General features: G+C 29.7%; 32 protein-coding genes. 28 read left to right on the top strand and 4 right to left on the bottom strand.

Annotated features, from left to right (window positions below):
- Both BMW96_RS06745 and BMW96_RS06740 read left to right on the top strand, forming a co-directional pair.
- On the top strand, positions 1-307 hold a 307-nt coding region (locus BMW96_RS06745; protein WP_143050715.1), incomplete at its 5' end, for an integrase core domain-containing protein.
- A 102-nt stretch (positions 308-409) separates the two neighbouring features.
- Positions 410-799 (top strand): hypothetical protein, encoded by a 390-nt coding sequence (locus tag BMW96_RS06740; protein ID WP_244881274.1) that lies wholly within the window; start codon positions 410-412, stop codon positions 797-799.
- Between the two features lie 22 nt (positions 800-821).
- On the opposite strand, the gene BMW96_RS06735 is transcribed toward BMW96_RS06740, so the two are convergent.
- Entirely contained in the window at positions 822-2465 is a 1644-nt protein-coding gene (locus BMW96_RS06735; protein ID WP_177165822.1) for an Rqc2 family fibronectin-binding protein, read from the bottom strand.
- Positions 2466-2560: 95 nt separating this feature from the next.
- On the opposite strand from BMW96_RS06735, the gene gmk reads away from it, so the two are divergent.
- The 13 genes from gmk to BMW96_RS06670 all read left to right on the top strand — a co-directional run bounded on the left by gmk (position 2561) and on the right by BMW96_RS06670 (position 18123).
- Positions 2561-3133 (top strand): guanylate kinase, encoded by a 573-nt coding sequence (gmk, locus tag BMW96_RS06730; RefSeq protein ID WP_092353789.1) that lies wholly within the window; start codon positions 2561-2563, stop codon positions 3131-3133.
- A gap of 27 nt (positions 3134-3160) precedes the next feature.
- Positions 3161-3571: a hypothetical protein gene (locus BMW96_RS06725; RefSeq protein ID WP_092353787.1), complete on the top strand. Its 411-nt coding sequence runs from the start codon at positions 3161-3163 to the stop codon at positions 3569-3571.
- Positions 3572-3696: 125 nt separating this feature from the next.
- On the top strand, positions 3697-4098 hold the full coding sequence (locus BMW96_RS06720) for a YjdF family protein (RefSeq protein WP_092353785.1): 402 nt from the start codon (positions 3697-3699) through the stop codon (positions 4096-4098).
- Positions 4099-4145: 47 nt separating this feature from the next.
- On the top strand, positions 4146-4718 hold the full coding sequence (locus BMW96_RS06715; RefSeq protein ID WP_092353783.1) for a YdcF family protein: 573 nt from the start codon (positions 4146-4148) through the stop codon (positions 4716-4718).
- Positions 4719-4807: 89 nt separating this feature from the next.
- Entirely contained in the window at positions 4808-7006 is a 2199-nt protein-coding gene (gene priA, locus BMW96_RS06710; protein WP_092353781.1) for a replication restart helicase PriA, read from the top strand.
- 12 nt (positions 7007-7018) lie between these two features.
- Positions 7019-8272, top strand: coding sequence for a 16S rRNA (cytosine(967)-C(5))-methyltransferase RsmB (gene rsmB, locus BMW96_RS06705; protein ID WP_092353779.1), 1254 nt, complete (start codon positions 7019-7021; stop codon positions 8270-8272).
- Between the two features lies 1 nt (position 8273).
- The gene (rlmN, locus tag BMW96_RS06700; protein WP_092353777.1) at positions 8274-9302 is read left to right on the top strand and encodes a dual-specificity RNA methyltransferase RlmN; all 1029 of its coding nucleotides are present in this window, start codon (positions 8274-8276) and stop codon (positions 9300-9302) included.
- Entirely contained in the window at positions 9302-10039 is a 738-nt protein-coding gene (locus BMW96_RS06695) for a Stp1/IreP family PP2C-type Ser/Thr phosphatase (protein WP_092353775.1), read from the top strand. The genes rlmN and BMW96_RS06695 overlap by 1 nt, the downstream gene beginning before the upstream one ends.
- 1 nt (position 10040) lies before the next feature.
- A complete protein-coding gene (gene pknB / locus BMW96_RS06690) occupies positions 10041-11990 on the top strand; it encodes a Stk1 family PASTA domain-containing Ser/Thr kinase (RefSeq protein WP_092353773.1) in 1950 nt (649 codons plus the stop codon).
- Between the two features lie 11 nt (positions 11991-12001).
- Positions 12002-12859 carry a ribosome small subunit-dependent GTPase A gene (rsgA, locus tag BMW96_RS06685; protein WP_092353771.1) on the top strand — a complete coding sequence of 286 codons (858 nt, stop codon included), beginning with the start codon at positions 12002-12004 and terminating at the stop codon, positions 12857-12859.
- Positions 12852-13493 (top strand): ribulose-phosphate 3-epimerase, encoded by a 642-nt coding sequence (gene rpe, locus BMW96_RS06680; RefSeq protein WP_092353769.1) that lies wholly within the window; start codon positions 12852-12854, stop codon positions 13491-13493. Before rsgA ends, rpe begins: the two co-directional genes overlap by 8 nt.
- Complete coding sequence (locus BMW96_RS06675) at positions 13490-14080, top strand: thiamine diphosphokinase (RefSeq protein WP_092353767.1); 591 nt, start codon at positions 13490-13492, stop codon at positions 14078-14080. The genes rpe and BMW96_RS06675 overlap by 4 nt, the downstream gene beginning before the upstream one ends.
- 167 nt (positions 14081-14247) lie before the next feature.
- Entirely contained in the window at positions 14248-18123 is a 3876-nt protein-coding gene (locus tag BMW96_RS06670; protein ID WP_092353765.1) for a LamG-like jellyroll fold domain-containing protein, read from the top strand.
- Positions 18124-18210: 87 nt separating this feature from the next.
- Here the strand turns inward: BMW96_RS06670 and BMW96_RS06665 are convergent, their stop codons facing one another.
- On the bottom strand, positions 18211-18696 hold the full coding sequence (locus BMW96_RS06665) for a PTS sugar transporter subunit IIA (protein ID WP_092353763.1): 486 nt from the start codon (positions 18694-18696) through the stop codon (positions 18211-18213).
- 257 nt (positions 18697-18953) lie between these two features.
- Here BMW96_RS06665 and nagE point away from each other — a divergent pair, with 257 nt between their 5' ends.
- The 5 genes from nagE to BMW96_RS06640 all read left to right on the top strand — a co-directional run bounded on the left by nagE (position 18954) and on the right by BMW96_RS06640 (position 28825).
- Positions 18954-20411 carry an N-acetylglucosamine-specific PTS transporter subunit IIBC gene (nagE, locus tag BMW96_RS06660; protein WP_092353761.1) on the top strand — a complete coding sequence of 486 codons (1458 nt, stop codon included), beginning with the start codon at positions 18954-18956 and terminating at the stop codon, positions 20409-20411.
- Positions 20412-20426: 15 nt separating this feature from the next.
- Positions 20427-21254 carry a PRD domain-containing protein gene (locus BMW96_RS06655; RefSeq protein ID WP_092353759.1) on the top strand — a complete coding sequence of 276 codons (828 nt, stop codon included), beginning with the start codon at positions 20427-20429 and terminating at the stop codon, positions 21252-21254.
- Positions 21255-21561: 307 nt separating this feature from the next.
- A complete protein-coding gene (locus tag BMW96_RS06650) occupies positions 21562-26709 on the top strand; it encodes a beta-N-acetylglucosaminidase domain-containing protein (protein ID WP_092353757.1) in 5148 nt (1715 codons plus the stop codon).
- A gap of 323 nt (positions 26710-27032) precedes the next feature.
- Positions 27033-27578, top strand: coding sequence for a rubredoxin-like domain-containing protein (locus BMW96_RS06645; RefSeq protein WP_092353755.1), 546 nt, complete (start codon positions 27033-27035; stop codon positions 27576-27578).
- 293 nt (positions 27579-27871) lie between these two features.
- Positions 27872-28825, top strand: a complete 954-nt coding sequence (locus tag BMW96_RS06640; RefSeq protein ID WP_092353752.1) for an Rpn family recombination-promoting nuclease/putative transposase — start codon at positions 27872-27874, stop codon at positions 28823-28825.
- 3 nt (positions 28826-28828) lie between these two features.
- Here BMW96_RS06640 and BMW96_RS06635 read toward each other — a convergent pair whose 3' ends face one another.
- Positions 28829-29137, bottom strand: a complete 309-nt coding sequence (locus BMW96_RS06635) for a hypothetical protein (RefSeq protein WP_244881273.1) — start codon at positions 29135-29137, stop codon at positions 28829-28831.
- 197 nt (positions 29138-29334) lie between these two features.
- On the opposite strand from BMW96_RS06635, the gene BMW96_RS06630 reads away from it, so the two are divergent.
- The 6 genes from BMW96_RS06630 (at position 29335) to BMW96_RS06605 (ending at position 37202) form a co-directional block, all read left to right on the top strand.
- Positions 29335-31899 carry an ATP-dependent Clp protease ATP-binding subunit gene (locus BMW96_RS06630; protein ID WP_092353748.1) on the top strand — a complete coding sequence of 855 codons (2565 nt, stop codon included), beginning with the start codon at positions 29335-29337 and terminating at the stop codon, positions 31897-31899.
- 111 nt (positions 31900-32010) lie between these two features.
- A complete protein-coding gene (locus BMW96_RS06625) occupies positions 32011-32820 on the top strand; it encodes a YihY/virulence factor BrkB family protein (protein WP_092353746.1) in 810 nt (269 codons plus the stop codon).
- A 133-nt stretch (positions 32821-32953) separates the two neighbouring features.
- Positions 32954-33694 carry an RsmE family RNA methyltransferase gene (locus BMW96_RS06620; RefSeq protein WP_092353744.1) on the top strand — a complete coding sequence of 247 codons (741 nt, stop codon included), beginning with the start codon at positions 32954-32956 and terminating at the stop codon, positions 33692-33694.
- A complete protein-coding gene (locus BMW96_RS06615; RefSeq protein ID WP_092353742.1) occupies positions 33691-34458 on the top strand; it encodes a hypothetical protein in 768 nt (255 codons plus the stop codon). The genes BMW96_RS06620 and BMW96_RS06615 overlap by 4 nt, the downstream gene beginning before the upstream one ends.
- A 9-nt stretch (positions 34459-34467) precedes the next feature.
- Positions 34468-35754, top strand: a complete 1287-nt coding sequence (gene mtaB, locus BMW96_RS06610) for a tRNA (N(6)-L-threonylcarbamoyladenosine(37)-C(2))-methylthiotransferase MtaB (protein ID WP_092353740.1) — start codon at positions 34468-34470, stop codon at positions 35752-35754.
- Positions 35754-37202: a UDP-N-acetylmuramoyl-L-alanyl-D-glutamate--2,6-diaminopimelate ligase gene (locus BMW96_RS06605; protein ID WP_092353738.1), complete on the top strand. Its 1449-nt coding sequence runs from the start codon at positions 35754-35756 to the stop codon at positions 37200-37202. Before mtaB ends, BMW96_RS06605 begins: the two co-directional genes overlap by 1 nt.
- Before the next feature lie 66 nt (positions 37203-37268).
- Here BMW96_RS06605 and BMW96_RS06600 read toward each other — a convergent pair whose 3' ends face one another.
- On the bottom strand, positions 37269-38561 hold the full coding sequence (locus BMW96_RS06600) for an IS110 family RNA-guided transposase (RefSeq protein ID WP_092353736.1): 1293 nt from the start codon (positions 38559-38561) through the stop codon (positions 37269-37271).
- A gap of 323 nt (positions 38562-38884) precedes the next feature.
- Between BMW96_RS06600 and deoC the strand changes: the two genes are divergently transcribed.
- Positions 38885-39523 carry a deoxyribose-phosphate aldolase gene (deoC, locus tag BMW96_RS06595; protein ID WP_092353734.1) on the top strand — a complete coding sequence of 213 codons (639 nt, stop codon included), beginning with the start codon at positions 38885-38887 and terminating at the stop codon, positions 39521-39523.
- Between the two features lie 286 nt (positions 39524-39809).
- The coding region (locus BMW96_RS06590) for a glycoside hydrolase family 88 protein (RefSeq protein ID WP_092353732.1) at positions 39810-44281 on the top strand (4472 nt) is incomplete at its 3' end.

Below are 44281 nucleotides of genomic sequence, written 5' to 3'. Positions count from 1 at the left end.
TGGTCTTACGAATGATGATCCAGTATCAAAGAAACATCGTCCTGCCAAACAAATTATTGAACGTTTAAATCGAACATTTCAGTATTCATATGCTGTAAAAAATGGTTTCAACACGCTTGCAGGTGCCAATGACTTCATGTGTCTGTTTACAACATACTTTAACTTTTTAAGAAACCATACAACTTTAGGATATAAACCGCCTGTACAGCTTGACTGTTTAAAAAAGACACATAATATGCCAAATAAATGGAATATCCTGCTTGATGAAGCTTTTGATTACTACATAGAATCAACTATGGAATTCTAGTTATGAAAAAATGAAATTTTTTCATAACTTATTTGACACTACCATGTGATTTGCCTTAGCACAAAATTTTAAAATACATATAGTATATTAAAGGAGGTGGTAATGATGTTTTGGAACTCAGGATGTGGTTGTAATAGCTGTAATAGTTGTAATGGATGTGGATGGAATAACAACATGAATAGTTGCCGTGCTACTCCAATTGTTGCACCAAGAAAAGTTTGTACAAGCTGCTCTAATCAATATGTAGAACAACCAATTATTTGCCCAATTGAATGCCGTCATGTTAACAATGTTGTTTATTATCCACGATATTATCCACGCTATGAACGTACTTTTATGACTCAATGCAATGGAAATCCATATGCAAATGCTGCTAATGCAACACCTGCATATGATAACAGTGGTATTAATGCAACTGATGGAGAATCAGTAATCAATGGAATGTATAACACTACTAATAGTGGTGGATGTGGTTGTGGTTGTAAACGTTAGAAAAGATAGATGCTTTAAGCATCTATTTTTTTCTTAACTCTTCTAAACAGCTGGCATCAGGATCTATATAAATAGTTTTGTACTTATCTAAAATAACTTGACCAGGTTTTGCTGCATTTGGTTTTTTTAGAGTCTTAACTAAGGTATAGTTAACAGGGACACTACTACTATTTTTACCTTTAGAAAAGTAGGCAGCAATATTACTAGCAAGACGAATCGTATATTCATCTAATTGATCCCCTTTAACAATCACATGACTGCCAGGCATGTCTTTAACATGGAACCATGTATCATAGCGATGAGCATGTTTAAAGGTTAGATAATCATTTTGAAGATTGTTTTTGCCAATACATATTTCAATTCCATCTTTTGTATAGTATGTTTCAAATGCTGGTTTTTTGTTTTTGCGAATAGAATTTGTTTTCTTTTTCTTTTTTAAATAACCTAAATTTTCTAATTCTTCTTTTATTTCTAATGCATCATAGTATGATGCATTATCCATTAATGTTAATAAACTGTCAAAATATTCTATTTCATTTTTGGTTAAGTTTATTTGTTCATTTAATACATTAATTGAATTTTTTGCTTTTTGATATTTGTTATAATATTTTTGAGCATTAGCTTTTGGACTGAGTTTTTCGTCTAAATCAATCATAATTTTAGTATTATCATAATAATTATCTAATTCAATATGTTTCATTCCTTTTTTTAATAAATGTAAATTAGAATATAATAAATCACCAATGATACGATATTCATCACTGTTTTTTGAACTTTCTAATGTTGCCTGCAATTTTGATAATTTAGTAATATTTTTTTGGTATTCATTAGATATGAATTTTAATAAATTAGAAGTCTGTTGTTTTATTCGTTCTTTTTGATCAATTAAATCAAAGTGTTGATCAAGACCATCAAATAATGGATATTCTTGAGGTTTTACTTGTAGATGTGTTAGAGGAATTAAATGAAAATATTCTTTTTCACCTGTGCTACTAATATATAAATGATTACTTTCTTTTATTTCATTTATAATAGTTTTAAAGTCGTTTCCATTATCATGCCTAAAGAGAATTTCTTTTGAAAGAATTGGAGACATTCCCTGGTATACTTTAGATAAATTATTATTTTCAATAAAATCATGATTAAAAGGATTTAATTTGTTGTAATTTACTGGAGGGAAATAATATATTGCTCCAGGCTGTACAAAGCGTTCACTATTTATATTTGGAGTTATTCTTTTAAGGCAATCAATAATTTTTTTGTTTTCATTGCAGAGAATAATATTTGAATGTTTACCCATTATTTCAATAAAACAATGATATTCTACATAATCCCCAAATTCATTATGACAATCAAAAAGAATATGACAAATACGATCTAATTCAATTTGATTTATTTCTTTTATATATCCGCCCTCAAGATGTTTTCTAAATAACATTGTTAAAGGATTTGGACTTTCTGGAGTAGGATAGATTAAGTTCGTTAATTGAATTCTTGCATACATAGGATGGCAAGAAAGTAGTAACTTATAATTTGTTCGATTGTTTCGTATTTGTATTAATAATTCATATTTAGATATTTGATAGATTTTATTAATTCTACCACCTGTTATAGTATTGTTTAATTCTTTTATTACTTGATGCATCATTATTCCATCATAAGCCATTTTTATCACCCAAAATAGTATAACATAGATTGAAAACAATTGACATTATAAGGTGTATTTTGTATGATGAACTTAACTAAAAAAGGGGTGTTAATGTGGAAAAAGGAATGTTAATAATTCTAAGTGGTCCTAGTGGTGTAGGCAAAGGAACAGTAAGAGAAGAATTGTTCAAGGATGAAAGTTTGAATTTGGCTTATTCAATCTCTATGACAACACGTAAGCCACGTCCAGCAGAAAAAGATGGAATTGATTATTTTTTTGTTGAAGAGGATGAATTTAAAAAGAAAATTGATGAAGATAAATTATTAGAGTGGGCTCAATTTGTTGGGAATTATTATGGAACCCCTAAAGATTATGTTGATCAATTGCTTGATGAGGGAAAAAATGTAGTATTAGAAATTGAAGTTCAGGGTGCTCTTCAGGTCATGAAAAAATGTCCATATGCAACAACAATTTTTATTGTACCGCCAAGTATGGAAGAATTAGAAAGAAGAATTAGAGGACGAAGAACAGAAGATGAGGAAATTGTGCAACAGCGTTTGGCTAAAGCAAGGAAAGAAATAGCTACAAAAGGTGAATATAAATATGTAGTTGAAAATGATGATATTCTTGAAGCAAAGGATAAAATTGCAAAAATTATTAGAGAACATCATGTTGATCAGGGGTAAAAATCCCTGATTTTTAATGGAGGAAAGATGGAAAGATTTAAAGAATATTTCAAATTATTTACATATATTTTTTATCCTGGTGTTGTTTTTATTTTATACTTTGCTCAAATAGTTGAGGGGAATTTAAGTACAAATTTAATTTTTTGTCCTACTGATCTTATTTTTGTAGGCTCTATTATAGGTGTATATATGTTATTAGATGCTTTTAAAGTGTTTGATAAAAAATTGTTTAAGGTAATGAAAAAAGATGATGGTAAGTTAAAGTTGCCATATATGTTTATTTTTATTATTATATTAGTATTATTGATGAGTTTATATGATGATTTAAAAGTTTATTTTTATTTGAATAATAATGTCAGTATTAGTTTATTGATAGTAGCTGTTGTTTGGGTAATTTTATTTATTGGGTGTAATTTCTTAAATATACAAGAGAAATAAGTTATAATAGAATTACAAAGATAAAAACACTGTCTGGTTGGTATTCCAGGCGCAGTTATTAACTGTCAGTAACCTGCCTCCTTAGGTTGTCCTTTCTTTGGTATTATTTTAAGGAGGAAAGCTTTATGGAATTAAATGTGTTTTTTGAAGATCCGTTTTGGATTGGGATGTTTTATGTAAGAGATGGTAAAGATATTTATGTTGAAAAAATTGTTTTTGGTAGTGAACCAAAAGATGGTGATATATATAAGTTTATTTTATATAATTACTATACTTTATCTTTTAGAGCTCAGTATCATGAAAGGTTGAAGAATAAACCTAAAAATCCTAAACGAATGCAACGAATAATTAAAAAACAAAGTTTAAATTTATCTGTTGGAACAAAATCTATGCAAGCTTTAAAAAAGCAATATGAACAAAATAAACAAATAAAGAAATTTAATCAAGGAAAGTTAGAAAAGAATAGAAGAGATTATTTGTTTCGTTTAAAACAGGAAAAACGTAAAGCAAAGAAAAGGGGACATTGATTCCCTTTTGTCGTATTTCCTGGGAAATATGGAAAGAAGGTGGAAATATGTTGAAAAAGATAGTTGGATGGTTTGGGTTGATCAATTTTGTTGTTTTTATAACAGTGTTTAAAAGACCAAAAAAGAAGTATGAATATGTGAAATATGATTGTGCAATAGTTTGTGGTTATCCTACTAATAATGATGGTAAACCATCAAAAATTATGAAATCACGAGTTGATAAAGCCATTGAATTATATAATGAAGGAAAAGTAAAGTTTATTATCTTTTCTGGGGGCAGTGTTAAAAATAAATATAAAGAAGCTGATATTATGGAAAATTATGCACTTGAATTAGGAATTGAACAAAATGTAATTTTCAAGGAAGATAAATCAATGTGTACATATCATAATTTAATGTATACAAAAAAGATAATGGATACATATAATTTAAAAAACTGTTTAGTTATTACTAATAGCTGGCATCTTCGTAAAGCTGATCATTATGCACGTAAATTTAAACTTGATCATGCAATGGTTAGTGCCCAGGCTCCAAAATCGTATAGTTGTTTAAAAATTATCATATTGCATATTAGTACGAATTTTAAAATGTATTGTAATTTATTTAAGGGGTATTATTAATTGTTTTAAATGTAATATATCTAAGAGCTGCTCAGCTCTTTTAATTTATCCCTTTGATGTGATAGAATAAGATAAAATTGGAGATGATGATGGTGTATATTGTACAAGTGTTAGTAGAGCATCCAACTCATGCTTTGGATACTGCATTTGATTATTTAGCTAATGAAGAAATCATGGGTGGAGTACGGGTAGCAATTGCTTTTGGATATCAACGGATTATTGGATATGTATTAGGTTGTGAATATAGTAGCATGACAAAGGAAGAATTGGAAAAAATAGCAGGATTTAAATATCGTTATATTAGTGAGATAATTGATGAAAGACCTTTATTAAACCAGGAACTGCAGGAATTATCTTTAACTCTTGCAAAGCTGACTTTGTCTCCCAGAATAAGTTGCCTTCAAGCAATGCTGCCACCACAATTAAAACCAAGTACTAATAAAAGTGTCAGGATTAAATATCAAAAAGTAATAAAAGTAATTAATAAAAATATTGTAGTTAATACAGTTAAGCAACAGGAAGCATATCAATTTTTAAAGGAACATGCAGATATTCCCTTAAAAGACTTTCCTTATAGTCGAGGGCTGCTTAATAAATTAATTGAACAAAAAGCCGTATTAGTAGTTGATGAAGAAATATATCGTGATCCATATCTGGATAATCAAAAAAAAGAACATGAATTTCCTCTTACACCAGATCAGCAAAAAATAGTTGGCAGTATTATAAGTAAAATAAATACATACCATACAGCTCTAATTCATGGAGTGACAGGTTCTGGAAAAACAGAAGTATATTTACACTTATCAAAATATGTGATTAAAAATAATAAAACAGTATTAATGTTAGTTCCTGAAATTTCATTAACTCCAATGATGGTTAATGCCTTTAAACATAAATTTGGTAAACAGGTTGCGATTTTACATTCTAAATTATCATCTGGTGAACGTTATGATGAATATCGTCGAATCATAAATGAAGAGGTAAAAATAGTAGTTGGTGCTCGTAGTGCAATTTTTGCGCCATTGGAAAAGATTGGGTTAATTATTTTGGATGAAGAACATGATTCTAGTTATAAACAGGAAACTAAACCTCGTTATCAAACTACTCAAATTGCTCGGATTCGTGGTAAGTATCATAATTGTCCAGTTATTCTTGGAAGTGCAACCCCTTCATTAGAATCATATAGTCGAGGACAAAAAGGAGTTTATGATTTATATAAACTCCCTAAGCGAATTAATCAGTTTCCATTGCCGGAGATTGAATTGATTGATATGGCTGTGGAAATCAGAAATAAAAATTATTCTCTTTTTTCTAAAGCTATGAAAGAAAAAATTCAAACTTGTCTTGATTGTGGCGAACAAGTAATCTTGTTGTTAAATAAACGGGGATATGCTACATATGTTCGATGTCTTGACTGTGGTGAAGTAATTAAATGTCCTCACTGTGATGTGACATTGACATATCATAAAGTTGATCACAAATTGCGTTGCCATTATTGTGAACATCAAATTGAAATGCCAAAAATTTGTCCACATTGTTCAGGGGAACAATTAAAATTAGTAGGAACAGGAACACAAAAAGTTGAAGAACAGCTAGAAACTAATTTTAAGGGAGCTAAAGTAATTCGATATGATGTTGATACAACAAAACAAAAAGATGGACATCAAAAACTTTTAGATCAGTTTGCACGTAAAGAAGGTAATATTTTATTAGGGACACAGATGATAGCTAAGGGATTAGATTTTGAAAATGTAACTTTTGTAGGAGTTTTAAATGCTGATATAAGTTTAAATATTCCTGATTTTCGGGCTAATGAACGTACTTTTCAGTTACTTGAACAGGTCTCAGGGCGCAGTGGTCGTGGAAAAAAAGAAGGTACAGTAATGATACAGACATACAATCCAGAGCATTTTGTGTTACAATGTGTCAAGAATCACGATTATCTTAGTTTTTATCAAGAAGAAATGAGAACCAGAAGGTTGGCGATTTATCCACCTTATGTTCATTTAGTAAGTATTTTAATTCAAGGAAAAGATGAAACAGTAGTTGATCAATGTGCTTTACAAATTAAAGCTTACCTACAAAAACAATTAGAAGATATGGTAATTCTTGGTCCTGCTAATAGTTTGGTTTATCGTATGCAGGATATTTATCGTAAAAGGATTATGATTAAATTTACTAATAGTAAATTATTATACCCAGTATTAGAAAAGATGAGTGATTTTTATAATAAAAAAGGGAATAAAGTTAATGTTGTTTGTGATTTTAATCCCTATAATCAAATATAGAAAGGATTTTATATGGCAAGAACAATTGCATTAGAAGTATTAATAAAATATCAAAATGAACAAAGTTATTTAAATATTACATTAAATGATTATTTAGAACATAGTAGATTATCAAGAAGTGATAAAGATTTAGCAACCCGAATTGTTTATGGGACTATACAAAATAAGTTATATCTTGAATATCAATTAGCACCGTATGTTAAAGGAAAGAAAATTAAAAGTCGTGAAAAAATGATTTTATTAATGTCTTTGTATCAACTTATTTTTTTAGATAAAGTTCCTGATTATGCAGTAATTGATGAGGCGGTCTATTTAGCTAAAAAACGCGATAATTTTGCAGGAAAATTTGTTAATGCAATCTTAAGAAACTTTTTGCGTAATGGAAAACGTGAAATAGATGAGACAGATCAATTTAAAAAGTTATCAATTGAAACAAGTCATCCACTATGGATTATTAAGATGTTAAGTAAACAGTATGATTTTGAAACAGCAAGGAAAATCTGTCAACATAACAATACTCCTCCTACAAGAGCTGCAAGAGTTAATACACTAAAAATTACAAAGACGGATTTATTAAAAGATGAAAATTTTAGTGAGGCTAATCTTTCACCAGATGGTGTTTTATATAAAGCTGGTAATATTGCTAATACAGATTATTTTAAAAATGGATTAGTTACAATTCAAGATGAATCAAGTCAGTTGATTGCTCCATTATTAGATCCTCAAGAAACAGATTTAGTATTAGATATGTGTTGTGCTCCAGGAAGTAAAACGACTCATTTAGCTGCTATTATGAATAATCAAGGTAAAATAGTTGCTTATGATTTATTTGAACATAAGATCAAGCTGGTTAAAGATAACTTGAAGCGTTTAGGTGTGAATAATGTTGAATTGCATGCAGGTGATGCTACTTTATTAAAAGATCACTATCCAAAAGCTGTATTTGATAAAATTTTATTAGATGCTCCATGTAGTGGTTTGGGTGTAATGAAACGTAAGCCAGAAATAAAGTATCATGATTCTAGTGCCATGGATACAATCATTCTTTTGCAGGCAAAATTATTAGACAATGCCTACTATTTATTGAAAAAAGGTGGTAGAATGGTTTATAGTACTTGTACTATAAATAAAAAAGAAAATGAATTAATGATTAAACAGTTTCTTGAAAAATATCAAGATATGAAAATAGTTGAAGAAAAAAAGATTTTACCATATATTTATGATAGTGATGGATTTTATATGTGTAAATTAGAAAAAGGAAAGTAAGATGAAAAATATTTATGATTATTCATTAGAACAGTTAACTGAATATTTTGCCTTAATCAAGCAAAAACCGTTTCGAGCAAAACAAGTATTTAGTTGGCTTTATCAAAAAGATGCTCAAAGTTTTGAAGATATGTCAGATTTATCAAAAGATTTGAGAAATCAGTTAAATGAGGAGTTCACTTTAGATGTTTTAAAGATTAAAGAAAAACAGGTATCTAGAGATGGAACAATTAAGTATTTATTTGAATTATTAGATGGAAGTTTAATTGAATCTGTTTTGATGATTCACGATTATGGAAGATCGTTATGTGTAACTAGCCAGGTTGGTTGTAACATGAAGTGTACATTTTGTGCTAGTGGTTTATTAAACAAGCAGCGTAATCTTACAGCTGGTGAAATCGTAGCCCAAATTATAAAGGTACAGGAAGATGTAGGACAGCGAATTAGTCACGTTGTTGTAATGGGGACTGGTGAGCCATTTGATAATTATGATAATGTTATGGATTTTGTAAGAATCATTAATCATCCTCATGGATTAGCGATTGGTGCACGTCATATCACTATTTCAACATGTGGTTTGATTGATGGGATTAATAAATATAGTGAAGAAGGAATTCAAACCAATTTAGCTATCTCATTGCATGCCCCAAATGATGAAATACGAAATGAGTTAATGCCAATAAATAAAGTTTATCCAATGGATGATTTGAGAGAGGCGGTTAGTAATTATATTAGTAAGACTAACCGAAGGGTCACTTTTGAATATATTTTGTTAAAAGATATAAATGATGATATCATTTATGCCAGGCAGCTGGCACATTATTTAAGAGGATTAAATGCTTATGTTAATTTAATTCCTTATAATAGTGTTGATGAACATGGGTATCAGCCTAGTTCTAAAGAGCAGGCAGAAATATTTAAAAGTGAATTACTTAGATTACATATTAATGTAACGATGAGAAAAGAACATGGCCGTGATATTGATGGTGCATGTGGACAATTAAGAGCAAAACGAAATGGGGTGAAATGATGAACTATTATGCAAAGACTGATATTGGTAAAGTAAGAAGTAAAAATCAAGATCAGGCATCGATAATTGTTAATATAAAAGATCAGATCGTTGCAGTTGTTTGTGATGGTATGGGCGGACATCGTTCTGGAGAAATAGCATCAAGAGTAGTAATGGAACATGTGATAAGTTGTTTTAATTGCATTCCTCCGTTTGATAATGATAGTGAAGTAAAAAAATGGCTAATGGAAACAATTAATGAAGCTGATATTATCGTTAAAAAAATGGCAATGCAGAATATTGAACATAATGGTATGGGAACGACAATTGTTGTGGCTGTTTTCATGAATGATATGTTATACATATCTCATGTTGGTGATAGCCGGGCTTATATTTTAAAAAATGCTAAACTAGTACAAGTAACAAAAGATCATACACTAGTTAATGAACTGATTGAACGTGGTGCAATTAGTGAAGAAGAAGGAAAAAATCATAGTCAAAAACATGTTTTAATGCAAGCGATAGGTGCTGAAACAAATTTGAATCCTTCTTTAATTGAATTAGAATTTGCAGATAGTTTATTATTGCTTTGTAGTGATGGCTTATACAATTGCCTTGATGAAACAATGATTGTAGAAGTATTAAGTAAAGATTTAAAAGTTCCAAAAATGGTAGATGAATTGATTGATTTGGCAAATGAACATGGGGGCTATGATAATATTGCCGTAGCTATTATTGATAATCGGGAGGGAAAATAGAATGTCAAAAATAATTGCAGAACGTTATGAATTATTGGAACTGATTGGTCAAGGAGGTATGGCTGACGTTTACTTAGCTAAAGATATAATACTAAATAGGACAATAGCGATTAAAATTTTAAGAACAAGTTTAGCTAAAGATCCAATTTATGTGACTAGATTTCAGCGTGAAGCTAGTGCAGCAGCAGCACTTTCACATAAAAATATTGTTGAAATATATGATGTTGGTGAGGACGAAGATAAGTATTATATTGTGATGGAATATGTTCCTGGTAGAACATTAAAAGAATTGATTTTAAAACGTGGTGCAGTTCATGTTGTTGAAGCGATAGATATTATGAAACAGGTAGTAAGTGGAATTGCTAAAGCACATCAGCTTGGAATTATTCATCGTGATTTGAAGCCTCAAAATATTTTAGTAACTGATAGTGGTGTAGCAAAAATCGCTGATTTTGGAATTGCTTCAATGCAATCATTGGCACAAGTAACTCAAACTGATGTGATTATGGGATCACTTCATTATTTAGCACCTGAATTGGCACGAGGTGAAAAAGCAACTGTTCAAAGTGATATTTATGCTTTAGGAATTGTTTTTTATGAATTGTTAAGAGGAGAGGTTCCTTTTAATGGCGAGTCACCTGTTAATATTGCATTAAAGCATATGCAGGAAGATCTACCTTCTTTATTGGAATTTAATCCTTCAATTTTACAATCAGTTGAAAATATAGTTATTAAAGCAACAGCTAAAAACCTTAATGATCGTTATCATAATGTTACAGAGATGCTTGAAGATCTTAATACTTGTATGGAGCGTCCAAATGAGAAAAAATTAGAATTTGTATATGATACAGAAACAGAACCAACGATTGTGCTTGATTCACGTTCAATGTTTAATAGTGCTAATACTACTAATGTAGCATCTACAACCGAATCAATTCAGGATGATAAAGTAAAAGATGAAAAAGGATTGAAAAAATTATTAACTAAATTTAAAAATTTGGATATAAAGGCTAAAGTTGCAATAATTGTAGGTGTTATATTTGTAGCTGGAGTAACTACTTTTCTTGTTTATGCAAATATTAGACCTGATACAAATCTAATGCCTGATCTTGAAGGTAAAGATAAAGAGCAGGCTATAGAATTATTAAAAGAATATAATGTAACAATTAGTGATGATATAATTGAAGAATTATCTGATGAATATGAAAAAGGTGAAATTGTCAAAACTGATCCTAAAAAAGGAAGTACAATAAAAGAAGGTGATGTTGTTAAATTGACTATTTCTAAAGGTAAGTATATTGTAGTAGATGATTATCTTGGAATGGATGTTGATAAAGCGGAAAAAGCATTAAAGAAATTAGGTTTTAAAGTAATTATTGAAAAAGAGGTTTCTTCAAAAACAAAGGGTACAGTTATTGAACAAAGTATAGAAAAAGATGAAAAAGTTGATCCTACAGATAAAGACAGAGAAATTACTTTGACTGTATCAAAAGGAAATTATACAGTTATTAGTGATTATCTTGGAATGGATGTTGAAAAGGCAAAAGAAGTTTTAAATAATTTAGGCTTTAAAGTATATATTGATGAAAAACAATCAGAAAAACCACAAGGAACAGTTATAGAGCAGAGTTTACAAAAAGGGCATAAGATAGATCCTGATGAAACTGATCGAACAATTACTTTAACTGTATCAAAGGGGTTAGAGATTGAAATTCCAAATGTTGTTGGGATGGAAATTAATGCAGCAAAGAGTCGTTTAGAGAGTAAAGATTTCAAAGTTGTATTAAGTAAATTATCAACTGATTCATTGAGTGATGAAGAAATTGAAAGAATTGAAATTAATAGAGTAATGAAACAGAGCCCTGAATCATTTGGTACAGTAAATAAAAAGGGTGAGACGATTACATTATATTATTATGATTCAAAACCAGATAACTCTATGAATGATTAAGGAGAAAATTGATGTCAAAAGGTAGAATAATTAAAGCATTATCAGGTTTTTATTATGTAGAAGATGGTAATAATGTTATTCAATGTCGAGCAAGAGGCAAATTTCGTAAAGATGAAATAAAACCGCTTGTGGGAGATTTTGTAGAATATGTAGATGGTTATATTATGAAGCTATTACCAAGAAAAAATTTTTTAATTCGGCCACCAATATGTAATATTGATCAAGCTTTAATTGTTAGTTCATCTAGAGAACCAGATTTTTCATCAGTATTATTGGATAAATTTTTATTAGTTATTGAACATTTAAAAATTGAACCAATAATTGTTATTTCAAAAATCGATTTAGAGAATAAAGATATAAATAGATATATTGAAGATTATCGTAAGGCTGGATATATGGTTTATGAAATAAGTTCAAAAGATAATCAGGGAATTAATGAGATAAAAGCTGTTTTTAAGAATAAAGTAACAGTAATAACTGGACAAAGTGGAGTTGGTAAAAGCAGTTTATTAAATGCTCTAGATATTAATTTGAATTTAGAAACGAATAATATCTCAAAATCATTAGGACGAGGAAAACATACTACTAGACATGTAGAATTAATAAAAATGTATGATGGTTATATTGGTGACACTCCTGGTTTTTCATCATTGGAATTAGATATTACCCCTGAATCGTTGGCAGTTGCTTATCATGATTTTGAAGAATATAGTCAAGAATGTAAGTTTAGAGGTTGTTTACATGATAGTGAGCCATCGTGTGCGGTAAAAGAAGCTGTAGCTAGGGGAATGGTTTCTAAGGAGCGATATGAACATTATTTGATGAATTTACAAGAAGTAAAAAAGAAAGAGGAACGTAAATATGGTTAAAATAGCACCTTCATTATTATCAGCAGATTTTGCTTGTTTAAAAGATGAAATTGATAAAATAAAGGCAGCCCAATGGATCCATTATGATGTAATGGATGGACATTTTGTTCCCAATATTTCATTTGGGTACAGTATTTTAAAAGATGTCAGTAAGGTCACTGATATGTATTTAGATGTTCATTTAATGATTAGTGAACCGTCTAAATATATTGATAATTTCATTAATAGTAATGCTTCGCTAATTGTTTTTCATTATGAAGCTGTTTCTAAAGATGAGATTGATGATTTAATTAATTATGTTAAAAATCAAAATGTTGATGTAGGAATAGCTATTAAGCCAAATACAGATGTTGAAGTGTTGTTACCTTTTCTTGGAAAATTAGATTTAGTTTTAGTAATGTCTGTTGAACCAGGATTTGGTGGACAAAAATTTAATCCTATTGCAGTTGATAAAATTAAAAAACTTGCTAGTTTAAAACAAGATAATAATTATAATTATTTAATTGAGGTAGATGGTGGAATTAATGAGACAACAGCTAAATTATGTCATCAAGCTGGTGTTGATGTATTAGTTGCAGGAAGTTATATTTTTAATAGTGATGATTATACTAAAGCAATCGAGTCTTTAAAATGAAAATAGGGATTTGTGGTGCTTTAGCTGAAGAATTGGATTTTTCTTTAGATTATATTGGTGTTGATCGTGGAATCGAAATATTGATTAATCTGGGAATTAAACCAATATATGCAATTGGTGATTTTGATTCTATTATAAATAAAGATTTATTAGTACAGTTGGAAATAGAACGTTTACCAACAAAAAAAGATGTTACAGATACTCATGCGGCTATAGAATATGCTATTTCTAAGGGATATGATGAAATTGATGTTTATGGGGTAACTGGTGGTCGTTTAGACCATTTCTTTAGTGCGATGTGTTTATTAGAAAAATATCAAAATGTTAAAATTAGAATTATAAATAAACAAAATGTAATTGAGTTGTTGAAGCCAGGGAAACATAAGATTGATCAAGGTAGTTATAAATACTTTTCATTATTTGCTTTGGATAATAGTTATATTGATATTGAGCATGCTCATTATCCATTAGATAATTATTATTTAAAACGTGAAGATCCATTGTGTGTATCTAATCAAACAATTGATGAATATTCTTATATAAGAAATAATAGAGCAATTATTTTAGTTAGATCTAATGATCTTTGATAAAATTTACTAAAACATATTGAATATTTATTAAATAATTTAGTAAAAATATTGACATAGAAATAATAGATAGATATAATGTAATTGGATTGTTACTATTTAATTAGGCAAGACCATACAGCTTTTATAGTTGGATGGTCTTTTTTTGTTATTTGAAAGGAGAACTTATGAAAAGAATAGGGAAAATTGTTTTGAGTTTAGTTATGATATTATCTATTTTTACGACTATGTCAACAACAATCCAAGGACAGGATGTCGATTTAAATGATAAATTAAAAGGCTATTATAATTTTGAAGATGTTGAAGGAAACACAGTAAAAAATTTAGTAGGACAAGAATATCAGGGAACATTAATGGGAAATAATGTTTCAATAGAAGATTCTAAGTTTGGCAAATCACTACATTTTAGTGATGGTGAAGAAGGTCATATGCGTATTAATAATGTTATAAATGCAAATGCAAGAGATTTTTCAATTTCTTTATGGTATAAATATGATACTGCATTTGATCGGGGAATTAAAAAAACTGTTTTACTTCAACAAAGTGGAAGTGGTCGAACTTTATTATCACTAAAAGCAGATAATAAGTATAGTTCATATGTAAATGGAATGGACGTAGATAGTGATAAAAGTGTTGATGTTAATAAGTGGCAACATGTGACATATGTATATACTCCTGCAACAAAAAAAATAACTTATTATATTAATGGTCAGTTTGATAGTCAAAAAGATGCTGGAAATAATATTGTAGATAGCTTAACAGATTTATTGATTGGAAAACATAAAAATGGTGGGAATGATCCTTTATCAATGAGAGGTTTTGTGGATGAAATTCGTTATTATGAAAAAGCAGTTAATGCTCAAGAAGCAAAGGTTATTTATGATGATAAGGCAGGGATAATTTTATTTGATGAATTGGTTGATGTTATTGAACAAGCTGAGATTTTATATGGATCAAATAAATTGGAATCTTCATCACCTGAGACAATAATGTTACTAGAAAATATTGAATTGGCTAATAAACTAGATGTTAATAGTAGTTTAGATATGATTTCCTCTGCAATTGAATTATTAAAGGATGCAATGAATAAATATTCATTAGCAATTAGAATTAATCTTAATATTAATGTAAATGATGTTGAGAGATCAATTGATGAAAGTATTTTTGGAATCAATCATCGTTATGCTTTTAATGGTTATGGCTCTTTTGATAGTTCAAATATGAAAATGAAAGATGATTTTGTAGAATTGTATAAAGAGTGTAATTTTGGTTCAATTCGCTATCCAGGAGGAACTATATCTAATTTGTTCCAATGGAAGGGGTCAATAGGTCCATTAGAAAGTAGAACTAAACAAATTCATGGATTTTATAATAATGCTAATCAACATGGAATATTACCAACCTTTGGAATTAATGAGTTAGGGACATTTGCACAAGATGTTAACTCAGAAATTGTTTATGTTTATGGTTTTGGACGTGGGTCAGCACAAGATGCAGCAGATTTAATTGAATATTTAAATGCTCCAGTAGGTCTTAATCCAAATGGTGGCGTTGATTGGGCACAAGTTCGTGCTCAAAATGGTCATGTAGAGCCATTTAATGTTAGATATTTTGAAATAGGAAATGAAAATAATCAAGGTGGAACAGATGGTACAACGTCTCAGCAATATTGGACACAGTTTGTAGATGCTGGAGCTGAAGAAGCATATATTGAAGGTGGTCTAGTAAAAATTAACCGTCAATATGCAGTATTAAAAGATGATTGGAATAAAGCAGTTAGTGACAGTGATGGAACTCCTAATCAAAAACGATATATGAGATATGCAAATCCAAACCCAATGAGTGGCGATGGTACAGTTTTAGATAATGATTTTAAAGCGGTTGTAGAAAACAGTGTTCAAGTATTTGTAAATGGAGCTGAATGGAATAAAGTAGAGTCATTAGAAAATGCAAGTAGTAATGATAAAGTTTATACAATTGATTATCGTGATGGATCTTTTACATTTGGCGATGGAATACATGGAATGATTCCTCCAATAAATCAGGAGATTAGAGTAAGTTATCAGGTACAAAGAGATGGGTTTGTAGATATTTCTAAAGCAATGAAAGAGACAATGAATATAATTGATAGTAATAAAGAATGTAATATATATTCAAGTTTTGAAACCCAAGGTTTTGTTACAAAGATGAATAATCGCGGTTATAACGATTATTATGATGGATTAACCATTCATCCATATTCTGGGACTCCAGATGGAGGAAGTGCAAATCCTGAATTATTTTATGATTCAGCAATGAAGAAAGCCGAAGATGTAGGAATAAAACATGTTCAAAATTATGTTAATATGTTACCAGAAGGTAAGGTACCAGTAATTTCTGAATATGGTATATTTAGATCAACAGATTCATTGGTTCGTTCACAAACTCATGCATTGTATATCGTTAAAGTAATGATGGAGTATGTACGTCTAGGAAGTCCATATATTCAAAAACATTGTTTAGTTGACTGGTATAGTTCTGGAGCAGATTCATTAGGACCTACACAACAGGCAGTTATACAAGCAGTACCACAAGCAGGCGCAAATACAATTACTGGTGAAGGGGATTATGAATTTTTTACTACTCCTTCAGCAAAAGTTTTTGAAATGATTAATAAAAATTTTGGTAATCAAATTTTATCTACAGAATTTGATCAGGTGGATAAAATGGCTAATGGGGTAGCATCATATTCTACATTAGTCAGTAAAGATGATGATGAAAATATTTATGTAGCGATTGTAAATGTTGATCGTTCAAATAGTAAAAAAATGAAAATTAATTTAGATGGTTTTGATGCTACAGATAAAAAAGTAGAGATTCAAACATTAGCAGGAAGCTCATTCACAGCTGAAAATACATTAGAAAATCCTAATAATGTTCCAATTGAAAAAAGTGAATTCATTAATGATAAATCATCAGTAGATATTGAATTAAGTCCACATTCATTTACGATTATAAAAATTGAAGCTCAAAAAGAAATTACTTTAACAGATATAGCTATTAGAACACAGCCAGATAAACTTGAATATAAAATAAATGAAGAATTAGATCTTAAAGGATTAGAAGTAAAAGCAATATATAGTGATGGAAGCGAAAGAATTATTACAGATTATCAAATAACTGGTTATGATAAAAATAGAGTAGGAAAGCAAACGATTACAGTAAGTTATCAAGGTAAAGAAACAACATTTACTGTATTAGTATCTGAAACTACTATATCAGCTAATAAAATAGCACTATCAATTGCAATTGAAATGGCTGAGACTGTGACTCAGGTACAATTAGATAAAGTAGTACCAATAGTAGTAGAAGAATTCAATGCAGTATTAGAAAATGCTCAAATTGTTTATGATAAAGATAATGCAACTCAAGAAGAAGTAGATGATGCATTTACTAGATTAGCAAGTGTAATGCATATGTTAGAATTCTTTAAGGGGGATAAAGCAGCATTACAAAAGATGATGGATCAAATAGCAAGTCTAACAGCAAGTGAATATATAGAATCTACATGGAATGCATTACAGGCAGTATTACCAGGTGTAAATGAAGTATTAGAAAATGTAAATGCAATGCAGGAAGAAGTAGATGAAGTATATACAGAGTTAGTAAAAGCATTTGTCAATTTAAGATTAAAACCAAATAAGGATTTATTGGTAGACTTAATCAATAAAGCAAATGGATTAAATAGAGCTAATTACACATCAGCATCATTAAAAGCAGTAGATGTTGAAGTAGAAAAAGCAACTATAGTATTAAATAATCCAGAAGCAATAAAAGAAGAAGTAGAAGCTGCAGTAGCAGAATTAACAAAAGCGATGTCTAGATTAGAAGCTAATCCAACAAATCCACCAGTAAATAATGATGTTAATACTGTAAAATCAGTAGACAGTATAATAAATGCAACAAAAACAAGTGATGATATAAATATTGGAACATTTATATCATCAGGTATTATAAGTTTATTAGTTTTGCTGTATAGTAATAAGAAACAGAGAATTAGATAAAAAATAAAGATTCAAGCTCATTAGAGTTTGAATCTTTTTAGGTTATAGTTGTTTTAATACTTAAATTTTTTATTGAAAAGAAGCTAATTATTTGTATGTATAAATTGTTTGACCAGTTTTTATGGTTGAGGCAGTAGTTATTGTTTTAATTGGATGATTATGATGGTTGCATATTACAATTGGGGTTATTATTTTGTAATTATATTTTTTTAGTAATTCATCACTTAAAATAACAATAGGTGTTCCAACATCTACATAATCACCAACTTTTATTTGATAATTATAATTATCAGCATTAGGTTTTAATAACTGGATACCAATGTGAACTAATATTTCAACACCATCAGGTGTTAAAATACCAAATGCATGTTTAGTTGAAGCGATTATATTTATTTTTCCTTGACAGGGAGCATAGATACAATTAGTGGATACTTCAATTGCTAATCCATCACCAATTAATTTGTTTGAAAAAGCTTTATCAGGAACATCATGTAAATTAATAATTTTTCCACTAACAGGTGCATAGATCTGGTTACTTTTATTTGAAGTAAACACTTTTGATAAAAATTTCATTAATTTTCACCCCCCCCTTTTATTTTTAATGAAATAAAAAGACATTAGCGCTATAAAAAAATAACTGCTAATGCCTAATTTAATAGTAACATCACAATTAGATTTTACCGTTTAATTTAAATAATGTCAACGCTCAATTTAGAATTATTGTTTTTGTTGACAGGTTTTGACATTAAAGGGTATAATTTTACAAGGTAAAGAGATAGGGGGCTATAATGCTTTTTGGGTAATTAATATATATATAAGGTAGGATAACGATGAATTATTTACAACGATTAGGTAAGTCTTTGATGTTACCAGTGTCAGTAATGCCAATTGCTGCACTTTTAAAGGGGATTGGGTATTGGATTGATCCCTTTGGCTGGGGGAGTAATAATTTAATTGCTGCATTTTTAATAGAATCGGGAACAGCGATTATTGATAATTTACCGCTTTTATTTGCGGTTGGTATTGCAATTGGAATGATCCAAGAAAAAGATATGACAGTAGCTATATGTGCAGTAGTTTGTTATTTAATAATAACTACTTTATTATCGCCAGAAGCAGTGGCATTATTTAGAGGAATTCCTGTTAAAGAGGTTCCTTTAGCGTTTGAAAATTCTGCAAATACATTAGTTGGTATTCTTGCTGGATTGGTTGTAGCATTTAATTATCAGCATTTTTCTAAGGTTAAGTTACCGCTAGGGTTTTCTTTTTTTGGTGGAAAAAGATTTGTACCAATTATATCTACTTTTGTAATGTTAGTGATATCAGCAATTTTAATAGTTATTTGGCCATTATTATACAGTTTATTTGTTGGATTGGGAGAAGCAATATCTGGACTTGGACCAATTGGTGCTGGTTTATATGGTTTTTTTAATCGTTTATTGATATCAACGGGACTTCATCATGCGTTAAATTCGGTATTTTGGTTTGATAGTGCAGGAATTAATGATATTGGAAAATTTTGGGGTACTGTATCAGGGGGAGTTCAAGGTTTAACTGGGATGTATCAAGCTGGCTTTTTTCCAATAATGATGTTTGGATTACCAGCAGCGGGAATAGCTATTTATCAATGTGCACGACCAGAAAAGAAAAAACAGGTTGGATCAATTTTATTGTCAGCTGCTTTTGCTTCATTTTTGACAGGAGTAACTGAGCCATTAGAGTTTTCATTTATGTTTGTAGCTCCGTTTTTATATATAATTCATGCTGTATTAACAGGAATTATGATGTTTATTGCTGCTTTTTTTCAATGGATTGCAGGTTTTGGTTTTTCAGCAGGTTTAATAGACTATATTCTTAGCATTCGTTCACCTTATGCAAACGATATATTTATGTTAATTCCTTTAGGAGTAGTATGTGCGATATTATATTATTGTATTTTTAGGTTTATGATTGTGAGATATAATCTTATGACACCAGGTAGGGAGATTGATGAACCAATTATTGAGGTTGATGAAAAAGAATATCATGTGACTTTAACTACTGAAGATTATGATGAAATAGCGATTTCGTTATTAGAGGCATTAGGGGGGCGTGGTAATATTATTTTTGTAGATAGTTGTATTACACGTTTAAGAGTAGAGTTGAAAGATATAAATTTAGTTAATGAGCAGGAAATTTTAGCAACTGGTGCTACTGGTATTGTTAAAGTTGGCAAAAGTAGTATACAAATTATTATTGGGACAGAAGTTGGCTTTATTGTTGATTCAATAAATGATATACTAATGTAGAAAGAGGTGGCAAAGTTGAAAATATTGAAAGTTTTTAACAATAACAGTGTGGCTGCAATTTCAGATGAGCTTGGTGATATTATTTTAACTGGTTCGGGTATTGGGTTTCAAAAGAAAATCGGAGATTTGGTCGATGAAGCTAAGATAGAGAAAACATATTTATTTAAGGATGATCAAAAAAAGCGTTTTGAACAATCTATTGATGAAGTACCAGCGATTTATTTTGAGATTGCGAATAAGATAGTTGCCAAAGCCATTAAGGAGTTAGAAACAGATTTTAGTGGTGAAATTTTTATTGCTATAAGTGATCACCTTTCTTTTGCGGTTAAGAGAAAAAAAGAAAATGTATATTTACCAAATATTATTTTAAATGAAACAAGAACATTATATAAAAAAGAGTATAAGGTTGGTTTATGGGCTCTTGATTATATAGAGAAAAAGCTCGGAATTCATTTGGATGCTGATGAAGCTGGATATTTGGCACTGCATTTAGTTAATTTTTCTTTTAATGATAAGGCAAATAATGCAATTAAGATAGTTACTTTAACTAAAGAGGTACTGAATCTTATAAAATCAACAATGAAGATAGAATTAGAAGAGGATTCGATTGGCTATGCACGAATCTCGATTCATCTAAAATATTTGGCTGAAAGAATATTTAGAGATGAAGTAGATAATTTTGTGGATACAACTTCAAATATTCGTGATATGCTTAAAGAAGATTCAAGACTAGCGTTATGTATTAATAGAATTGTAAAGTTGATTGAAGATAGATATGATTATAGGTTATCACCTGATGAACAGACATATTTATGTATACATATAAAAAAGAATATGGGGTAGAAAGCAAGTATTTTGATGAATATTTGCTTTTTTATTTTAGTAAATATTATTTAAATTTTTACTTAAATTAAATAAAATAATATTTGATGTTTAGTGAAAGCAGTTGACAGTTATTTATGCAATGGTATAATATAAATGCAGTAGGATTGTTACTTTAAGTAGGCAAGACCAAATACTATATATACTTTTTGTGTATTTGTATTTGGTCCTTTATTTTTTGTGATAAGCTTATGCAATATGGAGGACTAAATTAATAGTAAGCGTGGATACTACTTTAATTTAGTGCAATACAAGAAAGGAGAATAAGATGAGAAAAACGTTAAAAAAAGTGTTAACAGCTGTTTTAACATTATCGATGACTTTTAGTTCATTAATTATGTTAAATCCTGTAAGTGCAGAAGAAGCCACGGCTTATACGATTTATCCAACTCCACATGAAGTAGTTTATGGAAATGATAATTTTTCAATTTCTAATGATGTAAATGTGGTATATGGTGATGTAATTGATAGTTTTACTAGAGATCATGTAGTTGATGTTTTAAATATATTAGATAAAACAAATACTGTTGGTGAAGCTATTGATACAAGCAAAACTAACTTAATCGTTGGGGTATATAACTCTGATGATTATGTAGATAGATATTTTAAAGAAAATGCCCTAATTGATAGTGAGGATTTATTTACAAAATATGATTCTTACATTTTAAGTATCAATGATGGTGTTATTGCAGTATTAGGTAAAGATACTGATGCTGCTTTCCACGGCGTAACATCAATAAAACATATCTTTACACAAGTTAAAGATAATAATATCTTAAATTTAAAAATTAATGATTATGCTGATATTAAATCTAGAGGATTTATTGAAGGATACTATGGAAATCCATGGTCAAATGAAGATCGTGCAGATTTAATGACTTTTGGTGGAGATTATAAATTAAATCAATATATTTATGCCCCAAAAGATGATCCAAAGCATAATAAACAATGGAGATCAATGTATACAGATGAAGAGTTGTCAGGAATAGCTAGATTAGCAGAAGCTGGGAACCAAAGTAAGTGTTATTATGTTTATGCATTGCACCCATTTATGGCTAATAGTTTTAGATTTGATACCGATGCTAATTATAATGAGGATTTAAATGTTATTAAAACTAAATTCGAACAATTAATGAGTGTTGGTGTTAAACAATTTTCGATTTTAGCTGATGATGCTCCTGAACCAGTTGGTGGAGGAACTAGTTATATTAGATTAATGACAGATTTAACAAATTGGCTAATTGAAAAACAAGCTACAGTTGAAGGGCTTAAAGTTGATATGACTTTCTGTCCAGCAAATTATTATGGTAATGGTTTAGGTTTAAGTTCATTAAAAGGTATGCCAGATACTGTAAGTATTATTCAAACTGGTGGACAAATTTGGGGATCAACAAATTCAACATTCTTAAATAATTTTAATAATAGTATGGGTACTGCTCCATTTATGTGGATCAACTGGCCATGCAGTGATAATACTAAAGATGGTTTAATTATGGGTGGAGCAACTAGATTCTTAATTCCAGGTGCTGATCCAGAAAAAATGAAAGGTATTGTTTTAAATCCAATGCAACAATCTGAACCAAGTAAACATGGTATTTTTGCTAATGCAGATTATTCATGGAATATTTGGGAAGATGCTAGTGATTATGATAAAGTGTGGCATGATGCATTTAATTATATTGATCATGGAACAATTTATGATACCCCAGCTTCTATTGCGTATAGAGAGTTAGGTAAACATATGATGAACTCAAATACTGGTATACCTGAATCAGTTGAGTTAGCACCAAAATTAACTCAGTTTATGAGTGATTTAAATGCTGGTAATGATATTATTGCTAAAGCGGATGATTTAATTGCTGAATTTAAATTATTACAAGATAGTGCAAATATTTATCGTAATAATACAGGGAATGAAAGAACCAGAGATCAGATTATTTATTGGTTAGATTGTTGGCAAGAAACAACAGAGGCAGTTATTAATTATTTAAATGCAGCTAAAGCATTACAAAATGAAGAAGATAGTAATGTTATTTGGGATTACTTTGCTGCGGGTCAAGCTGCTTTTGATGAATCTAGAACACATGGTTTTCACTATGTTGATCATACTGAATATGCAAAAGTAGGTAGACAGCATATTTATCCATTTATGCAAAATTTAGATACTGTTATATCAGAAAGAGTATCAAGTATTGTTAATCCAGGACAACAATCTGTTAGATATATTACTAATCGTACAGATACACCAACTGGATCAGAAAATAACGCATTAGACAATAATGCTAGTACTGAAGTAGTTTATAAAACACCAAATAGTATTACAGCTGGTACATATGTAGGTATTAGTTATACAAAAGGAATTGATATTGATTCTGTAACATTTAGATTGGGACAAAGTGGAAATTTAAATGATACATTCTTAAAAGCCAAAGTACAATATACTATTGATGGTAAAGAATGGTTAGATGTAAATGGTGAAGAATATGATTTACCACAAGAAATTAATTTAACAGATTTAAATTTAGAAAATGTAAAAGGAATTAGAATGATTGCTACTGCAGATAAAACAAATACCTGGTTGGGTGTTCGTGATATTGTAGTAAATGGTCAAGGGGTTGGAGAAAGCTCAAGTGATAAATACAATGCTAGTGTAATTAAAATAGCTAGATATGGAATTTATTCAACTTATACTACAGCAAACTTGATTGATGATGATGATAGTACTTTTACTTGGTTTAATCAGGATAGTGAAGTTGATGATTATGTTGGTTTAGATTTAGGATCTGTTTTACCGCTTGGTAAAGTTAGATTTGTTATGGGAAATTCTGGTAATGATTATTGGAATAAATATGATTTAGAATATTCAGAAGATGGTATTAACTATACTGTTTTTGCAAGCTACAGTCAAAATGTAGAAAAGAAGATAGTAGAAGAGGATTTAACTGGTATCAAAGCACGTTATGTAAGAGTTAGAAATACTCAAGATAAAGGTGTTTGGTTAAAGATGTCTGATTTTAGAGTTAGTAAACCAAATGATACATTTGTAGATACAAATAATGAAGATTTAAAGGAAATCGCTACTACAATTGAAACAAGTAGTGTTTCAATTGCACCAGTAAGTTCAATTACATTAAATGCTAATGAATATATAGGTGTTATATTACCTAGAATTAGAGATTTAGCTAATATTGATTTACAATTAGTTGATGGTGATGATTTGACATTACAAGTTTCAAAGAATTATGTTGATTGGGTAGATGTGGATCCAGAAAGTACTGATTTACCTGATGGTCGATATGTAAGATTAATTAATAAAACTGGAGAAGCAGTTACATTTGATATTACTAAATTTGAAGTTAATTCAAATGAATTATCAGGACCATATTTATTAGATAGTGATATTGGTATTAACTCATCATGGGGTGTAGCAGAAGATTGTCGTGATAATGGAGCTGCATTTGATGGGAAAATGGACACAATTACAGAATTTGCTGATTTACCACAAGAAGGACAATACATTATTTATGACTTAGGACAAGAAAGAACAATTAATAAATTAGAAATGTATTGTCAAGATACAGCTGTAAACTATCTTCGTGACGCTGATATTTTAATTTCTAATGATTTAGAAAACTGGACAAAAGTTATTACAATTGGTGATGGAATTGAAAATGAAAATGATGCTAATGTTACATGTTTAAATTCAGATGCTGGATATAAGGCATCTAGTACATATCCAAATAAGGTATATGTAGAAGGAACTGCAGATAATGTAAAAGCACGTTATATTAAAATTTTAATCACTGCTACAAATAATAATCGTGCAGTTGTATTTAATGAAATTGTTATTAATAATGGAGAATATGTACCTGTTACTAATGATCCTACATTCAATGCTAGTGTAATTGAAAAGCAAGGTTTTGCACCACAAAATATGTTTGATGGTAATTTAGCAACTGAATATAGACCAGATACTACAGAAGCAGGATATATTACATATACTCTTTCTGAAAAACTAGATGTTACAAAGATTAACATTATTCAAAAAGGAAACATCTCTAACGCTAAAGTATTAGTACTAGTAGATGGTGAAAATGGTAGAGAATGGGTACAAGTAGGTACTTTAAGTAAGTCATTAAATGAAGTTTATTTACCATTCTGGAAAAATATTTATGAATTAAAATTTGAGTGGGAAGCAAATAGTGTCCCTGTTATTACAGAAGTTATTATGATGAATAGCTCTGATCTTCTTCCAAATCGTAATGATTTACAATCATATATTGATGGATTAGATATTGTAGAAGATCAGTATACAACAGAATCTTATCAAGAATTTGTACAAAAATTGGCAGATGCAAATGTTGTATTAGCTAATAACAATAGTACTCAAAAAGAATTAGATAAAGCACTAACTGATTTACAAGGTGCAGTAAATAATCTAGTACCTGTAGAACCAGTAGAAACAAATAAAACAGCATTACAAATTGCAGTAGAAACTGCTAATGTATTAAAAGAACAAGGTGCTTTAGAAAATGTTGTTCCTGCAGTAGTAGCAGAATTTGAAGCAGCATTAGCAGAAGCTGAAACAATTTTAGCAGATGAAACAGCAGATCAATTAACAATTGATGCTTCATTTACACGTTTATCAACTGCAATTCACATGCTTGAATTCTTAAAAGGAGACAAGACTGCGTTAGGTGAATTAATTGCAGAAGCTGAGAAATATGAAGAAGGTAACTATACAACTGATTCATGGGCAAACTTCCAAGAAGCATTGGATGCAGCAAAAGATGTGATGAATAATGAAAATGCACTAGAAGAAGAAGTTGTAGAAGCATTAAATAACTTAACACAAGGAATTGGACAATTAGTTGTAAGAGCAGATAAATCATTATTACAAAATCTATATGATATGGTAAATGGTTTAGATACAAGCAAATATATAGCTACAACAGTAGAAGGATTAACAGTTCCAATGGCAGAAGCATTAACAGTATTAGAAAATGCAGATGCAACACAAGAAGAAGTAGATGCAGCATATGAAGCATTAATGAGAGCATACTTGAACTTAAGATTAAAACCAAGTAAAGATTTATTACAAGATTTAATCAATAAAGCAAATGGATTAAATAGTGCAAACTACAGTGCTAACACATGGGCAGTAGTAGCAAATGAAGTATTAAATGCAAAAGCAGTGTTAGAAAATCCAGAAGCAAGTGAGGCAGAAGTAAAAGCAGCAGAGATAGCTTTAACAAAAGCATTAGCAGGATTAGAAGCAAAACCAGTAGAAACAGTAAAACCAGGGGATACAACAGTAAGTGTAAAAACTGGAGATGATAATGTAATTGGAGCAACTGTTGCATTAATGACATTGAGTTTAGCTGGATACTATATTTCAAAAAAAAGAAAATCTTAGATTAATTCTTATAAAACTTTATCGTTATAAAAACTTACCGATATAAGAAGTCGGTAAGTTTTATTATGTAATATACTATTATAGATTTTACTATTTTATTTTATAATTAATATTCATAAATAATGAAATTTATGAATATAGTGATATAATGACTTACATAAATGATTGTTTTGTTAGTAAGTTATATAAATATTAATTTAAAAAGATTTTTAAAATAAAATTAACTTTTTCTATTGACTTTAATGAAAAAAACAGTATACTAATATTAGTAATTATTACTGATAATGATTACACATAAATAAGAAAAATGGAGGAAAATTATAATGGCTAAATTTGTATGTTCTGTATGTGGATATGTTTATGAAGGAGATAAAGCACCTGAACAATGTCCTGTATGTAAAGTGGGTGCTGATAAGTTTGTTGAACAAACTGGAGAAATGACATGGGCTGCTGAACACGTAGTTGGTGTTGCTAAAGATGTTGATGAAGAAATTAAAAAAGAATTAAGAGCTAATTTTGAAGGTGAATGTTCTGAAGTAGGTATGTATTTAGCAATGGCACGTGTTGCACATCGTGAAGGGTATCCTGAAATTGGTTTATATTGGGAAAAAGCAGCTTATGAAGAAGCTGAACATGCTGCAAAATTTGCAGAATTATTAGGAGAAGTTGTAACTGATTCTACTAAGAAAAACTTAGAAATGCGTGTTGAAGCAGAAAATGGTGCTACAATGGGTAAAACAGAATTAGCTAAAAAAGCTAAAGCTGCAAACTTAGATGCAATTCATGATACAGTTCATGAAATGGCTCGTGATGAAGCAAGACATGGTAAAGCATTTGCTGGATTACTTGAAAGATATTTCGGTAAATAAGATATATATTAATTTTATGAGTACTAATTATTAGTACTCTTTTTTTAGTACAGCTGTTGGAAAATTATATAGTGATTTATAATTTTTATAGTGTGAAGGGGTAAGTTAAAATTTTGTTACCATTCGCAGTCAAATAAATAGGAAACTTCAAAAAAGCATGTGTGGATTTGATTTTAATCTTGTTTTTGTTATGTTATTAGTAAATGAGTTCGTGGTATTTATCAATACTGATTTTTGATTTTTAAAAGTAATCCTCCTGATTATTTTGTAAAAAATAATAGGAGGATTATTGTATGAGTGAAGTAATTAATTATCAAAATGATTTAGTTAAATTTAATAATGATCTTTTCTTTAAATATCTTCTTTCCAGAGATACTGCTGAATCCAAAATGTTAAGAAAGTACATCGTTAAACTCGTTACCAATATCGACTGTAAAAAAATGATTGTTAAAAATCCTGAAATCAATCAAAATACTGTTCTTGCTAAAAATATTATTTTAGATATTTGTGCTGTTGATGAAACTGGCAGAATTATTGATATAGAAATGCAGATGGCAGGCAGCTCTAACAGCGAATCAGCAAGATTTCAGTTTTATGGAGCCAGACTTTTGGTAGAACAGTTAGATGCTGGTGAGAAGTATAATATGTTAAGACCAGTATATCAAATCATCTTTATCAATGATGATGACGATTGTTTGATTAGGGATTATGCATATAGAGACAGCAATGGAAGGATGGAAAATGGTAATCTAAACTATCGCTATTTTATTAAGATGAAACATATTGAAAAGCTCCTAAAAGAAAAAGAGGTTAAAGAATTAAATGATTTGGAAAGGTTATGTTATCTGTTTATAAAGAATGAATATACTGGTATAATAGAGGAGAAAGAAGAAGACATAATCGGGATGGTGATAAAGATGTATGACAAGTTTAGGAACAATGAGCCAATGTGGTCGATAGCGAATCAGTTAGCATTAGCGAGAATAAGAACAGAATCATTTAAAGATGAGTATCACAGTAAGGGATTAGAAGAAGGTATTGAAATAGGGATAAAACAAGGGATTGAAAAAGGAAAAAAAGAGATGCTTATTGAAATGATTAAAGAACAGATTGAAAGAAGATATCATCAGGAATGCAGTGGATGGATAGAAGGATTAAGTGAAAAACAGTTAAAGTTAATAAGCAAATATATATTTGAAGAAGATGAGTTTGAAGTATTTAAAGAAAGAATAGATAATAGTAATTAGTGTTTAAAAGACAATCGAGATGTGATTGTCTTTTAAATTTAATAGTTTTTCAATTGCTGCTATTTGTACACAAATACAAAGCAGGTTTGCAGCTTTAGATAATTCATCAATTGGTGGATAAGAAAAGGAAATTCTAATATTAGAAGCTTGTGGATCGTTTTCATATGGAAATATTGCACCAATGTTAGTTAAAACAACACTAGCTTCTTTACATAATTGACCAACTCTTTTGATACAGCTAGACATAATATTTAAATTAATAAAATACTTGTTGTGTAATACTATTGAATTATATGATTTATTTATTGGCAAAACAGTTTATAAAATCTGTCTTAATATGATACTTTTTTCATATTTCGTGATATTTTCTTGGTTTTTAGAGGCTGTGAATAGTAATAAAGTTTTTTATAATTAGTTAATTTAGCACTTTGATATTGACAGTGCTAAAATTAGTTGTATAATGTAGTTAGCACTTAGGGAGAAAGAGTGCTAAAAAAGGAGTGGTTAACATGAACATTGAAAAATGGACTGCCAAGATGCAAGAAGCAATCCAAAAGGCAATTATGATGGCTAGTGAAATGGGTCATCAAGTAGTAGATGTAGAACATTTTTTATTAGCATTATTAGAAGATAATGCGGGAATTTTATATCGAGTTTTATCTAAAAGCAATGTTGATATTGCAGGGATACAAAACAACTTGTCAGGTAGATTGCAAAGCAAACCAGTTGTTAGTAATGTTGATATAAATAGTATACGTATTTCTTATGATTTAAATCAATTATTTAGTTTAGCTGATAAACAAATGAATAAATTTAAGGATGAATATTTAAGTGTAGAACATTTGATAATAGCATTGTTTGAGCTTAATAGTAGTTGGGTAAAAGATTTATTAAATGAATATAATTTGAATTGTAAAGAAGTTAAAAAAATTATTGATGAAATGCGGGGTGGTAATATGGTTAATAGTCAAAATCCAGAAAATCAGTATGAAGTATTAGAAAAATATGGACGTGATTTAACTAAGGATGTTGCTGATGGAAAACTTGATCCAGTTATCGGTCGTGATGAAGAAATTCGAAGAGTAATTCAGATATTATCACGTAAAACAAAGAATAATCCTATTTTGATTGGTGAACCAGGAGTTGGTAAAACTGCAATTGTTGAAGGGTTAGCATGGCGTATTTTTAAAAATGATGTTCCTGTCTCTTTACAAAATAAGACTTTATATGAATTAGATTTAGGTGCATTAGTAGCTGGTGCTAAGTATCGTGGTGAGTTTGAAGAGCGATTAAAAGCGGTTTTAAATGAAATAAAAAAAGCTGAGGGTGAAATCATTTTATTTATTGATGAGATTCATCAATTAGTTGGTGCAGGTAAAACAGATGGTGCGATGGATGCTGCTAATTTGTTAAAACCAATGTTGGCACGTGGAGAATTACATTGTATTGGAGCTACGACTTTAGATGAATATCGAATGTATATTGAAAAAGATGCTGCTTTAGAAAGAAGATTTCAAAAGGTTCAAGTTGATGAACCAGACCAAGATGATACAATTGCAATATTAAGAGGTTTAAAAGATTCTTTTGAATCACATCATGGAGTGCAAATTACTGATAGTGCTATTATTGGGGCAGTAAATATGTCACAGCGTTATATTACAGATCGTTTTTTACCTGACAAAGCAATTGATTTGATTGATGAGGCTTGTGCTTCAATTAGAATGGAAATTGATTCATTACCTGAAGAGTTAGATGTTATTACTCGTGAGAAGAATCGTTTAGAGATGGAACGAATTTCAATTGAAAAAGAGGATAAAAATGAAGATAATGAAAAGCGTTTAAATGAAATCAAAGGCCGTATAGCATCTTTAGATGAAGAAGTAAAAGGGTTAACTGATAAATGGCAGGAAGAAAAGAAATCATTAGATCATATAAAGGAATTAAAAGATCAAAAAGTTCGTTTAGAAGCATTAAAAGATAAATATCAAACAGAAGGTAATTTAGAAGAAGCATCAAAAATTAAATATCAAACTTTACCACAAATTGAAAAAGAAATTGAACAATTTGAAGCTTCAAAAAACGAAGATGATCTATTACAAGAAAAGGTATCAGTTGAAACAGTTAGTGAAGTAATCGCTCGTTGGACAGGAATACCAGTTAATAAACTAATGGAATCTGAACGTGAAAAATTATTACGATTAGATGAAGCATTAAAAGTAAGAGTAATTGGTCAAGATGATGCAATTGAGAAAGTTACGGATGCCATTCTTAGATCCCGCGCAGGAATTAATGATGAAAATCGCCCAATTGGAAGTTTTCTATTCTTAGGACCTACAGGAGTTGGTAAAACAGAGGTTGCTAAATCATTAGCTGAGCAATTGTTTGATACAGAAAGAAATATTGTTCGAATAGATATGTCTGAATATATGGAGAAATTTAGTGTGTCTAGATTAGTTGGGGCCCCACCAGGATATGTTGGTTATGAAGAGGGAGGGCAATTAACTGAAGCAGTACGACGTCATCCTTATAGTATCGTTTTATTAGATGAAATTGAAAAAGCTCATCCTGAAGTATTTAATATATTATTACAAGTATTGGATGATGGTCGGATTACTGATTCGAAAGGTAATTTAGTAAGTTTTAAAAATACAATCATTATTATGACATCTAATATTGGTTCAAATTATTTATTAGAAGGTAATAATGATGATACGCACAAGGCTGTTGAAAATGAGTTGAAAGCACATTTTAAACCAGAATTTTTGAATCGTATTGATGAGATAGTTTATTTTAATTCACTTGATCAAAGTGTGGTTAATAAAATTATTGATAAATTTATTAATCAGCTCTCAGATCGTTTAAGTGATAAAAAAATCATAATTAATGTTAGTGATCATGCTAAAGCAGTTATCAGTGAACAAGGTTATGATATAACATTTGGTGCTCGTCCATTAAAACGATTTATCCAATCAAATATTGAAACGTTAATAGCTCGTGAAATGATTAAAGGATCAATTAGAAATGGAAGTACTATAATGATTGATTATGATAATGGTTTTAAAATATTAACTTAAATATTATTAGGCAATGCAAATAATTGCATTGTCTTTTTATTTAAATATAGTTAGTTTCTATGAATAAAATATCTAAAATAGGTAATGAATATCGTTGATAGAGGTGAATTAATGCAAAGATTAAAAAATGTTATTAAAAAGTTTATTTCCCCTCAGGGAAATCTCTTTCGCTATTCATCAAGTTTTTGTTTTTTACTGGCTTTGTTGCCAGGATTAATAATAGTGTTAAAAATATTTCAAAATGAGATTTTAAATAATCCTGAATTAATAAATTTTTTATATAGTTATGTACCAGAAAAATTATTAGCACCATTTATTCAATATATTTTATCAAGAGAATACAATACTTATTTATCAATGATTATATCCTTATCATTGTCAATTTATTTAGCCAGTAATGCTTGTTATTCGTTTATGCTTATTTCAATGAATGATGAAGGATTTTCTACTTATGGGATATTGATAAGAATTAAAGCAATATTTATGTTTATTTTATTAATAATTGGTTTGATTATTTTAGCAATTCTTAATTATTTTATTAGTGAGATAATTGTTATGATAGTGGGCTTATTAATATTCTTTTATTTATTTTATCGTTTTTTATCTTTTGAAAAGAAACCTAAAAGATATGGAATAATTGGTTCGGTATTTTCAAGTTGTGGAATAATGATAATAGGATTAACATTTATATATTATGTTGAGCATTATACTAGATATGATATCTTATATGGCCCGTTAGCAGGTTTAGTAATTTTATTGATTTCAATATATCTTGTTTCCAGTATTATTTACTTTGGATATTGTTTAAATCAGGAGTTTAATAACTCTCGTTTGTATAGTTGTTATAAACATATGTGGTATTATAATTGGGGTGATAAAATTATTAAAGGAGTACTTAAGAAGTTTAAATCTATAGTATAGTGATATATATTTTATTAATAGACTTTAATATGTTCAATTTTAAGGTCTATTTTTATTTTTAAAAGAAATATTGATAGGCTAAAATTCTTTTATCCAGGTATTAAACATGATAGAATGGTAGCGGAGGATTATTATGCAGCGATATTTTATTAATGAAAATTTAACAAGTAAAAACACTTTTGTTTTCTCAACTGATGATTTACATCATTTAAAAACAGTTATGAGAAGTAAGAATGGTGAAAAGATTATTTGTATTGATATAAATGGACAGGTATATTTATGTGAAATTGATGAGGTTGATAAGGGAATAATTAGTATTGTTGAAAAAATTGAGGAGAACAATGAATTAGATGTTGAAGTAACTTTAGTATATGCTTTACCTAAAGGGGATAAATTTGAATTAGTTTTACAAAAAGCGACCGAATTGGGTGTGACTAGAGTTGTCCCTCTTCTAACAAGACGTTGTGTAGTTAAAAGTGATAAAAAGAAATTTTCTAAAAAATTAATTCGTTATGAAAAAATTTTAAAAGAAGCTTCCCAACAATCACGAAGAAATAAAATACCAAAAATTGTTAATGTTATCGAACTAAAAGAATTGGATGAATATTTAGGTACATATAATTTAGTAGCTTATGAAGAAATATCTAAGGCTGGTAAGCATATGGCTTTAAAACAATCTTTAGATAAATTAGAGTCAGGTGACAAAATTACTGTTATCGTTGGTAGTGAGGGTGGTTTTGATCAAGATGAAATTGTAATGATGGAGTCACTAGGGATAACTGCATGTTCTTTAGGAAAAAGGATTTTAAGAAGTGAAACTGCTCCATTATATTTATTAAGTGTAATTGGTTATGTTAGGGAGATCGGTAAATGAAAATTTTAGAGTTATTATATAAGTATCGTTATAAAATAAGATTAAATCAAACTAATTTATTTGACTTTGTTAATTTAGGAAGTAAAGAAATTATAGAAGAAGGATTTTCTTATAAAGTAAAAAATCCTTGGGATTTATTTGCTTATGAGGTTATATTAAAAGGAATTAGAGCAAAGAAAGAAATTGATCTGTGTTATAATAGTTTTTTAGCTGATAACTATGATTTATTTGATCATATAAGTTATAAACAAAGGCAGAAAATTTTTCTTGATGAAATTAAAAAAGTTAGTGCAAAGCTTGTTAGTTTCAAAGATTGTAAGAGTGGTGAAGTAATTTATATTCCTTTTTTAGAACCATTTTTAAATAGATATTATCTTAATGATTACTTATTAATAACTTTAAAGCATCATTTGATGTATATTAAAGAATTTTCTAAAGATATAGATATATTCCTTAAATTATATGATATGCAAGCATATAATTCGGATTTTTCTACTTTACAGTTAGTAGGTCAAGATGGTGAAAACGAATATTTATATCATGATGATTTTAAAGTGGTTTACCAATTTAATAACAATAGAATAACAAATGAAATATGTTTAATTGATAAATATACAAAAGAATATCCTGAACTAAATATAATAAAATGTGTAATAAATAAGATAATTAGTCATGATAGTGAGGAAGATATTTTAGAATATTTATATGAACATAGATTTATTGGAGATAGAACTTATAAAAAAATAAAAAAGAAATTAAAATAAGGTGATTAAATGAAAACAGTAGCATTCCATACTTTAGGTTGTAAAGTAAATACATATGAATCTAATGCAATGTTAAAAATATTTAATGATGCAGGTTATCAAGAAGTTGATTTTAAACAAATGGCTGATGTGTATGTAATTAATACATGTACTGTTACTAATACAGGTGATAGTAAATCTAGGCAGATGATTCGTAAAGCAATTCGTAAAAACCCTCAAGCTACAATATGTGTAGTAGGCTGTTATAGCCAAATAGCTCCTGAAGAAATTGAACAGATTGAGGGTGTGGGGGTTGTTTTAGGTACACAGTATCGTCAAAATATTGTTGAATATGTAAATGAATATTTAAAAACTGGTAAAATGGTTGTAAAAGTTGATAATATAATGAATTTAAAGAAATTTGAGGATTTAAATATTGATCGATTTAAAAATACACGAGCATTTTTGAAGATTCAAGATGGATGTAATAATTTTTGTACATATTGCATTATTCCATATGCCAGAGGGAGAGTACGCTCTAGAAGTAAAGATAGCGTTTTAAATCAAGCTTCACGTTTGGTTGCTAATGGTTATGTTGAAATTGTTTTAACAGGTATTCATACTGCTGGATATGGTGAAGATTTGGAAGATTATAGTTTTTATGATTTATTAGTTGATTTAGTAAAAATTGAGGGATTAAAGAGACTAAGAATTTCTTCAATTGAAACTAGTCAAATCAGTGATGAAATAATTGATTTGATTGGTTCTAATGAAATAATTGTTGATCATTTACATGTCCCTTTACAAGCAGGGTGTGATGAAACATTAAAGCGCATGAATCGTAAGTATACAACTAATCAATATTTAGAAAAAATAAATAAGATTCGTAGTTATTTACCAAATATTGCTTTTACGACAGATGTGATTGTAGGATTTCCTGGTGAAACAGATGAGGAGTTTGATAAGACATATGATTTTATTAAAAAGGTAAATTATAGTGAGTTACATGTATTTCCTTATTCACCACGTAAAAATACACCAGCTGCAAAGATGCCTAACCAAGTAAATGATCATATAAAGCATGATCGGGCTAATCGATTGTTAGCTTTATCTAATGAACTTAATCGTGATTTTGCTTTAAAGCAAATTGGGAAATCACTAAAAGTTTTATTTGAAAAACGTGATGGTGATTACTTGATTGGTCATGCAAGTGATTATCTAAAAGTAAAGGTCAAGACTGATAGGGATATGATTGGTGAAATTGTGGATATTAGAATTGATAAATATGATGGGATATTGGAAGGAAGTGTAGTTTAATGAAACGTTTAAATGAATTATATGATATTGATAATGATATGAAAATTTATTCAATTCATAGTGATTCTCGTTATGTTAAACCATATTCAATATTTTTTTGTATTGAAGGATTAAGTGTGGATGGTCATCGTTATGTTGAAGATGCTATTTTTCAGGGGGCAAAGGTAATTGTATACTCTAAGGAATTACCATATTATCATGAAAAGATTATTTATATTCTAGTTGATAATACATTAGAGGAATTAAATCGTGTTTCAAATATTTTTTATGATTATCCAAGTAATAAGATGAAAATCATTGGGGTTACTGGGAGCAGTGGAAAGACAGTTGTAGCATCAATGATAAAAGATGCGATGTCAAGGTATTGTAATACAGGTTATATTGGTACAATTTCATTAGAATATAATGGACGAAAGGAAGAATGTCCTTATACAACTCCTGAGACCCTTTATTTACAACGGAAGTTATTTGAAATGAATCGTAGTGGGGTTAAGGTTGTTGCTATGGAGGCATCAAGTCATGGTTTAGCTTTAAGGCGAGTTGATAGTGTAAATTTTAGTATTGCGGTAATGACGAATATTGGAGCTGAACATTTGGATTTTCATGGTACCAGGGAACAATATGTTTTAGCTAAACAAAAATTATTTGAAATGATCAAACATACTGATTGGGCGGTTTTAAATAGTGATGATGACGCATTTTTAAGGATTAAACAAAATACACAAGGTAAGATCTTAACATATGGTATTGAGACTAACAGTGATGTAATGGCTAGAAATGTTAGATTATATTTAGATCATAGTGAGTTTGATTTAATGTTTAAAGGGAATACTTTTCATGTATCATCACCTGTATTAGCTAAATTTAATATTTATAATGTATTGGCTCTTGTTTGTGTTTTAATTGCTATGGGGTGTGATGATAGTATGGTTTTAGATGCAGTCAAAAATGTTGAGGCTGTAGAGGGAAGAATGGAATTGATTCAAGCTAAACAGGGATTTTCAGTAATTGTTGATTATTGTCAGCATATTAGTAATTATGAAGAAATTTTTGAGTTTGTTGATCGAGTTAGACAGAATCGAGGACGGTTAATTGCTGTATTAGGGGCACCAGGGAAGAGAAATTATAAATTACGTAAGGAATTAGGTGAAATAGCTAATAAGTATTTAGATCATGTAATATTAACACAATTAGATGATCGTGGGGAAAATGTTTATGATATTTGTGAAGCTATTCAAAATGAAATAACAGATATTAATAGTGTTATAATCGCCTCAAGACAAATTGCAATTGAGCAGGCAATAGAATTGGCATGTAAAGATGATATTATCTTAATTTTAGGTAAGGGTCATGAAAAATTTATTTCATTAGAAGTAGGGCAAGCTGATTATCCTGGAGATAGTACAATTGTAAAAGAGGCAATTGAACGAATATATGGAGGTAATTAATCTGAATAAAAATTAAGAATGGAAACTACAAAAAAGTGTATAATGCCCCTTTCCCCAATTTTATGACTATTCCAGGTAGGGTGAGTCGCTAGATTTTCTAAGAAGAATATTTATTATTTCTTCTTCACTTAGACCAGTTCGTGATAACTGATTATAAGCATTCTTGAGATTGTTTTTGATATATTCAATACGTTGTTTCTGTGTCGTTTCAATATCAGCCATATCGGATGGATTGAAAATTTCTCCAGTTTTAAGTATGTGGTAAACAGCTATAAGAATTTTTCTAGCAACAGCTATGATAGCACGCTTCTTACCGCGACGTTTTGAGATTCTATTAAACTTGTCAGCATAATATTCACATTTTTTATCCTTGACTGCTGCATGGGCAACTTGAACAAGACATGGCTTAAGGTAAACACCAGCTCTTGAAATCTTAACTGATTTCTTTTTCCCGGCTGATTCATTACATCCTGGCGCTAATCCTGCCCATGAAGTCAGTTTTCTATGTGATGACCATTGAGACATATCAATACCAATTTCAGAAATAATGATAATGGCAGATTTTCTGTTAATACCAGGAATGGTACAAAGAAGCTGAATGTAGTTTTCATATCCAGCCACCATTTCATTGATGTGAAGCTGAATCTCATCTAAAAGTGAATCAATATATTCCATATGTTTTTTAACGATATTAATTCTTGCTTTCTGATGAGGATTAAGATTCGTCCCATCAACAGCACTGAGGATATCTTCGGGAGAAGCCTTACAACGTCCATGGACTTTGGAAAGAATATCCTCGTCAGTATAGTCATCATCTGATAAAATAAGATTGACAATGGAGGAAGCAGATTTACCAAAGGTATCAGTAAAGACCATATCAACTTTACAGTTTCCAACAGTAAGAGCATTTTGGAAACGATTCTTCTCAGAAGAACGAGTATTGATAAGCTTAAACAGATATCTGGTTAATTCTCTAAGAATGCGAATATCCTTTTCAGGGATAAAACTGGATCTGACAAGACCAAGCTTGAAAAGATCAGCAATCCATTTGGCATCCTTATTGTCATCTTTCTCACCTTTAATAGCCTTGACCCATTTAGGATTGGCAACGACGACATTGGAAATAAAACCTTCCAGTGCATTGTATACAGGGATATAATACTTGCCGGTACTTTCCATGCATACATTTTGACAGTCGTTTTCAATGAGCCAGTTTCTAAATTTGATGAGCTGGTTGTTGAAGGTTGAGAATCTTTTGTGAATATACTTGGGCTTGGCGGAATCAGAGAAACAGATAACTGCAACAATGAAACGTTTATGCACGTCAACGCCGCAAGCTCTGGAATAAATAACTTCCATAAATAAAAATCTCCTTTCAAATAGAATAGAGAAGGAGAAACAGTGACTGAATGACTGACACTAAAGAGAAAAACTAAAGTCAATGATTAATCTGCAGCCTGGAAGACTACGCATGTGTGCTTGAAAAAGTCATTCTCGCACTGGTTAAAATACTGTTTTGAACTGAATAAGTTGCAGAAATCTACAACTCACCTCACCGTGCTTTGTAGTATGACTCTCCTTCAGTTAAAGAATAAAATAAAAGACCTACAGAATCAAGGATCAAGGTTATTCATCACAATGTGTGCCTTGGAGCCGTAGGCGGAAAGGAATGTAAAGTTAAAATGAATTATAATAAAATGATTGATCATACTATTTTAAAACCAGATGCAACTAAAGAAATGGTGAAAAAAATTATTGATGAAGCCAAATCATATCATTTTGCTTCTGTATGTGTTAATCCTGTTTGGGTTAATTATTGTGCCCAGGAATTAGTAAATTCTGATGTCAAGGTTTGTACAGTAATTGGTTTTCCTTTAGGAGCTAATACTACAGCAACAAAGGTTTTTGAAACTAAAGATGCTATTGAAAATGGCGCTGATGAAATTGATATGGTAATCAATATTGGTGCTTTAAAAGAAAAAAATGATCAGTTAGTTTTAAAAGATATTCAGGCAGTTGTTGATGCTGCCAAAAGCAGGTGTGTAAAAGTAATTATTGAAACATGTTTACTAAATGATGAAGAAATTATTCGTGCATGTAAACTTGCAAAAGAAGCAAAAGCAGATTTTGTTAAAACTTCAACAGGTTTTTCTACTATGGGGGCTACAGCATCAGCAGTTGCCTTAATGAAAAAAACAGTTGGCGATAATCTTGAAGTTAAAGCTTCAGGTGGAGTGCGTAATATTGAAGATATGGAAGAATTAATTAAAGCTGGTGCAACAAGAATCGGGACTAGTGCTGGTTGTAAATTGGCAGGATAGTGATATGGAGCTAGTGCTCCTTTTTTTGTTATATATGATTGGTATTGTTTATTAGTTGAGAATTTATATTAAAAAAAGTAAAAAAATCACTAATAAATATAAAGACTAAAAGTGTCTGTGGTTTTTATAATAAATATACATTAAATTATTTTTTTATATTTAATGTAAACGCTAACAAATATAGTTTGATAGTATTAAACTATATAAGATGTGTATGGAGGTGTTAAAAGAATAACTGTTAAATAGAAAATATTAAAAAATAAATATATTAAAAAGGGGAAGAGATATGAAGAAATTTATTTTAGTAATAGTTGTTACATTAATGGCTTTTACATCAACAAATGTAAGTGCTACTAGTGTTTCAGTTAATCAAGCTAAAACAGTTTCTACAGATACAGATGTAAAAATTGAATTAATTCAAAATGATACTGTAGTAGAAACAGGGACAAATGTATTAACACATACAAGAAATTATACACGTTCAAATACAAAAACAAATGGTGATGAAATTGTTATCACTGCACCTGAGGGAGTACATTATTTAATGGTGCAGCTAGATAAATATTGTGGAACACCAAAAACTACAGGAATGTTAGAAAAAGAACAAGTAGAAGGTAGTACAAGACCATCAAATATGTCATCACTTGAATATGGTGAAACTTTAGTATATTTGATGAATAATGAATTTCACTTTGTTATTCCTGGTTTAACAGGAACAGATGCTGGTGGTACTACTTTAGGTGGTGGAAACTGGCCTTATGATTCTCGGGCATTTTCAACATCTGGAAACACAGAAAAGGTAATTACAGCAAGAGTTGCAACAGAAGAAGAAATTAATGAACGTAGAAATCTTGCATTAAATCCTTTCGACTTACGTGGAAATGACAATGGTCGTACTAGTCCAAATAAAAAGGGTGATATAAATGTTTTCCCTCATGCTTTTGCAAATCGAGCAACTGATAATAAGCGTGAATTTGAACCACGAAATGCAATTGATGGCTTTGAATATAATGCATCTCATGTAGGATTTCCTTATCAGGCATGGGGTTGTGGAAATGAAAAAACAGATTCTGAATTTTCAGTTTTATTTGGGCGTTATGTTGAAATTGATCAGGTTGATATTACTGTAAGAGCACAATGGAATCCACCACAACCAAATAATGCATATGATCATGATATAAATTGGACAAGTGCTACATTAGAATTTTCTGATGGAACAGAAATGCCAATTACTTTACAAAAATTAGCTTCACCACAAACTATTAAATTGCCTGAAAAGAAAATAGTTTCATGGGTACGTCTAAAAGATCTTCCAGTTAGTGAAGAAATTATCCCTGTAGATGGACGTAAGAAATTTTCTGCTTTAACAGAATTTAAAGTTTGGGGAACTGAAGTGAATAGTTCTAATATTAATTTACCATCTGGAGAAAGTCTAGTTAATTTAGCTAAAAAGGTAAATGATTATTGGATTAAAACAGGTGGAAATACTGGAAATGATGCTACTAATTATAATCATGGGCATTCTGTAAATAGTGAATTTTGGGCACCTTCAGTATTTTATACTGGTAATATGGAAGCATATTATTTAACAGGTGATGAAAATTATACTGATTATGCGAGTCGTTGGGGAAGTAATAATATTTATAATGGTACAGCATGGAATACTAAAGCTGATACAGGAAGAATTGGAAAATATTTTCCTGATAATCACACTAGTTTTCAAACTTATTTGGATATGTATTCAATAACTGCTAATGGTAGTTTTGATGCAAATGATGAAAAAATTAAAAATGTAGTTCCAATTATGAATGAAATGGAACAAATGAGTATTAGTGATTTAAAAAGTAAAAATGGTTATTGGGATAGAATTGACTTTTTCTATATGGAATTACCAAACTGGACAAAGATGTATCTTTTGACAGGGGAAGAAAAATGGTTAGATAAGTTAAGAGCATTATATAATGATCGTAAAGCTGAACTTTATGATGAAGAAACTGGTTTATTCTATCGTGATAAAAATTACATATTTGATGCTAATGCTACTTATAATCCTAATGGTGATGGCAGCAATCAAAAGATTAGTCCTAATGGTAAAAAAATTCTTTGGTCTAGAGGTAATGGCTGGGCTATGGGTGCACTGGCAAAAGTTTTACAAGATCTACCAGATGATCGAGTAGATGATCGCAAAGAATATGAAGCTGTATTTAAGAAAATGGCAGCAACATTAATTCAAGTACAAGGTGAAGATGGTTTTTGGAGAATGAATTTAGATGATTATGATCATGATATTCGTCCAGAAACTAGTGGAACTCTTTTCTTTGCTTATGGTTTGACTTGGGGAATCAATAATGGGCTTTTAGATAAAGAAACTTATTATCCAGCAGTAAAAAAAGCATTTTTGGGATTAAATGCTAATGCAATTCGTCCTGATGGATTAGTTGGACGTTCTGAATTAATCAGTGCTTATCCAAATCCAAAATGTTCTTTAGGAATTGGATCTTCACAAAGTTATGCTCCTGCAGCAACAGTATTATTCCTTTCAGAATTATCTAAATTGGTTGAACAAGGGTATGTAACAAATGATGTTGAACCTGCTTTAAATAAGAAGATGATTGGTAGTGTTGCTGTAAAAGAAGATTCAAAATATGCAGTAGTAAATTCTAAACTTAGAGAATTAGTTCCTGGAACAGAATTAAAAACAATTAAACAAGATGAAAAAATTTATGTACCAAAAGATTTTGTTAAAGAAGTATATGGTGAAAATACTGCTAATGGAATTATTGATACAATAGTGTATGATGGTTCATCTTATGTAGAATTAAGTGGAGTTATTGTAACAGGAAGTAATAGAAAATTATCTAGTCTTGAAAATAATACATATATTATTAGTTATAAAACAAGTTTATTTAATTCATTAGATACTAAATTAACAGATTTATTAAATACTGGTTTAACAGATGGTAAATATCCAACAAGACCAGAATATCCAATTCGTTTTGATTATACACCTCCTGCAGAAGAACAAAAGCCTTCTGAAGATGCACTTGTTTCAGTTGAATCAAATAGTGCTGGAGCTGTTAGTGCAAATAGATTAATTGGTCCAAATACAACAAATCCTGTAAATGTAGAATTTGATATGATTAGTGTCTTATCACCAAGTCAAACTAATGCAATTGTTGGACTTGGCAGCATGGATTCTAATTATACAGCATATTCTCAAATTCCAATTATTATCAGAATGTATAAAGATGGAAAATTTGGAGTTTATAATGGAACAGGTTATGTTCAAAGTAATGTAGAGTTTAATAAAAATGAAAAATATCATATTAGAGTATCAATAGATTTAGAAGCTAAAAAATATAGTGTATTTGTTAGTACACAAGATGAGGAAGAAATTCAAATAGCTAATAATTTTGCTTTTAGATCAACAGCTAAAGCAATAGATAATATTGGAAAAATATATTTATTTAATAATGATCAAGCAGCTGGGAAATATTGGTTAGAAGATATTTATTTAGGTGAACAAGTAAAACCATCAAAGGATGCACTTGTTTCAGTTGAATCAAATACTGGTGGTGCTATTAGTGCAAATAGATTAATTGGTCCAAATACTAAAAATCCTGTAAGTGTAGAGTTTGATATGGTTAGTGCATTAGCGCCTACTGTGACTAATGCAATTGTTGGACTTGGTAGTAAGGATTCTAATTATACAGCATATTCACAAGTTCCAATTATTGTTAGAATGTTTAATGATGGAAGCTTTGGGGTTTATAATGGAACAAAATATGTCCAAACTAGTATGAAATTTAATAAAAAAGAGAAATATCATGTTAGAGTATTAATAGATTTAGAAGCCAAAAAATATAATGTATTTGTTAGTGCACCAAATCAAGAAGAAATTCAAATAGCTAATAATTTTGCTTTTAGATCAACTGCAAAAGCAATAGATAATATTGGAAAAATATATTTATTTAATAACGATCAAGCAGCAGGAAAATATTGGTTAGAAAATATTTATTTAGGAACAAAAACAAATAAAAAAGCCCTTGAAGAAATCTTAGAAATAGCAAAAAATTATAATGAAGTAGAATTTACAGAAATCAGTTTTAAAAATTTACAAGATGCAATTATAGCAGGTGAAATAATTCTTTTAGATAAAGAAGCTACACAAGTTGAAGTAGATAATATGGTAAAAGAATTACAAAATGCAATTGATAACTTAGAAGATGCAGTAACTGTTGAAGTAAGCAAAGCAGCATTACAAATAGCTGTAGAAATGGCAGGTAATGTAACAGCAGAAGATTTAGATAAAGTAGTACCAGCAGTAGTAACTGAATTCAATGCTGCATTAGAAGAAGCAAGAGTAATCTTAGCTGATGATAATGCAACCCAAGAAGAAGTGGATGCATCATTTGCAAGATTATCAGTAGCAATGCATATGTTAGAATTCTTAAAAGGTGACAAGGCTGAATTACAAGATTTAGTAGATTCAACAGCTGATTTAGTAGCAGGAAACTATACAGCTGAAAGCTGGTCAGTATTAGAAGATGCATTAACAAATGCAAATACAGTATTAAACAATGAAAATGCAATGCAGGAAGAAGTAGATGGAGCATATGATAATTTACAGGCAGCAATAAATGGTTTAGAAGAAGTGGAAGTAGTAGATAAATCATTATTGGAAGCAATGGTAAATAAAGTATTAGGATTAGAAGAAGATAAATATATCGCATCTTCGTGGCAAGCAATGTTACCAGA

Source organism: Thomasclavelia cocleata (assembly GCF_900102365.1).
Taxonomy (GTDB): Bacteria; Bacillota_I; Bacilli_A; order Erysipelotrichales; family Coprobacillaceae; genus Thomasclavelia; species Thomasclavelia cocleata.
The sequence above is the reverse complement of the archived record's forward strand: the minus strand, read 5'-3'. Positions and strand labels throughout refer to the sequence as shown.

Coding starts and splice junctions, on each gene's coding strand:
- BMW96_RS06740 (WP_244881274.1), top strand. CDS start 410: ATGATGTTTTGGAACTCAGGATGTGGTTGTAATAGCTGTAATAGTTGT.
- BMW96_RS06735 (WP_177165822.1), bottom strand. CDS start 2,465: ATGGCTTATGATGGAATAATGATGCATCAAGTAATAAAAGAATTAAAC.
- BMW96_RS06725 (WP_092353787.1), top strand. CDS start 3,161: ATGGAAAGATTTAAAGAATATTTCAAATTATTTACATATATTTTTTAT.
- BMW96_RS06720 (WP_092353785.1), top strand. CDS start 3,697: ATGGAATTAAATGTGTTTTTTGAAGATCCGTTTTGGATTGGGATGTTT.
- BMW96_RS06715 (WP_092353783.1), top strand. CDS start 4,146: ATGTTGAAAAAGATAGTTGGATGGTTTGGGTTGATCAATTTTGTTGTT.
- priA (WP_092353781.1), top strand. CDS start 4,808: ATGGTGTATATTGTACAAGTGTTAGTAGAGCATCCAACTCATGCTTTG.
- rsmB (WP_092353779.1), top strand. CDS start 7,019: ATGGCAAGAACAATTGCATTAGAAGTATTAATAAAATATCAAAATGAA.
- rlmN (WP_092353777.1), top strand. CDS start 8,274: ATGAAAAATATTTATGATTATTCATTAGAACAGTTAACTGAATATTTT.
- BMW96_RS06695 (WP_092353775.1), top strand. CDS start 9,302: ATGAACTATTATGCAAAGACTGATATTGGTAAAGTAAGAAGTAAAAAT.
- pknB (WP_092353773.1), top strand. CDS start 10,041: ATGTCAAAAATAATTGCAGAACGTTATGAATTATTGGAACTGATTGGT.
- rsgA (WP_092353771.1), top strand. CDS start 12,002: ATGTCAAAAGGTAGAATAATTAAAGCATTATCAGGTTTTTATTATGTA.
- rpe (WP_092353769.1), top strand. CDS start 12,852: ATGGTTAAAATAGCACCTTCATTATTATCAGCAGATTTTGCTTGTTTA.
- BMW96_RS06675 (WP_092353767.1), top strand. CDS start 13,490: ATGAAAATAGGGATTTGTGGTGCTTTAGCTGAAGAATTGGATTTTTCT.
- BMW96_RS06670 (WP_092353765.1), top strand. CDS start 14,248: ATGAAAAGAATAGGGAAAATTGTTTTGAGTTTAGTTATGATATTATCT.
- BMW96_RS06665 (WP_092353763.1), bottom strand. CDS start 18,696: ATGAAATTTTTATCAAAAGTGTTTACTTCAAATAAAAGTAACCAGATC.
- nagE (WP_092353761.1), top strand. CDS start 18,954: ATGAATTATTTACAACGATTAGGTAAGTCTTTGATGTTACCAGTGTCA.
- BMW96_RS06650 (WP_092353757.1), top strand. CDS start 21,562: ATGAGAAAAACGTTAAAAAAAGTGTTAACAGCTGTTTTAACATTATCG.
- BMW96_RS06645 (WP_092353755.1), top strand. CDS start 27,033: ATGGCTAAATTTGTATGTTCTGTATGTGGATATGTTTATGAAGGAGAT.
- BMW96_RS06640 (WP_092353752.1), top strand. CDS start 27,872: ATGAGTGAAGTAATTAATTATCAAAATGATTTAGTTAAATTTAATAAT.
- BMW96_RS06630 (WP_092353748.1), top strand. CDS start 29,335: ATGAACATTGAAAAATGGACTGCCAAGATGCAAGAAGCAATCCAAAAG.
- BMW96_RS06625 (WP_092353746.1), top strand. CDS start 32,011: ATGCAAAGATTAAAAAATGTTATTAAAAAGTTTATTTCCCCTCAGGGA.
- BMW96_RS06620 (WP_092353744.1), top strand. CDS start 32,954: ATGCAGCGATATTTTATTAATGAAAATTTAACAAGTAAAAACACTTTT.
- BMW96_RS06615 (WP_092353742.1), top strand. CDS start 33,691: ATGAAAATTTTAGAGTTATTATATAAGTATCGTTATAAAATAAGATTA.
- mtaB (WP_092353740.1), top strand. CDS start 34,468: ATGAAAACAGTAGCATTCCATACTTTAGGTTGTAAAGTAAATACATAT.
- BMW96_RS06605 (WP_092353738.1), top strand. CDS start 35,754: ATGAAACGTTTAAATGAATTATATGATATTGATAATGATATGAAAATT.
- BMW96_RS06600 (WP_092353736.1), bottom strand. CDS start 38,561: ATGGAAGTTATTTATTCCAGAGCTTGCGGCGTTGACGTGCATAAACGT.
- deoC (WP_092353734.1), top strand. CDS start 38,885: ATGAATTATAATAAAATGATTGATCATACTATTTTAAAACCAGATGCA.